The 44,714-nt window shown below is 64.7% G+C and carries 37 protein-coding genes (1 of these 37 running past the window's edge); 22 read left to right on the top strand and 15 right to left on the bottom strand.

The window, feature by feature from the left end; all coding sequences use genetic code 11:
• Positions 1–203: 203 nt before the first annotated feature.
• The gene (locus HU735_RS18580; protein WP_050704392.1) at positions 204–845 is read right to left on the bottom strand and encodes a TetR/AcrR family transcriptional regulator; all 642 of its coding nucleotides are present in this window, start codon (positions 843–845) and stop codon (positions 204–206) included.
• Between the two features lie 171 nt (positions 846–1,016).
• On the opposite strand from HU735_RS18580, the gene HU735_RS18575 reads away from it, so the two are divergent.
• A complete protein-coding gene (locus HU735_RS18575; protein WP_186714695.1) occupies positions 1,017–2,117 on the top strand; it encodes an efflux RND transporter periplasmic adaptor subunit in 1,101 nt (366 codons plus the stop codon).
• A gap of 6 nt (positions 2,118–2,123) precedes the next feature.
• Positions 2,124–5,189 carry an efflux RND transporter permease subunit gene (locus HU735_RS18570; RefSeq protein WP_186714694.1) on the top strand — a complete coding sequence of 1,022 codons (3,066 nt, stop codon included), beginning with the start codon at positions 2,124–2,126 and terminating at the stop codon, positions 5,187–5,189.
• 66 nt (positions 5,190–5,255) lie between these two features.
• Here the strand turns inward: HU735_RS18570 and HU735_RS18565 are convergent, their stop codons facing one another.
• Positions 5,256–5,945: a DUF4197 domain-containing protein gene (locus tag HU735_RS18565; protein WP_050704395.1), complete on the bottom strand. Its 690-nt coding sequence runs from the start codon at positions 5,943–5,945 to the stop codon at positions 5,256–5,258.
• 65 nt (positions 5,946–6,010) lie between these two features.
• Positions 6,011–8,500: a glycerol-3-phosphate 1-O-acyltransferase PlsB gene (gene plsB / locus HU735_RS18560; RefSeq protein ID WP_186714693.1), complete on the bottom strand. Its 2,490-nt coding sequence runs from the start codon at positions 8,498–8,500 to the stop codon at positions 6,011–6,013.
• Positions 8,501–8,727: 227 nt separating this feature from the next.
• Here plsB and HU735_RS18555 point away from each other — a divergent pair, with 227 nt between their 5' ends.
• Entirely contained in the window at positions 8,728–8,937 is a 210-nt protein-coding gene (locus HU735_RS18555) for a cold-shock protein (RefSeq protein ID WP_011535295.1), read from the top strand.
• Between the two features lie 64 nt (positions 8,938–9,001).
• Here HU735_RS18555 and HU735_RS18550 read toward each other — a convergent pair whose 3' ends face one another.
• The 4 genes from HU735_RS18550 to HU735_RS18535 form a co-directional block, all read right to left on the bottom strand.
• Complete coding sequence (locus tag HU735_RS18550) at positions 9,002–9,379, bottom strand: hypothetical protein (protein WP_186714692.1); 378 nt, start codon at positions 9,377–9,379, stop codon at positions 9,002–9,004.
• Between the two features lie 17 nt (positions 9,380–9,396).
• On the bottom strand, positions 9,397–10,209 hold the full coding sequence (locus tag HU735_RS18545) for a putative RNA methyltransferase (RefSeq protein WP_186714691.1): 813 nt from the start codon (positions 10,207–10,209) through the stop codon (positions 9,397–9,399).
• Entirely contained in the window at positions 10,209–11,360 is a 1,152-nt protein-coding gene (dapE, locus tag HU735_RS18540) for a succinyl-diaminopimelate desuccinylase (protein WP_186714690.1), read from the bottom strand. Before dapE ends, HU735_RS18545 begins: the two co-directional genes overlap by 1 nt.
• Before the next feature lie 181 nt (positions 11,361–11,541).
• Entirely contained in the window at positions 11,542–14,133 is a 2,592-nt protein-coding gene (locus HU735_RS18535; RefSeq protein ID WP_186714689.1) for a glycosyltransferase, read from the bottom strand.
• Positions 14,134–14,421: 288 nt separating this feature from the next.
• Between HU735_RS18535 and tcdA the strand changes: the two genes are divergently transcribed.
• Complete coding sequence (gene tcdA / locus HU735_RS18530; RefSeq protein WP_186714688.1) at positions 14,422–15,231, top strand: tRNA cyclic N6-threonylcarbamoyladenosine(37) synthase TcdA; 810 nt, start codon at positions 14,422–14,424, stop codon at positions 15,229–15,231.
• A 91-nt stretch (positions 15,232–15,322) separates the two neighbouring features.
• Here the strand turns inward: tcdA and HU735_RS18525 are convergent, their stop codons facing one another.
• The 4 genes from HU735_RS18525 to HU735_RS18510 all read right to left on the bottom strand — a co-directional run bounded on the left by HU735_RS18525 (position 15,323) and on the right by HU735_RS18510 (position 18,450).
• A complete protein-coding gene (locus HU735_RS18525; protein WP_186714687.1) occupies positions 15,323–15,733 on the bottom strand; it encodes a SufE family protein in 411 nt (136 codons plus the stop codon).
• Positions 15,730–16,935 (bottom strand): cysteine desulfurase, encoded by a 1,206-nt coding sequence (locus HU735_RS18520; RefSeq protein ID WP_186714686.1) that lies wholly within the window; start codon positions 16,933–16,935, stop codon positions 15,730–15,732. Before HU735_RS18520 ends, HU735_RS18525 begins: the two co-directional genes overlap by 4 nt.
• A 90-nt stretch (positions 16,936–17,025) precedes the next feature.
• Complete coding sequence (gene dapD / locus HU735_RS18515) at positions 17,026–18,060, bottom strand: 2,3,4,5-tetrahydropyridine-2,6-dicarboxylate N-succinyltransferase (protein WP_050704404.1); 1,035 nt, start codon at positions 18,058–18,060, stop codon at positions 17,026–17,028.
• A 42-nt stretch (positions 18,061–18,102) separates the two neighbouring features.
• Entirely contained in the window at positions 18,103–18,450 is a 348-nt protein-coding gene (locus tag HU735_RS18510) for an ArsC family reductase (RefSeq protein ID WP_186714685.1), read from the bottom strand.
• Positions 18,451–18,730: 280 nt separating this feature from the next.
• Between HU735_RS18510 and HU735_RS18505 the strand changes: the two genes are divergently transcribed.
• Positions 18,731–20,377 carry a Na+/H+ antiporter gene (locus HU735_RS18505; RefSeq protein WP_186714684.1) on the top strand — a complete coding sequence of 549 codons (1,647 nt, stop codon included), beginning with the start codon at positions 18,731–18,733 and terminating at the stop codon, positions 20,375–20,377.
• Here HU735_RS18505 and HU735_RS18500 read toward each other — a convergent pair whose 3' ends face one another.
• From HU735_RS18500 to map, 4 genes are all read right to left on the bottom strand, one after another.
• Entirely contained in the window at positions 20,378–21,115 is a 738-nt protein-coding gene (locus HU735_RS18500; protein ID WP_186714683.1) for a hypothetical protein, read from the bottom strand.
• 120 nt (positions 21,116–21,235) lie between these two features.
• A complete protein-coding gene (dapC, locus tag HU735_RS18495; protein WP_186714682.1) occupies positions 21,236–22,429 on the bottom strand; it encodes a succinyldiaminopimelate transaminase in 1,194 nt (397 codons plus the stop codon).
• A gap of 21 nt (positions 22,430–22,450) precedes the next feature.
• Entirely contained in the window at positions 22,451–25,153 is a 2,703-nt protein-coding gene (locus HU735_RS18490) for a [protein-PII] uridylyltransferase (RefSeq protein WP_186714681.1), read from the bottom strand.
• 25 nt (positions 25,154–25,178) lie between these two features.
• On the bottom strand, positions 25,179–25,961 hold the full coding sequence (map, locus tag HU735_RS18485; protein WP_186714680.1) for a type I methionyl aminopeptidase: 783 nt from the start codon (positions 25,959–25,961) through the stop codon (positions 25,179–25,181).
• A gap of 348 nt (positions 25,962–26,309) precedes the next feature.
• Here map and rpsB point away from each other — a divergent pair, with 348 nt between their 5' ends.
• The 17 genes from rpsB to HU735_RS18400 form a co-directional block, all read left to right on the top strand.
• Complete coding sequence (gene rpsB, locus HU735_RS18480; protein ID WP_028690678.1) at positions 26,310–27,047, top strand: 30S ribosomal protein S2; 738 nt, start codon at positions 26,310–26,312, stop codon at positions 27,045–27,047.
• Between the two features lie 185 nt (positions 27,048–27,232).
• Complete coding sequence (gene tsf / locus HU735_RS18475; protein ID WP_050704410.1) at positions 27,233–28,096, top strand: translation elongation factor Ts; 864 nt, start codon at positions 27,233–27,235, stop codon at positions 28,094–28,096.
• A 177-nt stretch (positions 28,097–28,273) separates the two neighbouring features.
• The gene (gene pyrH / locus HU735_RS18470; protein WP_028690676.1) at positions 28,274–29,017 is read left to right on the top strand and encodes a UMP kinase; all 744 of its coding nucleotides are present in this window, start codon (positions 28,274–28,276) and stop codon (positions 29,015–29,017) included.
• Positions 29,014–29,571 carry a ribosome recycling factor gene (gene frr / locus HU735_RS18465; protein WP_028690675.1) on the top strand — a complete coding sequence of 186 codons (558 nt, stop codon included), beginning with the start codon at positions 29,014–29,016 and terminating at the stop codon, positions 29,569–29,571. The genes pyrH and frr overlap by 4 nt, the downstream gene beginning before the upstream one ends.
• A gap of 19 nt (positions 29,572–29,590) precedes the next feature.
• Positions 29,591–30,346 carry a polyprenyl diphosphate synthase gene (uppS, locus tag HU735_RS18460; RefSeq protein ID WP_186714679.1) on the top strand — a complete coding sequence of 252 codons (756 nt, stop codon included), beginning with the start codon at positions 29,591–29,593 and terminating at the stop codon, positions 30,344–30,346.
• A complete protein-coding gene (locus HU735_RS18455) occupies positions 30,346–31,161 on the top strand; it encodes a phosphatidate cytidylyltransferase (RefSeq protein WP_050704411.1) in 816 nt (271 codons plus the stop codon). Before uppS ends, HU735_RS18455 begins: the two co-directional genes overlap by 1 nt.
• Entirely contained in the window at positions 31,158–32,348 is a 1,191-nt protein-coding gene (ispC, locus tag HU735_RS18450) for a 1-deoxy-D-xylulose-5-phosphate reductoisomerase (protein ID WP_186714678.1), read from the top strand. Before HU735_RS18455 ends, ispC begins: the two co-directional genes overlap by 4 nt.
• Positions 32,349–32,390: 42 nt before the next feature.
• Positions 32,391–33,743, top strand: a complete 1,353-nt coding sequence (gene rseP / locus HU735_RS18445; protein WP_186714677.1) for an RIP metalloprotease RseP — start codon at positions 32,391–32,393, stop codon at positions 33,741–33,743.
• 75 nt (positions 33,744–33,818) lie between these two features.
• Positions 33,819–36,179 (top strand): outer membrane protein assembly factor BamA, encoded by a 2,361-nt coding sequence (gene bamA, locus HU735_RS18440; protein ID WP_110738402.1) that lies wholly within the window; start codon positions 33,819–33,821, stop codon positions 36,177–36,179.
• Positions 36,180–36,223: 44 nt separating this feature from the next.
• Positions 36,224–36,727 carry an OmpH family outer membrane protein gene (locus HU735_RS18435; protein WP_023629834.1) on the top strand — a complete coding sequence of 168 codons (504 nt, stop codon included), beginning with the start codon at positions 36,224–36,226 and terminating at the stop codon, positions 36,725–36,727.
• A 1-nt stretch (position 36,728) separates the two neighbouring features.
• A complete protein-coding gene (gene lpxD, locus HU735_RS18430; RefSeq protein WP_186714676.1) occupies positions 36,729–37,784 on the top strand; it encodes a UDP-3-O-(3-hydroxymyristoyl)glucosamine N-acyltransferase in 1,056 nt (351 codons plus the stop codon).
• 112 nt (positions 37,785–37,896) lie between these two features.
• Positions 37,897–38,337 carry a 3-hydroxyacyl-ACP dehydratase FabZ gene (fabZ, locus tag HU735_RS18425; protein ID WP_051097422.1) on the top strand — a complete coding sequence of 147 codons (441 nt, stop codon included), beginning with the start codon at positions 37,897–37,899 and terminating at the stop codon, positions 38,335–38,337.
• Entirely contained in the window at positions 38,334–39,110 is a 777-nt protein-coding gene (gene lpxA, locus HU735_RS18420) for an acyl-ACP--UDP-N-acetylglucosamine O-acyltransferase (RefSeq protein WP_028690667.1), read from the top strand. Before fabZ ends, lpxA begins: the two co-directional genes overlap by 4 nt.
• 1 nt (position 39,111) lies before the next feature.
• Positions 39,112–40,239: a lipid-A-disaccharide synthase gene (gene lpxB, locus HU735_RS18415; RefSeq protein WP_186714675.1), complete on the top strand. Its 1,128-nt coding sequence runs from the start codon at positions 39,112–39,114 to the stop codon at positions 40,237–40,239.
• A 1-nt stretch (position 40,240) separates the two neighbouring features.
• Complete coding sequence (gene rnhB / locus HU735_RS18410) at positions 40,241–40,864, top strand: ribonuclease HII (protein ID WP_186714674.1); 624 nt, start codon at positions 40,241–40,243, stop codon at positions 40,862–40,864.
• Positions 40,865–41,031: 167 nt separating this feature from the next.
• The gene (gene dnaE / locus HU735_RS18405) at positions 41,032–44,556 is read left to right on the top strand and encodes a DNA polymerase III subunit alpha (RefSeq protein WP_186714673.1); all 3,525 of its coding nucleotides are present in this window, start codon (positions 41,032–41,034) and stop codon (positions 44,554–44,556) included.
• A 105-nt stretch (positions 44,557–44,661) separates the two neighbouring features.
• Positions 44,662–44,714, top strand: the 5' portion of a protein-coding gene (locus HU735_RS18400; protein ID WP_186714672.1) for an acetyl-CoA carboxylase carboxyltransferase subunit alpha. It continues 895 nt past the right edge of the window; 53 of the gene's 948 nt are visible here — the first part of the coding sequence; it begins with the start codon at positions 44,662–44,664; the stop codon falls past the right edge of the window.

Below are 44,714 nucleotides of genomic sequence, written 5' to 3'. Positions count from 1 at the left end.
CGTGAACTGATTTGTAACCCATGTGGGTGAGTCATACCGCGAGGATTTTTTGGTTCCTTTTTGATCCTTCAAAAAGGAACTCGCCGTAAGGGCGAAAAGGTGACTAAATGTCGACATCGCCTACGAATGAGCATGCAAAAATCAAAACAATCACCCCCGAACCCGAACCCGAACCCGAACCCGAACCCGAACCCGAACCCGAACTACCTCCGAAAAGCCCGAACAAAAACCCCAACAGCCTCCCGCACATGCGCCTCAGCCTCATCCCCACTCAGCGCCTGCGCACACCCCAGCAACAACCGATAATCCGGCGCCCCCTTCACCAGGCAGAAGAAATGCTCCGCCGCCCGCAACGGGTTGTCGATCCGCAGCAACCCCCGCTGGTCGACACAATGCAGCAGCGCCGCCATCCCGGCCATCACCCGCTTCGGCCCCGCCTCGTAGAAATACTGCCCAAACCCCGGATCCTGGCTACCCAGGGCAAAGATCAGGCGACTCAACTTGACCGCCTCGTCACTGCTGATCAGCGCCTGGAACCCCCGGGCAATGTTCAGCAGCACATCCTCCACCGCCACCCCTTCCGGATACTCGAACATCAAGTCAGGCAACTGGTTCTGGCAGGTGGACATGACCGCCGCGCCGAACAGCGTCTGCTTGTCGGTGAAATGACTATAGACAGTGAGCTTTGAAACACCTGCCGCCGCAGCGACCGCATCCATGCTGGTGTTGGCATAGCCAAGGCTGAGGAACAGGTGCTTGGCGGCTTCGAGGATGGCCTCGCGCTTGGCCAGGTCCTTGGGCCGGCCTGGGCCGATGGGTGCGTCGTTGGACATGAGGGACCGCATTCAGTGTGAAAGGGACACATCTTACCGGGTCGTGAAGGCGTCGGCTGCAGCATACGTCGCAAGGCTAATATGGATTTTCTCTGACACGCCCGCTTCCCCGGCCCGGTTCGCTGACTTAATATACTCGTCAGTATAAATATTCGATGCGCCCTCTGCCAAAGGTCATTCATCATGTTGCGTCGTGCGTTGTCCCTCGCCCTGCCGGCAGCCGCCGTGCTCCTGCTTTCCGCCTGCGGCCAGGAGGCCGCGCCACCTGCCGCGCCTCGTCCGGCACTGGTGGTCCAGCCGCAACCCGCGCAGGCCTCGGCCGACAGCTATCCGGGCGAGGTGCGCGCGCGCTTCGAGCCTGAACTGGCGTTCCGCATCGGCGGCAAGGTCAGCAAGCGCCTGGTGGAAGAGGGGCAGCGGGTCAAGGCCGAGCAGCCGCTGGCCGAACTCGATCCCCAGGACGTGCGCCTGCAACTGGAGGCCAATCGCGCCCAGCTGGCGGCGGCCGAGGCCAACCTGGCGCTGGTGCGCGCCGAGCGTGACCGCTACCAGAAACTGCTGGACCGGCAGATGGTCAGCCGCTCCCAGTTCGACAACGCCGAGAACCTCTACCGTGCCGGCCAGGCGCGGCTGAAGCAGGCCAAGGCCGAGTTCGAAGTGGCCGGCAACCAGGCCGAGTACGCAGTGCTGCGCGCGCCCCAGGCTGGGGTGATCGCCAAGCGCCAGGTCGAGGTGGGCCAGGTGGTGGCCGCCGGGCAGACTGTGTTCACCCTCGCCGCCGACGGTGAGCGCGAGGTGGCCATCGGCCTGCCCGAGCAGCAGTTCGCCCGCTTCGCCGTCGGCCAGACGGTGAGTGTGGAGCTGTGGTCGCATCCGAACCGACGCTTCGAGGGTCGCATTCGCGAGCTTTCCCCAGCGGCGGACCCGCGTTCGCGGACCTTTGCCGCACGCATCGCCTTCACCTCCAGCGACACCCCGGCCGAGCTTGGCCAGAGCGCTCGGGTGTTCATCGAGCATGCCGAACGCTCGCCGCTGGCGGTACCGCTCTCGGCGGTGACTGCCGAGGCCGGCCAGGCCTATGTCTGGAAGGTCGGCAAGGACAACCGCCTGGAACGCGCGCAGGTGCGCCTGGGCGCCTATGGCGCCGACAGCGTGCCGGTGCTCGAGGGGCTGCAGGCCGGCGACTGGGTGGTCGCCGCGGGCGGTCATGTGCTGCGTGAAGGGCAACAGGTGCGGCCTGTGGACCGCAGCAACCGTGAAGTGAACCTGGCGGCCAAGGAGTAAGTCCCGATGGGTTTCAACCTTTCCGCCTGGGCGCTGCGCAATCGCCAGATCGTGTTGTTCCTGATGATCCTGCTGGCGGCGATCGGCGCCATGTCCTACACCAAGCTGGGGCAGAGCGAGGATCCACCCTTCACCTTCAAGGCCATGGTCATCCGTACCCTGTGGCCCGGGGCGACCGCCGAGGAAGCGTCGCGCCAGGTCACCGAGCGTATTGAAAAGAAGCTGATGGAAACCGGCGAATACGAGCGGATCGTCTCGTTCTCGCGGCCCGGTGAGTCCCAGGTCACCTTCATGGCCCGCGACTCGATGCATTCCGCGGACATCCCCGAGCTGTGGTACCAGATCCGCAAGAAAGTCGCGGACATCAAGCACACCCTGCCGCCAGAGGCGCAGGGGCCGTTCTTCAACGACGAGTTCGGCACCACCTTCGGTAATATCTACGCCCTGACCGGAGCCGGCTTTGACTATGCGGTGCTCAAGGACTACGCCGACCGTATCCAGATCCAGCTGCAGCGGGTCAAGGACGTGGGCAAGGTCGAGCTGATCGGCCTGCAGGACGAGAAGGTCTGGATCGAGCTGTCCAACGTCAAGCTGGCCACCCTGGGCGTGTCGCTGGCCGCCGTGCAGCAGGCGCTGCGCGAGCAGAACGCGGTGAGTACCGCGGGCTTCTTCGAGACCGCAAGCGAGCGCCTGCAATTGCGGGTCAGCGGGCGCTTCGACAGCGTCGAGCAGATTCGCCAGTTCCCCATCCGCGTAGGTGACCGCACCTTCCGTATCGGCGACGTCGCCGACGTGCAGCGCGGCTTCAACGACCCACCCGCGCCGCGCATGCGCTTCATGGGCGAGGATGCCATCGGCCTGGCGGTGTCGATGAAGGACGGCGGTGACATCCTGGTGCTCGGCAAGGCCCTGGAGGCCGAGTTCGCCCGCCTGGCGCAGAGCCTGCCGGCGGGGATGGAGCTGCGCAAGGTGTCCGACCAGCCGGCGGCGGTGAAGGCCGGGGTCGGCGAGTTCGTGCAGGTGCTGATCGAGGCCCTGGCGATCGTCCTGCTGGTGAGCTTCTTCTCCTTGGGCCTGCGTACCGGCCTGGTGGTGGCGCTGGCGATTCCGCTGGTACTGGCCATGACCTTTGCCGCCATGCACTACTTCGGCATCGGCCTGCACAAGATCTCGCTGGGGGCGCTGGTACTGGCCCTGGGGCTGCTGGTGGACGACGCGATCATCGCGGTGGAGATGATGGCGATCAAGATGGAGCAGGGCTACGACCGGCTCAAGGCGGCGAGCTACGCCTGGACCAGCACGGCATTTCCGATGCTCACCGGCACCCTGATCACCGCCGCAGGTTTCCTGCCGATCGCCACGGCGGCCTCGAGCACGGGAGAATACACCCGCTCGATCTTCCAGGTGGTGACCATCGCCCTGCTGACCTCCTGGGTCGCCGCGGTGGTGTTCGTGCCCTACCTGGGCGAGCGCCTGTTGCCGGACCTGGCCAAGCTCCATGCGGCCCGCCACGGTACCGATGGGCATGCTCCCGACCCTTATGCCACACCGTTCTACCAGCGCGTCAGGCGGGTGGTGGAGTGGTGCGTGCGGCGGCGCAAGACGGTGATCGTACTGACCATCGCCGCGTTCGTCGGCAGCATCCTGCTGTTCCGTTTCGTGCCGCAGCAGTTCTTCCCGGCCTCCGGCCGGCCGGAGCTGATGGTCGACCTGAAACTGGCTGAAGGCGCTTCGCTGAACAACACCGCCGAACGGGTCAAGCAGCTGGAGGCGCTGCTCAAGCAGCAGGACGGCATCGCCAACTACGTCGCCTACGTCGGCACCGGCTCGCCGCGCTTCTACCTGCCGCTGGACCAGCAACTGCCGGCGGCGAGCTTTGCCCAGTTCGTGGTGCTGGCCAAGTCGCTGGAGGACCGTGAGCGTCTGCGCAGCTGGCTGATCGGCACCCTCGATCAGCAGTTCCCCGACCTGCGCTCGCGGGTCACGCGTCTGGAAAACGGCCCGCCCGTGGGCTATCCGGTGCAGTTCCGCGTCACCGGCGAGCACATCGAGAAGGTCCGCGCCCTGGCCCGCGAGGTGGCGGCCAAGGTGCGCGAGAACCCCCATGTGGTCAACGTGCACCTGGACTGGGAGGAGCCGAGCAAGGCGGTCTATCTGGATATTGACCAGGACCGTGCGCGCGCGCTGGGGGTGAGCACCGCGCACCTGTCGAGCTTCCTGCAGAGCTCGCTGACCGGCAGCAGCGTCAGCCAGTACCGCGAGGACAACGAACTGATCGAGATCCTTCTGCGCGGCACCCCGGAGGAGCGGCGCGAACTGGGTAACCTCGGCAGCCTGGCGGTGCCCACCGACAATGGCCAGAGTGTGGCCCTGTCGCAGGTGGCGACCCTGGAGTATGGCTTCGAGGAAGGCATCATCTGGCACCGCAACCGCCTGCCCACCGTTACCGTGCGCGCCGACATCTACGACAAGGAGCAGCCGGCGACCCTGGTCAAGCAGATCCAGCCGACCCTGGCCCAGATCAAGAGCGAGCTGCCCGATGGCTACCTGCTTGAAGTGGGCGGCACGGTGGAAGACTCCGAGCGTGGCCAGCGCTCGGTGAACGCCGGCATGCCCTTGTTCATCGTGGTGGTGCTGAGCCTGCTGATGATCCAGCTGCGCAGTTTCTCGCGGATGTTCATGGTGTTCCTCACCGCGCCTCTGGGGCTGATCGGCGTGACCCTGTTCCTGCTGGTGTTCCGCCAGCCGTTCGGTTTCGTCGCCATGCTCGGGACCATCGCCCTGGCGGGGATGATCATGCGCAACTCAGTGATCCTGGTAGACCAGATCGAACAGGATATCGCTGCGGGCATGGAGCGTTGGCAGGCGATCATCGAGGCCACGGTGCGGCGCTTCCGGCCGATCGTGCTGACCGCGCTGGCGGCGGTGCTGGCGATGATTCCGCTGTCGAGGAGCGTGTTCTACGGGCCGATGGCGGTGGCGATCATGGGCGGGTTGATCGTCGCCACGGTGTTGACCCTGCTGTTCCTGCCGGCGTTGTATGCGGCGTGGTTCAGGGTCAGGAAGGACTGACAACATCGCGGGTCAAGCCCGCTCCCACCGTGGGAGCGGGCTTGACCCGCGATCGGAACCGACGCCTCAGAGTGCGCCGAACACCTTCTTGGCCAGGCTGGTCGCGGCACCGGCCGGGTTCTGGCGAATGCTCTCTTCCTGCTTGGCGATCATCTCGAACAGCCCGTCCAGGGCTTTCTCGGTCACGTAGCTCTCGATGTTGGCGCTCTTGGCGTCGACCACGCCCAGGCCTGCGGCCTGTCCGGCGAAGTTGTTGTACTGCTGGGCCAGGCCGACCTTGTCGGTGGCCTGCTTGACGATCGGCAGGAACTTGGCGCGGATCTGCTCGCGGCTGCTCTTGTTCAGGTACTGGGTGGCCGAGTCCTGGCCGCCGCTGAGGATGCCCTTGGCATCGGTCACGGTCATCTTCTTCACCGCGTCCACCAGGATCGCCTGGGCTTGCGGCACCGCGGCCTCGGCGGCCTTGTTCATGCTGGTTTCCAGGGCTTCGACCTGTTCACCCTTGCCGAACATCTTCATGGCCTTGGCGGCCTTGCCGAGGTTGCCCGGCAGTTCGATGCGCACGTCGGGGTTGTTGCTGAAACCGCCGGGGGTGCTCAGTTGCTTGACGGCGATCTGCGCGCCTTGGGTGAGGGCGTCCTTCAGGCCGCCGGAGGCGTCGCTCTGGGACAGGTCACCCAGCGACAAGGCCAGGGCGCTGGCCGACAGCAGCAGGCCGGCGCACAGGGTGGTGAAGCGCAAGGAGGAGCGAATCATGGGGATTTCCTTATGGGCAGAATGGAGCAGGTTCAGCGTATCGGGTAGACCGGGATCGGGCCAGTTCACTCGACCGCCACAGGTTCCGGTGTTTCATCGCGGTGCAAGGCTACCTGGCGGATCGACAGGCGCAGCTCCGCCGACAGTACCCGCTTGGCCACGCCTTCGGCCAGTTCGGCGAGCTTGTCGTGGTAACCCAGCTTGCCATCGCCGTCCGGCTGCAGCACGCCTTCGCGCACCAGGGTCTGGATGAAGTGGCGGAACAGGGTCTTGTCGAAGAATTCCGGGGCGTTCAGGCCATGCAGGATCGACAGGCGCTGGGCCATCATCACGCACAGCTCCTCCAGCTCCTCGGCGCTCAGCGTGTGCTGGCCGCTGTTGAGCAGCAACGAGGTGGCCATGTAGAAGCGCTGCAGGGTCTGGGTGATGGTGCGCGCCAGCAGCGTCAGCAGGACGAACTGCCGCGAGCTGGGTGCTGGACGCATGTAGATGTCCTGCTCCCTGCGCAGCAGCCCCTGCTCGACCAGCGCTGTCAGCCACTGGTCGATCACCTCGTCCAGTTGCTCGGGCGTCCAGCGCAGGAACAGCTCGGCCTGCAGGTACGGATACAGCGCTCGTACGTACTGGCCCAGCAGATCGCGGCTCATGCGCGAGCTGCTGAGGAAGAAGCTCGCCAGCAGCCCCGGCAGGGCGAAGATGTGCAGCACGTTGTTGCGGTAGTAGGTCATCAGCACCGCGTTGGCTTCGTCCAGGTAGAGGATGCGGCCCAGCGCGTCCTTCTGCTCGGCCAGCAGGTCCATGCCCAGCACGTGGTCGATCAGCGCCTTGCCGTCACCTTCTGGCAGGGTGGTGTGCGGCGAGTAGGGCACCTGGCGCAGCAGGGCCAGGTACAGGTCGAGCACGCGGGTCAGGGCGCGCTCGTCCAGGGCCAGGCGGCTGGTCGACAGCAGGGCCAGGGCCACCAGGTTGACCGGGTTGATCGCCGCGGCTTCGTTCAGGTGACGGGCGACCGTCTCGCCCAGGCGGGTGGTGGTGTCGTTGAGCCAGTCCGGGCGGAACTGCGGGCCGAGCGGCTGATCGCGCCAGCCGGGTTGCTGTTCGTCGAGGAAGCTATTGAGGCGGATCGGTTCGCCAAAGTTGACGTAGACCTGGCCGAAGCGCTGCTTGAGCGCGCCGATGACCTTGAAGATGTCGAAGATCGATTCTTTCTTCTTGCTGGCGCCGCGTAGTTCGCCCAGGTAGGTGCGGCCTTCGAGTACCCGCTCGTAGCCGATGTACACCGGGACGAAGACGATCGGCGTGCGTGAGGAGCGCAGGAAGCTGCGCAGGGTGATCGCCAGCATGCCGGTGCGCGGCTGCAGCATGCGCCCGGTACGCGAACGGCCGCCCTCTACGAAGTACTCCACCGGAAAGCCCTTGGTGAATAGGGTGTGCAGGTACTCGTTGAACACCGCGGTGTACAGCGGGTTGCCCTTGAATGTGCGGCGCATGAAGAAGGCGCCGCCGCGGCGCAGCAGGCCGCCGATCACCGGCATGTTGAGGTTGATGCCGGCGGCGATGTGCGGCGGCGTCAGGCCATTGCGGAACAGCAGGTAGGACAGCAGCAGGTAGTCGATGTGGCTGCGGTGGCAGGGCACGTAGATCACCTCGTGGCCGGGGGCGATGCCCTGTACCTGCTCGATGTGGTTGACCTTGATGCCGTCGTAGATCTTGTTCCAGAACCAGCTGAGCACCACTTCGAGGAAGCGGATAGCGGTGTAGGTGTAGTCCGAGGCGATCTCGTTGCCGTAGTGCAGCGCCTTGGCTTCAGCCTTGGCGTAGGGGATCTTCTCGCGGTCGGCCTCGTCGCTGATGGCCTGGCGCACCAGCGGGTCGTGCACCAGGCCCTTGACCAGGTTGCGTCGGTGCGAGATGTCCGGGCCGATCACCGCGGTCTTCAGGTTGCGGAAATGCACGCGCATCATGCGCTGGGCCATGCGCACGGTGCGCTCATGGCCCTTGTTGTGCTGCACCAGTTCGCGCAGGTGGATCGGCGCGGAGAACTGCACCCGGGTCTTGCGCCCCAGGATCAGCACGCTGAGCAGGCGGCGCAGGCGGCCGGTGACGGCCCAGCTGTCGGCGAACAGCAGCTTCCACGGGCTCGACTCGCTGGCGGGGGTCTGGCCCCAGAACACGCTGACCGGAATGATCTGCGCGTCTTCCTCGGCGTGCTGGCTGATCGCCGCGACCAGGCGCTCCAGCGTCGGTGGCGCGCCGCGTTTGTCCTGGCGGCCGAGCCAGTCAGGCTCGGGGGTCAGGTAGAAGAACGCCGCGGGCTCCTGCAGCGGGCCGACGGCCACCGGCAATACCGGGCGTGGCAGCCCCGCCTTGGTGCACTCGTGGTCGATCACGGCCAGGTCGGTGAGCGACGGCGAGGAGAGGGCGTAGAACACCGGTCGGCTGCGGTCGAGCTTGAGCGTCAGCGAGGACTGGTTGATGGTTTCGGAGCGCACCCACAGGTAGAGAACGCGACGCAGGGCGCCGAAGATGAGGCGGCGCAGGGGAGAACGGGTCATGGGGTGGGGCCCTGGTGAAAGTTTTCGTGTTTTACAGCCCGTTAGTCTGCCGTATCTGCGTAAGTTCAGCAAAATTCGGCCAAAAATGACCCTGTCATGAATTTTTTTTGTTCCCTGTCATATACTCGGCCTGCCGCTTGCAGGATATTCGTGCAAGCTGCGTCGGCGCGGACGGTCAACCCGCGCCAGCAAGGCGATCTTCAAAATAAAAATCCGGAGTAGTTCAGATGTCGTCTCGTGAGACTGGGAATGTGAAGTGGTTCAACGATGCCAAGGGTTATGGCTTCATTCAGCGCGAAGGTGGTGCGGACGTGTTCGTCCACTATCGGGCTATCCGCGGTGAGGGGCATCGCACCCTGGTCGAAGGGCAGCAGGTCGAGTACGCCCTCGTGCAAGGCCAGAAAGGCCTGCAGGCCGAGGACGTGGTAGGGCTCTGAGCCTCGCGGCTGTACGCTCAAGCTGCAAGTTGACCGTGGAACTTGCAGCCTGATGCGAACGCCTTCAGCTCGTGCGCCAGGTGATTTCCTGTTCACCGTCGGCGCTGATGCGGATCCAGCGATCGGCATCTTCTTCCCCGTCTTCCTCTGTCCAGCTGCCTGGCGCGCAACGCACTTCGACGTTGAGCGCGGCGAATGCCGCGCGGGCGCAGGCGATGTCGTCGGCCCACGGGGTCTGGTCGCTTTCCAGGTACAGGCTGTTCCATTTCCCCACAGCCTTCGGTAACCAGGTGACCGGAATGTTACCGGCCGTGCACTTGAAGGTCTGGCCTTTCTGCTTCCATTCGCTGCACGGGCCCAGGGCCTGGGCGAGCCAGTCGGCGATCTGCTTGTGATCGACGTCGTCGTCCTTGAGGTAGATCTCGATATCGGGTTGACGCATGGGGGGCTCCAGTGTGCTCAGTCTTGGCGCACGAAATAGTCATAACGCATGGAAACGGTGACCTCGAAGGGTTCTGGCTGGTCGATCACCCGCGCGCGCTTCTCGGCGCTGGCGCGCCAGCCGTGCGGGGTCATGGCCAGCAGGTCGGCGCGGGCCTTGGCGTCGGCCAGGCTCAGGCGGAACTCGAGGATCTCGCCGTGGGCGTGGTCCATGCCTTCGGGAACCAGGGCCAGGTGCTTGTCGTCGGCGTAAGGGCGCACTTCATCGTAGAGCACCTCACGCAACTCCATCAGGTGGCCGCTGGTCGGGCCGACCCGCATCAGGCCGCCGCCGGGCGCCAGCAGGCGTTTGGCCTCCTGCCAGTCGAGCGGGCTGAACACGCTGGCGATGAAACCGCAGCTGGCATCGGCCATGGGCACGCGGGCCATGCTGGCGACCATCCAGGTCACCTCGGGGGCGCGGCGGCAGGCGCGCTTGACCGCCTCGCGGGAGATATCCAGGGCGTAGCCGTCGGCCGCCGGCAGGGCCTGGGCGATCTGCGCGGTGTAGTAACCTTCGCCGCAGCCGATGTCCAGCCAGGCCTGTGGCTGGCGCTCGGCGGCCAGTTGCGCCAGGCGCTGGGCCACCGGGGCGTAGTGGCCAGCGTCGAGGAAATCGCGGCGGGCTTCGACCATGGCCTGGTTGTCGCCCGGATCGCGGCTGTTCTTGTGCTGCACCGGCAGCAGGTTCAGGTAGCCCTGGCGGGCGCGGTCGAAACGGTGGCCGGCGGGGCAGGCCACGCCGTTGTCGAGTCGCGCCAGGGGCGCCTGGCAGAGAGGGCAGGCGAGCATCAGGCGAGCAACCGCACCAGGGTCTGGTAGTAGATCTCGGTCAGCAGGTCGAGGTCGCTGGCCAGGATGCGTTCGTCCACCTGGTGGATGGTGGCGTTGACCGGGCCGAGCTCGACCACCTGGGTGCCCATGGTGGCGATGAAGCGGCCGTCGGAGGTGCCGCCGCTGGTCGATGGACGGGTCTCGCGACCGGTGACCGCCTTGATGCTCGACGACACCGCATCGAGCAGCTCGCCCGGCTCGGTGAGGAACGGCAGGCCCGACAGCGCCCAGTCGATGCTCCATTCCAGCTGATGCTTGTCGAGGATCGCCGCGACGCGCTGCTGCAGGCCCTCGACCGTCGATTCGGTAGAGAAACGGAAGTTGAACAGCGCGGTCAGCTCGCCCGGGACCACGTTGGTGGCGCCGGTGCCGGAGTTGAGGTTGGAGATCTGGAAGCTGGTCGGCGGGAAGAACGCGTTGCCTTCGTCCCAGTGCTCGGCGGCCAGTTCCGCCAGGGCCGGCGCGGCCAGGTGGATCGGGTTGCGCGCCAGGTGCGGGTAGGCCACGTGGCCCTGCTTGCCGCGCACGGTCAGCTTGGCGCCAAGCGAGCCGCGACGGCCGTTCTTGACCACGTCACCGAGCAGGGTGGTGCTGGACGGTTCGCCGACGATGCACCAGTCCAGGCGTTCGTTGCGGGCCTTGAGGCGCTCGACCACGGCCTTGGTGCCATGGTGGGCCGGGCCTTCCTCGTCGCTGGTGATCAGGAAGGCGACCTTGCCGCGGTGGTTCGGGTAGTCGTGCACGAAGCGCTCGCTGGCCACCACCATGGATGCCAGGCTGCCCTTCATGTCGGCGGCGCCACGCCCGCAGAGCATGCCGTCGGCATCGATCAGTGCCTCGAACGGCTCATGCTGCCATTGCTGCACCGGGCCGGTGGGGACCACGTCGGTGTGGCCGGCGAAGCACAGCACCGGGCCATCCTGGGTGCCATGGCTGGCCCAGAAGTTGTCGACGTCCTCGATGCGCATCGGCTCGAGCTGGAAGCCGACGGCGCCCAGGCGGTTCATCATCTGGGTCTGGCAGTCGGCATCGACCGGGGTGACCGAGGGGCGACGGATCAGGTCGCAGGCCAGTTGCAGGGTAGGCGAGAGCTCGGCTGGGGCCGTCATTGAGGGACTCCGGGGCAAGGCAAGGCGGGGAAACTGAGGGGCGTTATCTTATATCAAACCATGGTGGAATGGGGCCGCGTTGCGGCCCTTTCGCGGCACAAGGCCGCTCCTACAGAGACTGCGCTGCCTGTGTAGGAGCGGCCTTGTGTCGCGAAAGGGGCGCAACGCGCCCCCGGCGATCTCAAGCCTGTTGTGGCTCTGCAACCTTCTCGGCGGGCTTGGGCAACGACGACAGCAACGCCATCACCAGCGCCGCCAGGTACGGCAGCGACTGCACCAGCAGCATCGCCACCCAGAAACGCATGTCCGAACTTGGCAGCCCCTGCACCAGGTAGATCCCCAGCGCCGCGCCCCACAGCAACAACATGATGAACAGCTCTTCGCGGGCCTCGGAAATCGCCACCAGCAGCCCATGGCTGTCGGCGTTCTTCGGCGTGCGGAAGAACGGCATGCTGCTGGTGAAGAAACCGTACAGCACCGCCTTGGCGATGGTGTGCGACAGCGCCAGCCCCGCCAGCGCGGCGGCGAAGGCGTCCTTCATGTTGACTCCCACCGCGCGGCGGTAGAGGAAGACGATCTTGCCGACCTTGAAGAAGAACAGCGCCAGCGGCGGGATGGCGAACATCATCAGCGGCGGGTCGACCCGGTGCGGCACGATGATCATCGCCGCCGACCACAGCAGCGCGCCGACGGTGAAGAAGATGTTCATGCCGTCGGCGATCCACGGCAGCCAGCCGGCCAGGAAGTGGTAGCGCTGGCCACGGGTCAGCTCGCTGCCCTTGCCACGCAGCAGGGCGCCGGCGTGGTGCTTGATGATCTGGATGGCGCCATAGGCCCAGCGGAAGCGCTGCTTCTTGAAGTCGATGAAGGTGTCGGGCATCAGGCCCTTGCCGTAGCTGTTGTGGGCGTAGGCCGCCGACAGGCCCTTCTCGAACACGCGCAGGCCCAGCTCGGCGTCCTCGCAGATGCACCACTCGGCCCAGCCCAGTTCCTCGAGCACGCTGCGCCTGGTCATGGTCATGGTGCCGTGCTGGATGATCGCGTCACGGTCGTTGCGGGTGACCATGCCGATATGGAAGAAGCCCTTGTATTCGCTGTAGCACAGCTTCTTGAAGGCGCTCTCGTGCTGGTCGCGGTAGTCCTGGGGCGACTGCACCACGGCGATCTTCGGATCGGCGAAGTGCGGCACCATGTGCTTGAGCCAGTTGCGATCGACACAGTAGTCGGAGTCGATCACCGCGATCACCTCGGCGTCTTTGGCCGTGTGCGGGATCAGGTAGTTCAGCGCGCCGCCCTTGAAGCCGGCCAAGGGGGCTACGTGGAAGAACCTGAAGCGCTCGCCGAGCTTCTCGCAGTGGGCCTTGAGCGGCTCCCACACGGCCGGATCCTTGGTGTTGTTGTCGATCACCAGCACTTCGTAGTCCGGGTAATCCAGCGCGGCGAGGGCATCGAGGGTCTGCTTCACCATCTCCGGCGGTTCGTTGTAGCACGGCACATGTACCGAGACCTTGGGCCGATAGGCGCTATCGCCCTGCACCGGCAAGAACTCCCGCCGCCGCTTGTGAATCCACACCGCCTCGGCCAGTTCGTGGGCCTCGGTCAGCAGCACGATGAACACCCCGAGGGCGCCCAGCGCCAGCAGCACGCCCACGGTGAGGCTGAACCAGGTGCTGTACTGCTGGCTGTAGTCGTAGGCGATCCACACCAGCACCGACCCGCACAGGAAGGTGATGAAGGTGAGGAAGGTACGCCCGCGCTGGCGCAGTGCCGAACCGTCGATCAGCAGGATGGCCAGGGCGATCATCGCCAGCACCACCGAGGCCACGGCCAGGGCGCGCCACTGCGGGATCGCCACGATCGGGCCTTCGAAGTTGAATTTCTGCTGGCGCTCGGCGTTGTACACGCCCCAGTAGGCGCCCACCGAGCCTTCGTCGCTGGCCTTCCACGGCTGGTCATAGGCTTCGATGACGAAATAGTTGTAGCCGCGGCGGTTGAGGGTGTTGACCAGGGTACGCAGGTAGATGGCCTGGTCGGCCTGGGTGGCGTCGGCGCCGCCGCGCATGCGGCCATTACTTGGCCAGCCGACCTCCGAGAGCAGCAGCGGCTTGCGCGGGAACTGCTTGCGCAGCTCGCGGGCGCGGTCGAGGACGAACTGCACCGAGTCCTTCATGGGCACGAATTCCCAGTAGGGCAGGATGTGCGCGGCGACCAGGTCGACGTGTTTCGCCAGCTCCGGGTGCTCCTTCCAGATGTGCCACTGCTCACTGGTGGTCACCGGCACCTTGACCGCGGCACGGACCCGGTCCAGGTAACCGATCAGTTGCTCGGCGGTGACTTCCTCGCGGAACAGCGCCTCGTTGCCGACCACCACCCGCACCACGCTGCGCGAAGTGTTGGCCAGGCCGATGGCCTTTTCGATCTCCCGCTCGTTGCGTTCCTGGTCGTTGCTGATCCAGATCCCCAGGGTGACGCGCAGGCCAAGCTCTTCGGCCAGGCGCGGGACCTCGGCCTGGGTACCCTCGACGGTATAGATACGGATGTTGTCGGTCAGCTTGTTCAGTTGCTCGAGGTCCTGGCGGATCTCGTCCTCGCTGGGGTACTGGCCCTTCTGCGGGCTCTGGCCGAGACGGAAGGGCGAGTAGGAGAAACCGGAAATCTGTTCCGGCCAGGCGGGGGCGGATACCGGGCGGTTGATCAAGGCCCAGAACCCGGTGAACAGCGCGGCGATGGCCAGGACCACCACCAGGTTGAGACCGAATTTGCGTGATGACATAGGTGTTAGAGGTTCCGAAGAGGGGAGCGAGGCGTCGCCGCTGGGGCGTGGGTCCTACGGATTCCGGGGAAGGTAATCCGTTGGATTGTCGACAGAGGATGTAGTTCTCGGTCCGCCTGGCTGTCGTCCAGATATAGTTGCTTGATAGGACATTAAAGCAGGCATGGCAGGAATTTTTCCAACCCGTGGCCGCTCTGGCACGCCCAGGTGGCGTGATCGGGCCGTGCGCTATGCCCGCGAACCCATGGCTTGGCCTATAATGCGCGCCGGTTTTTTCGGGGTATCAGCATGAGCACAGAAGATCCACGCTTCGCCGGCGTCGCCCGGCTCTACGGCGACGACGGCCTGCAGCGCCTGAGTCAGGCCCACGTGGCCATCGTCGGTATCGGCGGGGTCGGTTCGTGGGCGGCCGAGGCCCTGGCCCGCAGCGGCGTGGGCGAGATCAGCCTGTTCGACCTGGACGATGTCTGTGTGAGCAACACCAACCGTCAGGCCCATGCCCTCGAAGGCCAGGTCGGTCGGGCCAAGGTCGAGGTGATGGCCGAGCGCCTGCGGGCAATCAACCCGGCGTGCACGGTGCACGCGGTGGCCGATTTCGTCACCCGCGAGACCATGGCCGAGTACATTACCGAGCGGATGGACTGCGTGATCGACTGCATCGACAGCGTGATGGCCAAGGCGGCGCTGATCGCCTGGTGCCGCCGTCGCAAGATCGCCATCGTCACCACCGGTGGTGCCGGCGGGCAGATCGACCCGACCCAGATCCAGATCGGCGACCTCAACAAGACCTTCAACGACCCGTTGGCTTCACGGGTGCGCTCGACCCTGCGCCGCGACTACAACTTCTCGCGCAACACCAGCCGCAACTATGGCGTGCCGTGCGTGTTCTCCAGCGAACAGCTGCGCTACCCCAAGGGGGATGGCAGCGTGTGCCTGCAGAAGAGCTTTGTCGGTGAAGGCGTGCGCCTGGACTGCGCCGGTGGATTCGGCGCGGTGATGATGGTGACCGCGACCTTCGGCATGGTCGCGGCGAGCAAGGCCGTGGAGAAACTGGTGGCCGGCGCGCGGCGGCCCTCTGAGCGGATCAAGGTCGAATAGGTTATCGCGGGGCAAGCCCGCTCCCACGCGTACGGAACAGTCGGATGTACACGTGGGAGCGGGCTTGCCCCGCGATGAATCCAACAGCGATTCAGGCTTGGGTAGCGAGTTCGGCCATCTTCAGCAACACCGCATGCAGCCCATTGCTGCGCGACGGCGACAACTGCCGCTCCAGCCCCAACTGGGTAAACCAGGCGCTCAGGTCGAGCCCTCCCAATTGATCGCTGGCCAAACCCTGCACCCGCACCAGCAGCAGTGCCAGCAAGCCGCGCAGCAGCCGTGCATCACTGGTGGCTTTGAAATGCCACTGACCATTTTCCTGTTGGGCCACCAGCCACACCAGGCTCTCGCAGCCATGCACCCGGTTGGCTTCGGTCTTGTCGCTGTCGTCCAGTGGTTCCAGCCGATCACCCCATTGCATCAGCAACCGCGCCCGCTGCTCCCACCCGCGCGCCTGCTCGAAGCTCTCCAGCGCCTGGCTGGCATCGGCCGACAGGCTCATCGCAGCAGCTCCAGGCCCTGGTCGAGCGCGTCGAAGAAGCGTTGCAGGTCGTCGCTGTCGGAGTAGAGCCCCAGTGACACGCGGATCGCGCCGTCCAGGCCCAGGTGCCTGAGCAGCGGCATGGCGCAATGATGTCCCGCGCGCACGGCGATGCCCTGTTCGGTCAGCAGGTGGGCGATATCGGCGTTGTGCACGCCATCGATGACGAAACTGGCCAGCGCCGCCTGAGGCGAGCCGAGCAGGCGAACCCCCTCGCGATCAGCCAGGCCGCGCACCAGGTGTTGGTGCAGGGTGGCCTCATGGGCGGCCACCGCATTGGCGTCGAGGCTGGCCAGGTAATCCAGGGTAGCGCCCAGACCGATGACACCGGCGATCGGCGGCGTGCCGGCCTCGAAGCCCAACGGTGCCGGGCGGAAGCTGGCGTCCTGGTAGTCCGCCAACTGCACCATCTCGCCGCCGTACTGCCAGTGGCGCAACAGTGCCAGCGCCTGCTGGCGGCCGTACAGCACGCCCACGCCATCCGGGCCGTAGAGCTTGTGGCTGGAAAACACATAGAAGTCGCAGTCCAGTTGCTGCACATCGTGGCGACCGTGGACCACGCCCTGGGCGCCATCGATCACGCTCAGCGCGCCTTGGGCGCGGGCATGGGCCAGCAACGGCGCCAGCGGCTGCCAGGTCCCCAGCACATTGGACAGCTGGCTGACCGCCAGCAAGCGGGTGCGCGGGCCGATCAGTTGCAGCGCTTGCTCCAGGTCGACCTGCCCCAGGTCGTTCACCGGCAGGATCACCAGGCGCAGTTGACGCCGGTGCGCCAGTTGTTGCCAGGGCAGCAGGTTGGCGTGGTGCTCCAGGGCGCTGACGGCAATCTCGTCACCGGCCTCGAAGCGGTGTTCCAGGCCATAGGCCAGCAGGTTCAGGGCCGAGGTGGCGCCGTGGGTGAAGACGATCTGCCGCGAGTCCGCGGCATTGAGCCAGGCGGCGACCTTGTCGCGGGAGCCCTCGAAGGCCTGGGTGGCCAGGGCGCCGGGCAGGTGCTGGGCACGGTGCACATTGGCCGCGCCATGGCCATAGTAATGGCTCAGGGCATCCAGCAGGGCTTGGGGCTTCTGGGTGGTGGCGGCGCTGTCCAGGTAGGTCTGGTGCTGCCGTTGCAGGGCGGCGATGGCGGGGAAATCGGCGCGCCAGGGAGAGGGCTGGAACATGTTAGCGGGGCCTGGAATGAAAATCGGGTCTGGCCACAGGCAAAGCCTGGGAGCAGACCCGATCTTATCACTTCAAACCCGGGCAGGTTCTCAGTTGTGCGCGTGCAGCGCCTCGTTCAGCTCGATGGCCGACTTGTGGGTCTTGCACTCCACCGCGCCATTGAGCGAATTGCGGCGGAACAGCAGGTCGGTCTGGCCGGCCAGGTCGCGGGCCTTGACCACCTTGACCAGCTGGTTGTTCTCGTCCAGCAGATTCACCTTGGTGCCAGCGGTGATGTACAGGCCGGCCTCGACGGTGTTGCGGTCGCCCAGCGGAATGCCGATGCCGGCGTTGGCGCCGATCAGGCAGCCTTCGCCGACCTTGATGACGATGTTGCCGCCACCGGACAGGGTGCCCATGGTCGAGCAGCCGCCGCCCAGGTCCGAACCCTTGCCGACGAACACGCCGGCGGAGACGCGGCCTTCGATCATGCCCGGGCCTTCGGTGCCGGCGTTAAAGTTGACGAAACCTTCGTGCATGATGGTGGTGCCTTCGCCGATGTAGGCGCCCAGACGTACACGGGCGGTGTCGGCGATGCGCACGCCGGCCGGCACGACGTAGTCGGTCATCTTCGGGAACTTGTCCACCGAGAACACTTCCAGCAGTTCGCCTTTCAGGCGCGCTTCCAGTTGCAGCTCGGCCAGCTCGGCCAGGTCGACCGCGCCCTGGTTGGTCCAGGCGACGTTCGGCAGCAGCGGGAAGATGCCGGCCAGCGATACGCCGTGCGGCTTGACCAGGCGGTGCGACAGCAGGTGCAGCTTGAGGTAGGCCTCGGGGGTGGAGGTCAGCGCGCCGTCTTCGGCCAGCAGGGTGGCGACCAGCGGTTTGTGGCTCTCGGCCAGGCGGGTCAGCAGCGCGGCCTGGGCGGCATCGACGCCCTTGAGCGCGTCGGCCAGCTGGGCGGCCTGGGCGGTGGTGAAGGCGATGGCCTGGTTGCCCCCTTCATAGCCCAGCACCGGCGCGATGGCCGCGACCAGTTCGGCGGACGGCTTGAGCACGGGTTGTGCGTAGAAGACTTCCAGCCAGGCGCCCTGGCGGTTCTGGGTGCCGACACCGAAGGCCAGGCTGAACAGCGATTGAGACATGCGATTACCTCGTACGAAAAGGGGATGGAGCGTAATGCGGGATCAGGCCAGCGCCGCGGCGTACAGGTCGGGCTTGAAGCCGACCAGCGTGCGCTCGCCGAGGTCGAGCACCGGACGCTTGATCATCGACGGTTGGGCGAGCATCAGTTCGACGGCCTTGGCCTGGTTGAGGTCGGCCTTGCTGGCGTCGTCGAGCTTGCGGAAGGTGGTCCCGGCGCGGTTCAGCACGACTTCCCAGCCGTGCTCGTCGCACCAGCGGTTCAGGCTGTCGCGGTCGATGCCCTGGGTCTTGTAGTCGTGGAAGTCGAAGCCGATGGCCTTGTCTTCAAGCCAGGTGCGGGCCTTTTTCATGGTGTCGCAGGCTTTGATGCCGTAGAGAGTGTAAGCCATTGAATGCCTGGGGCAGCCTGGTCGGGCCGGGCGTCCCCGATGCTCCTTGAAGATTGGGTGGGCCGATTATGCGGCATCGATGGGGCTGGCGCCACGGCTGCGGGCTGGAAGGCCGCGCCGATGTGTTTCACCGCTTCTCGCGTAGCATTGTGTTACATATTCCCGGCCAGGCTGCGACTATCGTGCAGCGGTCCACGATAGCGCATCCCCGCTAACATATTGTTTCAATGGCGATGTTTCGCCTCGCTGTGGTTTCTCCGATCAAACAGGACGCTTGCCGATGCAGTCAGCCTATACCGTTCTAATCCTGCTGATGCTGGTGAGCGTGTCAAAACTGGTCGGGCGGCTGCTGCCGCTGCCCCTGCCGCTGGTGCAGATCGGCGCCGGCGCCTTGCTGGCCTGGCCGACCCTGGGCCTGCACGTGGCGCTGGACCCGGAGCTGTTCCTGTTCCTGTTCCTGCCGCCGCTGCTGTTCGCCGACGGCTGGCGCATGCCCAAGCGCGAACTGTGGCGCATCCGCGGGCCGGTGGTGGCGCTGGCGGTGGGGCTGGTGCTGTTCACCGTGGTCGGCGCCGGCTACTTCATCCACTGGCTGTTGCCGAGCATCCCGCTGCCGGTGGCCTTCGCCCTGGCGGCGGTGCTGTCGCCCACCGACGCCGTGGCCGTTTCGGCCATCACCCAGGACCGCCTGCCGACGCCGCTGATGCACATGCTCCAGGGCGAGGCGCTGATGAACGACGCCTCGGGCCTGGTGACCTTCAAGTTTGCCCTGGTGGCGGCGATCACCGGGGTGTTCTCGTTGACCGAGGCCAGCCTGACCTTTGTCCTGGTCGCCCTTGGTGGCCTGGCGGTAGGGGTGGCGCTTAGCTGGCTGGTCGGACGCCTGCGCATGTGGATGATCACCCGCGGCTGGGACGACCCGGCCACTCACGTGGTGTTCATGCTGCTGCTGCCCTTTGCCGCCTATGTGCTGGCCGAACGGCTCGGCGTGTCCGGCATTCTCTCGGCGGTGGCCGCCGGGATGATGCAGAGCTGGCTGGACCTGCTGCCCCGGCAGACCAGCACCCGCCTGCTCAACCGCAGTGTCTGGTCGCTGCTGGAGTTCGCCTTCAATGGCTTGATCTTCCTGCTGCTGGGCCTGCAGTTGCCGGACATCATCAAGGCGGTGGTGAGCGACGAGGCCGCCGCGTGGCCAACGCTTGCCTGGCGCTGCCTGGACGTGGTGGCGATCTTCGCCGCGCTGGTGCTGTTGCGGTTCATCTGGGTGCAGAGCATCTGGCGGGCTATCGGCGTGGTTAGACGCTGGCGCGGCAAGCCCGCGCTGGTGCTGATGCCGACCGCGCGCTCCTGCTGGTTGCTGACCCTGGGCGGCGTACGCGGCGCGGTGACCCTGGCGGGCGTGATGTCGGTGCCGCTGCTGATCGGCGCGGGCAAGGCTTTTCCCGAGCGCGACCTGCTCATCTTCATCGCCGCCGGGGTGATCCTGCTGTCGCTGGTCAGCGCCTGCATCGCTTTGCCGATCCTGCTGCGCGGCGTGACCAAGAGCCCGGACGAGCGCTTGCATCAGGAAGTGCAGGAGGCCTGGCGGCGCACCGCCGAGGCCGCGATCCATGCGCTCGAGGCCGAGGAGGTGATCGATGCCAACGCGCCGCAGGATGCCGCCCAGGCGACCCTGGCCACCGAGCTCAAGGCGCGGCTGATGGCCGAGTACCGCGATGAGCTGGACAGCTACAACGACAGTGCCGAGGCCCGGGCGCTGGCCGAGCAGATGGATCAGTTGGAGCGTCGTTTGCGCCTGCGTGCCCTGCGTGCGCAGCGGCTGGAGTTGTACGAGCTGCATCGCCAGCACCTGGTGGGGGACGAAGTGGTGCGCCAGGTGCTGGGCGAGTTGGACCTGAGCGAGGCCAACCTTGGGCAGGTCCGCTAGTTACTTGCACGAAGCCGGATAGACCAGGCGCATGAAGCGCTTGTCCTTCTTGCTGATCTTCAGGTTGTGGCTGCGCTTGAACGCGTGGCGCGTGAGTTTCTGCCTGATGCGGTAATGCATGATCGACTGCCTGTCATAGGGCAGGATGAGCAGGTCGCCGTTATCGGGCAGTGCCAGGAATTGAATGGCGAGATCCTCTTCGATCAGGTCGGCGAGCTCATCCGGGCTGTTGGCCTCGTCGGCCAGGACCGCTGCCAGCAACTGGCGCACCGCGTCGAGGTCCCAGGGAATGTTGGCCCGTGGGTGTTGGTGTTCATGCTCCATGCCCAATGCGTGTCCGAACTCATGCAATACGAACGACTCGAACAGTGGGTCGGACAGTTTGCTTCCCAAGGCCATGGTTGGGCCATCCACATCCTGGGCCTGGGTTCCCAGGAAACTGAAATTCACGCCTTCCTGCACATCGGTCTGGATGCGGATCTCGGCTTCTTCGACATCGTTGTCGAGGAGTTCGAATTTCAGGTTGGCGTATTTCAGCCATTGGCACGCGGTTTCGAAAATCGATTTCTTGAGCCACGGGCATGGCGTGCCGACGAACGAGATCCTGAGTGTCTGGCCTGGGCGCCAGAACACGGAATGATCGGCCACCGAGCGTTTCTTGCGCGGCTTCATCGCCTGGGGCAGTTGCAGCTTCTGGCGTAGACGGTAGATCGCGTTTGCCACGAGAACATCGGACATCGTTGTGCACCTTCAGGGGTTGAGAGGTGCCAACTATCGGTCGCCAGCGTTCTGCACTGACGGTACTTAATGCTTGCCTCGATTGAGATTGCGCCCCCCTGTGAGGAGGGGCGCCTGCCATCAACGTCCCAGGAACGCGCGAATCCGCTCGGCCGCCTCGATGCACTCGGCCAGCGGCGCGACCAGGGCCATGCGCACGCGCCCGGCCCCCGGGTTGACCCCGTCCACTTCGCGAGACAGGTACGAACCCGGCACCACGGTCACATGCTCGGCCTCGAACAGGTCGCGGGTGAAGTCAGCGTCGCTGCCCGGCACCTTGGCCCACAGGTAGAAGCTGCCGTCCGGACGTTGCACGTCGAGCACCGGTTGCAGGATGTCGAGCACGGCGTCGTACTTGGCGCGGTACTGGTCGCGGTTTTCACGCACATGGGCCTCGTCCTGCCAGGCGGCGATGCTGGCCAGCTGGGTCTGCACCGGCATGGCGCAACCATGGTAGGTGCGGTACAGCAGGAACGGCTTGATGATTTCGGCGTCGCCGGCGACGAAGCCCGAGCGCAGCCCCGGCAGGTTGGAGCGCTTGGACAGGCTGTGGAATACCACGCAGCGCTTGAAGTCATTTCGGCCCAGTTCCGCGCAGGCGCTGAGCAGGCCCGGTGGTGGCGCGTCCTCGTCGAAGTACAGCTCGCTGTAGCACTCGTCGGCGGCGATCACGAAGTCGTGCTCGTCGGCCAGGGCGATCAGCTTCTTCAGGGTGTCCATTGGCACCAGGGCGCCGGTGGGGTTGCCCGGGGAGCACAGGAACAGGATCTGGCAACGCTTCCAGACGTCGGCCGGCACGGCGTTGAAGTCCGGGTTGAAACCGTTGTTTTCCAGGCAGGGCAGGTAGTGCGGGGTGGCGCCGGCCAGCAGGGCCGCGCCTTCGTAGATCTGGTAGAACGGGTTGGGGCTGACCACCAGGCCATCTGCCGAGCGATCGACCACGGCCTGGGTGAAGGCGAACAGCGCCTCGCGGGTGCCGTTGACCGGCAGGATATGGCGGTCGGCGTCCAGCCAGCCGGCCGGTACGCCGAAGCGCCGCTCGCACCACTGGCCGATGGCCTGGCGCAGTGCCGGCAGGCCCAGGGTGCTGGGGTAGACCGCCAGCTTGTCGAGGTTGTCGGCCATGGCCTTGGCGACGAAGGCCGGCGATTCGTGCTTCGGCTCGCCGATCGACAGGGCGATCGGGCGTTTGTCCGTCGCCGGCTTCACGCTCCCCAGCAGGGCACGCAGTTTCTCGAACGGGTAGGGCTGGAGCTGGGTCAGTGCTGGGTTCATTGGCGCAAGGTCTCGTTATCGTCAAAAGGTCATGCGGGTGGGGCTGGCATCGCTGGCCTGGCCGGCCTGCAACTGCTGGACGATGGCCTCCTGCAGGCGGCTGCACAGCTGCGGGTCGGACAGCGGCTGGTTGTCGGCGTCGGTGATGAAGAACACGTCCTCCACGCGCTCGCCGAGGGTGGCGATCTTGGCGTTCTGCAGCGAGATGTCGAACTCCAGGAAGATCCGCCCGATCCGCGCCAGCAGGCCGGGGCGATCCGGTGCGGTGATCTCGAGGATGGTCACTGGGCGCTGGGCGTCGTTGAGGATGGTCACCTGCGGCGGGAAGTCGAAGTGCTTGAGCTGGCGTGGCACCCGGCGCTGGATGATCGCCGGATAGTCCTCGGGGGTGCGCAGCGCTTCGGTCAGGCCGTCGCGGATCTGCTTGACCCGCTGCGGGTTGTCGCCGATCGAGCCGCCGTCGTTGTCGAGCACGATGTAGGTATCGAGGGTGAACTGGCTGCTCGAGGTGATGATGCGGGCGTCGTGGATGTTCAGGTTGAGCTGGGCCATGGCGGCCACGGTCACGGCGAAGAAATCGTGCTGGTCGGGGGCGTAGATGAAGATCTGCGTGCCACCTTCGAACTCGCGCTGGGTGGTTTCCTTGATCAGCACCAGCGGCCCGCCGTCGGCCGGCTGCTGGAGGATCGCGTCGCTGTGCCAGGCCACGTCGGCGGCGGTGTGCTTGAGGAAGTAGTCGTCGCCCAGTTGCGACCAAAGCTGCTCGACGTCGTCCGGGTCGGTGCCCTCGCGCACCAGGATGTCCAGCGCCGCGCTCTGGGTCTGGCGGATCTGCTCCTCGCGGTCCAGCGGGTTCTCCAGGCCCCGGCGCAGGGCGCGCTTGGTCTCGGTGTAGAGCTGGCGCAGCAGGCTCGCCCGCCAGGAGTTCCACAGGCTGGGGTTGGTGGCGTTGATGTCGGCCACGGTCAGCACGTAGAGGTAGTCCAGGCGTGTCTCGTCGCCCACGTGCAGGGCGAAGTCGTTGATCACCTGCGGGTCGGAGAGGTCCTTGCGCTGGGCGGTGGTGGACATCACCAGGTGGTTCTGCACCAGCCAGACGATCAGCCGACTGTCCCACGCAGGCAGCTGGTGGCGCGCGCAGAAGGCCTGTGCATCCACTGCGCCCAGCTCGGAGTGGTCACCCTGGCGACCCTTGCCGATGTCGTGGTAGAGGCCGGCGAGGTAGATCAGCTCCGGCTTGGGCAGGCGTCCCATGAGCTTGCTGGCCAGCGGGAATTTCTCGGAAACCGGGGTGTACTGCAGCTTGCGCAGGTGCTTGATCAGGTTGAGGGTGTGCGCATCGACCGTGTAGATGTGGAACAGGTCGTGCTGCATCTGCCCGACGATCAGGCCGAACTCCGGCAGGTAGCGGCCGAGGATGCCATAGCGGTTCATCCGCCGCAGGTTGCGGTGGATGCCGATCTCGCACTTGAACAGCTCGATGAACAGGCTGGTGTTGCGAATATCGTTGCGGAACTTGTCGTCGATCAGGTGGCGATGCTCGCGCAGCAGGCGCACGGTGTCGGCGCGCACGCCCTTGATCTCGGGGTGCTGGGCCATCAGCACGAAGATCTCCAGCATGGCGAACGGGGTGCGCCGGAAGACGTTCGGGTTGACCGCTTCTATATAGCCGTCGTGCAGGCGGAAGCGCGCGTTCAGCGGCTGGGTGGCGCCGCTGTCGTCATCGGCGAGGATCACCTCCTCGAAGTGCTGGATGATCAGGTCGCACAGCTGGCTGATGCTCATCACCACCCGGTAGTACTGCTGCATGAACTGTTCGATGGCGCGCTTGGGGTTGTCGTCGGTGTAGCCCAGCAGCGCGGCGATGCTGCGCTGGTGGTCGAACAGCAGGCGGTCCTCGGCGCGCCCGGCGAGCATGTGCAGGGCATAGCGCACGCGCCAGAGGAAGGCCTGGGACGAGGCCAGCAGTTCGTTCTCGCTTTCCAGCAGGAAGTCCTCGCCGGCCAGGGCGTGCAGGTTCAGGGTGCCGTACTGGCGCCGGGCCACCCAAAGCACCGTCTGGATGTCGCGCAGGCCACCCGGCCCGCCCTTGACGTTGGGCTCGAGGTTGTACTCGGTGTCGTTGTACTTGTGGTGGCGGGCCTTGAGTTCGGCGCGCTTGGCCAGGAAGAACTCCTTGCTCGGCCACATGTGCGCGGTGCTGGTGGCGTCGAGCATGCGGCGGCGCAGCGACTCGGGGCCGGCGATGGTGCGGCTTTCCATCAGGTTGGTGATGACCGTGAGGTCGGCCCGGGCCTGCTCGGCGCATTCGTCGACGGTGCGCACGCTCTGGCCGACTTCCAGGCCGATGTCCCACAGCAGCGTGAGGAAGCGCTCGATGGCGTCGCGGTACTGCTCGTGCTCGGCGGCGTCGAGCAGGATCAGCAGGTCGATGTCCGAGAACGGGTGCAACTCGCCGCGGCCATAGCCGCCCACCGCCACCAGGGCGATGCCGTCCGGCGCGCCCCAGCTGAACTGGTGCCAGGCCTGTTGCAGGATGTTGTCGACGAACCAGGCGCGGTCCTCGATCAGCCGGCGGATCTCGCGGCCTTCACGGAAACGCTTGTCGAGCACCTCGCCGGCCATGCGGATGGCCTTCTTGAAAGCGGCGATGGGGCTTGCCTTGAGGGCCAGTTCCGCCTGGAACTGGCCGCGGTCGAACAGCTCGGGATCCACCTGGGGCATCGAGTCGCGTTCCTGTTAGTCAGTATCAGGCCGAGGTGCGCGGGAGGGTGTCGTCCTTGCGCAGGGTGAAGATCTCGTAGCCGCTGGCGGTCACCACCAGGGTGTGTTCCCACTGGGCCGAGAGCTTGCGGTCCTTGGTGATGGCGGTCCAGCCGTCGCCCAGTACCTTGGTGTCGGCCTTGCCCTGGTTGATCATCGGCTCGATGGTGAAGGTCATGCCTTCCTTGAGTTCCATGCCGGTGCCGGCGCGGCCGTAGTGGAGGATCTGCGGCTCTTCGTGGAACACCTTGCCGATGCCGTGGCCGCAGAACTCGCGGACCACCGAGAAACCGTTCTTCTCGGCGTGTTTCTGGATCACTTCGCCGATGTCGCCCAGACGGCAGCCGGGCTTGACCAGCTCGATGGCCTTGTACAGGCACTCCTGGGTGACCTTGGACAGGCGCTCGGCCCATGGCGCGACGGTGCCGACATGGAACATGCGGCTGGTGTCTCCGTGGTAGCCGTCCTTGATCACGGTCACGTCGATGTTGATGGTGTCGCCGTCCTTGAGCGCCTTGTCATTGGGAATGCCGTGGCAGACCACATGGTTGATCGAGGTGCAGATCGACTTGGGGAAACCCTTGTAGTTGAGAGGGGCGGGGATCGCCTGCTGGACGTTGACGATGTAGTCGTGGCACAGGCGGTCGAGCTCTTCGGTGGTGACACCGGGCTTGACGTGCTCCTCGATCATTTCCAGCACTTCGGCGGCCAGGCGGCCAGCGATGCGCATCTTCTCGATGTCTTCTGCGGTCTTGATGGTGACGGTCATGAACAGGCTCTCTACGGCGCCCTGTGTGGCGCGAACAAACGGGAAAGACCGGATTCTACCAGAGCGCGGCGGCGATCTGTCGGGAGAGTCCCGTGGATCCGGTGGTCTATTGAAGGCATTCTGGCCGCAAAGCACGGGTGCTGCAAAAGCCACTGACGGACGAAGCATCATCCGGGTTCCGTTCGCGCTCGGCCTGTGGTATAAAATGCGCCGCTTTCGGGGGATGTCCTCCGTCAGCTCAAACCCACACACGTGTCGACACGATGGCCTGGGTGCCCGGTTTCCCTGGAAGCACGGGTTGGTCATTGGGATACGTGGAGGCCCAACCCGACTTATCAAGGAACTATCATGTCCCAAGTCAACATGCGCGATATGCTGAAGGCCGGTGTGCACTTCGGCCACCAGACCCGTTACTGGAACCCGAAAATGGGCAAGTACATTTTCGGCGCGCGTAACAAGATCCACATCATCAACCTGGAAAAAACCCTGCCAATGTTCAACGAAGCTCTGTCCTTCGTAGAGCGCCTGGCCCAGGGCAAGAACAAGATCATGTTCGTCGGCACCAAGCGTTCCGCCGGCAAGATCGTCGCCGAGCAAGCTGCTCGTTGCGGTTCGCCATACGTTGATCACCGTTGGTTGGGCGGCATGCTGACCAACTACAAGACCATCCGCGCTTCGATCAAGCGTCTGCGTGACCTGGAAACCCAGGCCGAAGACGGCACCTTCGCCAAGCTGACCAAGAAAGAAGCCCTGATGCGTTCGCGCGATCTGGAAAAACTGGACCGCAGCCTGGGTGGTATCAAGGACATGGGCGGCCTGCCTGATGCCCTGTTCGTGATCGACGTCGACCACGAGCGCATTGCCATCACCGAAGCCAACAAGCTGGGCATCCCGGTCATCGGCGTTGTCGATACCAACAGCAGCCCGGAAGGTGTTGACTACATCATCCCAGGTAACGATGACGCCATCCGCGCCATCGAGCTGTACATGACTTCGATGGCTGACGCCGTCATCCGCGGCCGCAACAACGTTGCCGGCGGTACTGAAGTCTACGCTGAAGAAGCGGCTGCACCTGCTGCTGAGTAATTGACGCCTGGCGTCTACTTGGCACGCAAAAAGGGGGCTTGGCCCCCTTTTTGCCACCTTGAAATCCTGCTGTCAGCAACGACCCCGCATCATGGGCGAGCTGATATAAAAGCAGCGATTTGCAGAATTTAACGCCCGTGACGAGCGGGTGGAATGGTTGAAAAACTTTCCAAGAGGATTTTGAAATGGCAGCAATTACTGCGGCGCTGGTCAAAGAACTGCGCGAGCGTACCGGCGAAGGCATGATGGATTGCAAAAAGGCCCTGGAAAAGGCCGGCGGCGACATCGAGAAAGCCATTGACGACATGCGTGCCTCGGGCGCCATCAAGGCCGCCAAGAAGGCTGGCAACGTCGCTGCTGAAGGCGCTATCGCCGTCAAGACCGACGGTAAATCCGCCGTTCTGCTGGAAGTGAACTCGCAGACCGACTTCCTGGCCCTGCAAGACGACTTCAAGAACTTCGTTGCCGAAAGCATCGAAGAAGCCTTCGCCCAGAAGCTGACCGACGCCGCTCCGCTGATCGCCTCGCGTGAAGCTGCCCGTGAAGCCCTGGTTGCCAAGTGCGGCGAGAACGTCAACATCCGCCGCCTGGTGCGCGTTGAAGGCGACGTTGTCGGTGCCTACCTGCACGGCAACAAGATCGGTGCCGTTGTTGTCCTGAAAGGCGGCGACGTCGATCTGGCCAAGAACATCGCCATGCACGTTGCAGCCTCGAACCCAGAGTTCCTGGACGCGTCGGAAATCTCCGCCGAGGCCATCGAGCGCGAGAAGAACGTCTTCCTGCAGCTGAACGCCGACAAGATCGCTGGCAAGCCGGAAAACATCGTTGAGAACATGATCAACGGTCGTATCTCCAAGTTCAAAGCCGAAGCCTCGCTGAAAGAGCAAGCCTTCGTCATGGATCCGGAAGTCAAAGTCGGTGCGCTGGCCAAGAAAGCCGGTGCTGAAATCGTTTCCTTCACCTACTTCAAGGTCGGCGAAGGCATCGAGAAGCCGGTCGACGACTTCGCTGCCGAAGTTGCCGCCCAGGTAGCTGCCGCCAAGCAGTAAGACGGATTCGTCTGTCGCCCCGAAGAGGCTGCCCGCTTACGCGCGCAGCCTCTTTGTCAAAGCGGGAGCGGTTCACGAGACCGTTGCTCGCTGACGCATCAAGTGCGTCACGCTAGAGTTACGCGCAGGCTGAAACAGCCCGCCAGATTTTTACAAACGCCGCAGGAGAGATTCGCAATGGCTCAGCAGGGCAGTGGTCATCAGGCTCGCTATAAACGCATTCTACTCAAACTTAGCGGCGAGGCCCTGATGGGCTCGGAAGAGTTCGGGATCGACCCCAAGGTCCTGGATCGCATGGCGCTGGAAGTCGGCCAACTGGTCGGCATCGGCGTTCAGGTCGGCCTGGTGATCGGTGGCGGCAACCTGTTCCGTGGCGCGGCGCTCAGCGCAGCCGGCATGGACCGCGTTACCGGCGACCACATGGGCATGCTGGCCACCGTGATGAACGGCCTGGCCATGCGCGACGCGCTGGAGCGGGCGAACATCACCGCCATCGTCATGTCGGCGATCTCCATGGTGGGCGTGACCGATCACTACGATCGCCGCAAGGCCATGCGTCACCTGAATTCCAAGGAAGTCGTGATCTTCGCTGCCGGTACCGGCAACCCGTTCTTCACCACCGACTCCGCCGCTTGCCTGCGCGCCATCGAAATCGATGCCGACGTGGTATTGAAGGCAACCAAGGTCGATGGTGTATACACTGCAGATCCATTCAAGGACCCGCATGCCGAGAAGTTCGATCATCTGTCCTACGATGAAGTGCTGGATCGCAAGCTGGGCGTAATGGACCTCACGGCAATCTGCCTTTGCCGCGATCACAAGATGCCGCTGCGCGTCTTCAACATGAACAAGCCCGGCGCCCTGCTCAACATTGTGCATGGTGGTGCGGAAGGAACTCTGATCGAGGAAGTTCAAAAATGATCAACGACATCAAGAAAGACGCTCAGGAGCGCATGGGCAAGTCCCTCGAGGCCCTGGCCCGCAACCTGGCGGCGATCCGTACCGGTCGCGCCCACCCAAGCATCCTGGACAGCGTCAAGGTGCCGGCCTGGGGCAGCGACATGCCGCTGAACCAGGTGGCCGCGATCACCGTCGAGGACGCCCGTACCCTGAAGATCGTCGCCCACGACAAGAACCTCAGCGCCGCCATCGAGAAGGCCATCCTGACCTCTGACCTGGGCCTGAACCCGTCCAGCGCCGGCACCACCATCCGTGTGCCGATGCCGGCCCTGACCGAGGAAACCCGCAAGGGCTACACCAAGCAGGCCAGCGGCGTTGCCGAGGACGCCAAGGTCGCTGTGCGCAACGTGCGTCGCGATGCCCTGGCCGACCTGAAGAAGCTGACCAAGGACAAGGAAATCAGCGAAGACGAAGAGCGTCGCGCGGCTGACGAGATCCAGAAGCTGACCGACAAGTTCGTCGCTGAAGTCGATGCCGCCTTCAAGGCCAAGGAAAAGGACCTGATGGCCGTTTGAGGCCAGGGTTGCTCTCTTAATGGAAAAGACCAAGTCGGCGGCACCGGGCTCGGTGCCGCGTCATGTCGCGATCATCATGGATGGCAACAACCGCTGGGCGAAGAAACGTCTTCTGCCCGGCGTCGCCGGCCACAAGGCCGGCGTGGATGCCGTTCGCGCGGTGATCGAAGTCTGCGCCGAGGCCAAGGTCGAGGTGCTCACGCTCTTCGCCTTCTCCAGCGAGAACTGGCAGCGTCCGGCCGAGGAGGTCGGTGCGCTGATGGAGCTGTTCTTCTCGGCATTGCGTCGCGAGGCCAAGCGCCTGAACGACAACAACATCAGCCTGCGCATCATCGGTGATCGCTCGCGCTTCCATCCTGAGCTTCAGGCGGCGATGCGCGAAGCCGAAGCGGCGACGGTGGGCAGCAACCGTTTCATCCTGCAGATCGCCGCCAATTACGGCGGCCAGTGGGACATCGCCCAGGCCGCACAGCGCCTGGCGCGGGAAGTCCAGGCCGGCCACCTGCGCCCCGAGGACATCACCCCGGACCTGCTGCAGACCTGCCTGGCCACCGGCGACCTGCCATTGCCCGACCTGTGCATCCGCACCGGCGGCGAGCACCGCATCAGCAACTTCCTGCTGTGGCAGCTGGCCTACGCCGAGCTGTACTTCTCCGACCTCTACTGGCCGGACTTCAAACACGAGGCCATGCGCACCGCGCTGGCCGATTTCGCTTCGCGCCAGCGCCGCTTCGGTAAGACCAGCGAGCAGGTCGAAGCCGGAGCCCGTGCTTAATGCTTAAACAACGCATCATTACCGCGCTGATCCTGCTGCCGATCGCGTTGGGTGGTTTCTTCCTGCTCAACGGCGGGGATTTCGCCCTGTTCATCGGCTTCGTGGTAACGCTCGGCGCCTGGGAGTGGGCACGCCTGGCCGGCCTGGTGGCGCAGCCGCTGCGCATTGCCTACGCCGCCGTGGTGGCGGGCGGCCTGATGCTGCTCTACCTGATGCCCGACCTTGCGCCCTGGGTGCTGGGCGCCTCGGTGATCTGGTGGGCCCTGGCCACCTGGCTGGTGCTGACCTACCCGCGTAGCGGCGAGCTGTGGAGCAGCGCCGCCTGTCGCCTGCTGATCGGCCTGCTGGTGCTGCTGCCTGCCTGGCAGGGCCTGGTGCTGCTCAAGCACTGGCCGCTGGGCAACTGGCTGATCCTGTCGGTCATGGTCCTGGTCTGGGCTGCCGATATCGGCGCGTACTTCTCCGGTCGGGCCTTCGGCAAGCGCAAGCTGGCGCCGCAGGTCAGCCCGGGCAAGAGCTGGGAGGGCGTCTATGGCGGTCTCGCGGTCAGCCTGCTGATCACCCTGGCCGTGGGTTTCGCCCGCGACTGGAGTATTGGCCAGGTACTGTTGGGCCTGCTGGGGGCCGTCGTTGTAGTGATGTCCTCGGTGGTCGGTGACCTGACCGAAAGCATGTTCAAGCGCCGTGAAGGCATCAAGGACAGCAGCAACCTGTTGCCGGGTCATGGCGGCGTGCTCGATCGCATCGACAGCCTGACCGCGGCGATTCCGATGTTTGCCGTGCTGCTGTGGGCGGCTGAGTGGGGTGTGATGTGAGTGCCGTGCAACGCATAACCGTGCTGGGGGCCACCGGCTCCATCGGCCTGAGCACGCTGGATGTCATTGCCCGGCACCCTGACCGTTACCAGGTGTTCGCCCTCAGTGGCTACTCGCGCATCGACGAACTGCTGGCCCTGTGCGAGCGTCATCGTCCGGCCTTCGCCGTGGTGCCGAGCGCCGAGGCGGCCACGCGCCTGCGTCAGGGGCTGGCTGCGGCGGGCTGCGCCACCGAGGTGCTCGAGGGCGAGGCCGGGTTGTGCCAGGTAGCCGCTGCGTCCGAGGTGGACACCGTGATGGCGGCCATCGTCGGCGCCGCCGGCCTGCGTCCGACCCTGGCTGCGGTCGAGGCGGGCAAGAAGGTGCTGCTGGCCAACAAGGAGGCCCTGGTGATGTCCGGGGCCTTGTTCATGGATGCGGTGCATCGCAGTGGTTCGGTGTTGCTGCCGATCGACAGCGAGCACAACGCGATCTTCCAGTGCATGCCCGGTGATTACGCCCGTGGCCTGGGCGCTGTTGGCGTGCGCCGGATCCTGCTGACCGCCTCCGGTGGGCCGTTCCGCGAAACCCCTGCTGAAGTATTGCTGGATGTAACGCCGGAGCAGGCCTGCGCGCATCCGAACTGGTCCATGGGGCGCAAGATCTCGGTCGATTCGGCCAGCATGCTGAACAAAGGCCTGGAGCTGATCGAGGCCTGCTGGCTGTTCGATGCCAAGCCGTCGCAGATTGAAGTGGTGGTGCACCCGCAGAGTGTCATTCACTCGCTGGTGGACTACGTCGATGGCTCGGTGCTTGCTCAGCTGGGCAACCCGGACATGCGCACGCCGATCTCCAACGCCCTGGCCTGGCCGGAGCGGATCGATTCGGGCGTCGCCCCGCTGGACCTGTTCGCCATCGCCCGTCTGGATTTCCAGGCGCCCGACGAACAGCGCTTCCCATGCCTGCGCCTGGCGCGTCAGGCTGCCGAGGCGGGCAACAGCGCGCCGGCGGTGCTCAATGCCGCCAACGAAGTGGCCGTCGAGGCGTTTCTCCAGCGGCGTATCCGCTTCCCGGAGATCGCGGGTATGATCGAACAGGTGCTCGACCAGGAGCCCGTGGTGGCCTTGCCCACCCTCGAGGCGGTGTTCGCCGCCGACCAGCGTGCCCGGGAGCTGTCCCGGGAGTGGCTGCGACGCCACGGCCGCTGAAGCCTGCGGCCGACTCCGCCGAATGTCACCCGGAGATTGGACATGACTGCGCTCTACATGATTGTCGGCACCCTGATTGCACTGGGTGTGCTGGTTACCTTCCACGAGTTCGGCCACTTCTGGGTGGCGCGGCGTTGCGGGGTCAAGGTCCTGCGTTTCTCGGTGGGCTTCGGCACGCCGCTGGTGCGCTGGCATGACCGCCACGGCACCGAGTTCGTCGTCGCCGCGATCCCCCTGGGCGGCTACGTCAAGATGCTCGACGAGCGCGAGGGCGAGGTTCCGTCGGCGCTGGTCGAGCAGTCGTTCAACCGCAAGTCGGTCCGTCAGCGCATTGCCATCGTGGCCGCTGGTCCCATCGCCAACTTCCTGCTCGCCATCCTGTTCTTCTGGGTGGTGGCCATGCTGGGTTCGCAGCAGGTGCGTCCGGTCATTGGTGGCGTCGAAGCCGGCAGCCTGGCGGCCAGCGCCGGGCTGAGCGTCGGCCAGGAAATCGTTTCCATTGATGGCGAGCCGACCAATGGTTGGTCGGCGGTCAATCTGCAGTTGGTGCGCCGCCTCGGCGAGAGCGGCACGCTGCGGGTTGGAGTGCTCGACGAGGGCGCGACGGTCGAACGCCAGCTCGATGTTTCCCTGAATCAGTGGCTCAAGGGCGTCGACGAGCCTGAGCCGATCCAGTCCCTTGGCCTGCGCCCCTGGCGCCCGGCGATGGTGCCGGTGCTGGCGGAAATCGATCCGAAGGGGCCGGCCGCCGCAGCCGGCCTCAAGACCGGTGACAAGCTGTTGGCGCTCGACGGTGTTGAGCTGGCCGACTGGCAACAAGTGGTCGACGCAGTCCGTGCCCGTCCCGAGAAAAAGGTCAGCCTGCGCGTCGAGCGCGACGGCGTACCGCTCGAGGTTGCAGTCACCCTGGCGCGTAAGGGTGAGGGCCAGGCTTCCGGCGGCTACCTCGGTGCTGGGGTCAAGGCCGCCGAATGGCCGGCGAAGATGCTCCGCGAGGTCAGCTACGGGCCGCTCGAGGCGGTCGGTGAGGGGCTTTCCCGCACCTGGAGCATGAGCGTCCTGACCCTCGAATCGCTGAAGAAAATGCTGTTCGGAGAGCTCTCGGTAAAAAACTTGAGCGGACCGATAACCATTGCTAAAGTGGCGGGCGCTTCAGCCCAGTCGGGCGTTGGGGATTTCCTGAATTTCCTGGCCTACCTGAGCATAAGCCTGGGGGTTTTGAACCTGCTGCCCATCCCGGTACTGGATGGGGGGCATTTGCTGTTCTACCTGATCGAGTGGGCGCGCGGTCGTCCGCTCTCGGATCGGGTGCAAGGTTGGGGGGTCCAGATCGGTATCAGTTTGGTCGTCGGGGTGATGTTGCTCGCCCTGATCAACGATCTGGGTCGACTATAAAAGCTTCGCTCAATCGCGAAACCTGCCGCCTTGTCGCGGCAGGTTGTTTATTGCCAGTTGGAATAAAAGGACTTCATGAAACGTCTGCTGCTAACTGCGGTGCTCTCCGCACTGATGATCGCTGAAGTTCACGCCGAGTCCTTCACCATCTCCGATATTCGTGTCAACGGCCTGCAGCGGGTGTCCGCCGGCAGCGTGTTCGGCGCGTTGCCGCTGAACGTCGGTGACCAGGTCGACGACCGCCGTCTGGTCGACTCGACTCGCTCGCTGTTCAAGACCGGCTTCTTCCAGGACATCCAGCTGAACCGCGACGGCAATGTCCTGATCATCAACGTGGTCGAGCGCCCCTCGGTGTCGAGCATCGAGATCGAAGGCAACAAGGCGATCAGCACCGAAGACCTGATGAAGGGCCTGAAACAGTCGGGCCTGGCCGAAGGCGAGATCTTCCAGCGCGCGACGCTGGAAGGCGTGCGTAACGAACTGCAGCGCCAGTACGTGGCCCAGGGCCGCTACTCCGCCGAGGTCGACGCCGAGGTCGTGCCGCAGCCGCGCAACCGCGTCGGCTTGAAGATCAAGATCAACGAAGGCACCGTGGCCGCGATCCAGCACATCAACGTGGTGGGCAACACGGTCTTCGACGACGAGACCCTCGGCCAGCTGTTCGAGCTCAAGACCACCAACTGGCTGTCGTTCTTCAAGAACGACGACAAGTACGCCCGGGAAAAACTCTCCGGTGACCTGGAGCGCCTGCGTTCCTACTACCTGGACCGCGGCTATATCAACATGGACATCGCGTCCACCCAGGTGTCGATCACTCCGGACAAGAAGCACGTCTACATCACCGTCAACATCAACGAGGGCGAGAAGTACACCGTCCGCGACGTGAAGCTGTCCGGTGACCTGAAAGTGCCGGAAGACCAGGTCAAGTCGCTGCTGCTGGTGCAGCCGGGCCAGGTATTCTCGCGCAAGGTGATGACCACCACTTCCGACCTGATCACCCGTCGTCTGGGTAACGAAGGCTACACCTTCGCCAACGTCAACGGCGTGCCACAGCCGAACGACCAGGATCACACCGTCGACATCATGTTCGTCGTCGATCCGGGCAAGCGTGCCTACGTCAACCGCATCAACTACCGCGGCAACACCAAGACCGAAGACGAAGTGCTGCGTCGCGAAATGCGTCAGATGGAAGGTGGCTGGGCTTCGACCTATTTGATCGACCAGTCCAAGACCCGCCTCGAGCGCCTGGGCTTCTTCAAGGAAGTCAACGTCGAGACGCCGCCGGTGCCTGGCACCGACGACCAGGTCGACGTCAACTACAGCGTCGAAGAGCAGGCCTCCGGCTCGATTACCGCCAGCGTCGGTTTCGCCCAGAGCGCCGGCCTGATCCTGGGCGGCTCGATCAGCCAGAACAACTTCCTCGGTACCGGTAACAAGGTCTCCATCGGCCTGACCCGTTCCGAATACCAGACCCGCTACAACTTCGGCTACGTCGATCCCTACTTCACCGCCGATGGCGTGAGCCTGGGCTACAACGCCTTCTACCGCAGCACCGACTACGACGACCTCGACGTCGACGTGGCCAGCTATGCGGTGGACAGCCTCGGTGCCGGTGTCAGCCTCGGCTACCCGATCAGCGAGACTTCGCGCCTGACCTACGGCCTGACCGTGCAGCAGGACAAGATCAAGACCGGCCGCTACACCGTCGACGAGATCTTCAAGTTCCTCCAGGACGAGGGCGACAATTTCCTGAACTTCAAGGCCTCGATCGGCTGGTCCGAGTCGACCCTGAACAAAGGCGTGCTGGCTACCCGCGGTCACTCCCAGAGCCTGACCCTGGAAACCACCGTGCCGGGCAGCGACCTGTCGTTCTACAAGCTCGACTACCGTGGCCAGCTGTTCAAGCCAATCAACAACGACTACACCCTGCGCCTGCACACCGAACTGGGCTATGGTGATGGTTTCGGCTCGACCTCTGGCCTGCCGTTCTATGAAAACTACTACGCGGGCGGCTTCAACTCCGTGCGCGGCTTCAAGGACAGCACCCTGGGCCCACGCAGCACCCCGAGCCGTGGCGCCGCGGTGACCGGCAACCAGGGCACCATCGCCGACCCGGACCAGGATCCGCTGCCGTTCGGTGGTAACGTCCTCGTCCAGGGTGGCGTGGAGCTGCTGTTCCCGCTGCCGTTCGTCAAGGATCAGCGTTCGCTGCGCACGTCCGTGTTCTGGGACGTGGGTAACGTGTTCGACACCAACTGCGGCTCCAAGCCCGATTGCACCAAGGTCGGTTTCTCGGACATGGCCAGCTCGGTCGGTCTGGGCGTGACCTGGATCACCGCGCTGGGCCCGTTGAGCTTCAGCCTGGCGATGCCGATCAAGAAGCCGGACGACGCCGACACGCAAGTGTTCCAATTCTCTCTGGGCCAGACCTTCTGAGGTCGGCCCTTGCATAACGACAACGGATTATCCAGGAGTGCATCGTGCGTAAGTTGACTCAACTGGCCCTCGTGGCCGCGGCGCTGGTCGCCACCCCGGCTTTCGCCGAAATGAAAGTTGCCGTGCTGAACTATCAGATGGCCCTGCTGGAATCCGACGCGGCCAAGAAATACGCCGTTGACGCCGAGAAGAAGTTCGGCCCGCAACTGACCAAGCTCAAGGGCCTGGAAAGCAGCGCCAAGGGCATCCAGGACCGCCTGATCAAGGGCGGCGACAAGATGCCTCAGCCTGAGCGTGAACGCCTGGAGCTCGAGTTCAAGCAAAAAGCCCGCGACTTCCAGTTCCAGTCCAAGGAACTCAACGAAGCCAAGGCCGTGGCCGACCGCGACATGCTCAAGCAGCTCAAGCCGAAACTCGACGGCGCTGTCGAGGAAGTGATCAAGAAGGGCGGTTTCGACCTGGTTCTGGAGCGTGGCGCGGTCATCGATGTCAAGCCGCAGTACGACATCACCCGCCAGGTCATCGAGCGCATGAACCAAGCCCGTTGATATGACCGTGACCATGACGCTCGGCCAGCTGGCCGAGGCCCTCGGGGCCGAACTCAAAGGCCCCGAGGCGCTGCAGATCACCGGGCTGGCCACCTTGCAGGAGGCCGGTTCCGGGCAGTTGAGCTTCCTGGCCAACAAGCAGTACCGCAAGTTCCTGGACGAGTCCTCGGCCAGCGCGGTATTGCTCAAGGCCGAGGACGCCGAAGGTTTTACCGGCAACGCCCTGATCGTTCCCGATCCTTACCTGGCCTATGCACGCATTTCGCACCTGTTCGATCCAAAGCCCAAGGCTGTGGCGGGAATCCATCCCAGCGCCGTGGTCGCCGAGGATGCCCAGGTGGATGCCAGCGCCAGCATCGGCCCGTTCGCGGTGATCGAGAGCGGCGCGCGCATTGGCGCCAATGTGACGGTCGGCGCGCACTGCTTCGTCGGTGCCCGCTGCGTCATCGGCGAGGGTGGCTGGCTGGCCCCACGGGTCACGCTGTATCACGATGTGACCATCGGCAAGCGCGTGGTCATCCAGTCCGGCGCGGTGATCGGTGGCGAGGGCTTCGGCTTCGCCAACGAGAAGGGTATCTGGCGCAAGATCGCGCAGATCGGCGGCGTCACCCTGGGTGATGACGTGGAGATCGGCGTGAACACCGCGGTAGACCGCGGCGCGCTGTCGGACACCCGCATCGGCGATGGCGTCAAGCTCGACAACCAGATCCAGATCGCCCACAACGTGCAGGTCGGCGACCACACTGCGATGGCGGCCTGCGTCGGGATTTCCGGCAGCACCCGCATCGGCAAGCATTGCATGATTGCCGGCGGCGTCGGGATGGTCGGCCACATCGACGTCTGCGACAATGTCTTCGTTTCCGGCATGACCATGGTGACCCGTTCGATTACCGAGCCGGGTGGCTATTCTTCCGGTACGGCCATGCAACCCTTGGCCGAGTGGCGCAAGAGCGCCGCTCGCATTCGCCAGCTGGACGAGATGTCCAAGCGTCTCCAGCAGCTGGAAAAGCGTGTCGACACCGTGACCTCAGGTGGCCAGCCGACATCAGAAGGCTGATACCATTTACTGAGCAAGCGTTACAGTCGCTAGCTGGCTCCTCTTTGGATCTGCAAAAGGAGCGTGTGGTCAGCACCTGCGCTCCCTATTCTTATACAGGCTTCCCCCCGAAATGATGGACATCAACGAGATTCGCGAATACCTGCCTCACCGTTACCCGTTCCTGCTGGTGGACCGTGTGACGGACCTGGACTTCGAGGCCCAAAGCATTCGTGCCTACAAGAATGTCAGCATCAACGAGCCGTTCTTCAATGGCCACTTCCCGGCGCATCCGATCATGCCGGGCGTGCTGATCATCGAGGCGATGGCCCAGGCGGCCGGGATTCTCGGATTCAAGATGCTCGACGCCAAGCCGGCGGACGGCACCCTCTACTACTTCGTCGGCTCCGACAAGCTGCGCTTCCGCCAGCCGGTGCTGCCGGGCGACCAGCTGGTGCTGGAAGCCAGGTTCCTCAGCCGCAAGAGCATGATCTGGAAGTTCGAGTGCCGCGCCCTGGTGGACGGTAAGCCGGTCTGCTCGGCCGAGATCACCTGCGCGGAACGCTCCCTATGAGTTCGATTGACCCAAGGGCGATCATCGACCCCTCGGCCAAGTTGGCCGAGGGCGTCGAGGTCGGCCCCTGGTCGATCGTAGGTCCCGATGTGGAAATCGGGGAGGGTACCGTCATCGGTCCGCACGTGGTGCTCAAGGGGCCGACCCGCATCGGCAAGCACAACCGCATCTACCAGTTTTCCTCGATCGGTGAAGACACCCCTGACCTGAAGTACAAGGGTGAGCCGACGCGCCTGGTGATCGGTGACCACAACGTGATCCGCGAGGGTGTCACCATCCACCGCGGCACGGTGCAGGACCGTTCCGAAACCACCCTGGGCGATCACAACCTGATCATGGCCTATGCCCACATCGGCCACGACAGCGTCATCGGCAACCACTGCATCCTGGTCAACAACACCGCGCTGGCGGGCCATGTGCATGTCGGCGACTGGGCGATCCTGTCCGGCTACACCCTGGTGCACCAGTACTGCCATATCGGCGCCCACGCGTTTTCCGGCATGGGCACCGCGATCGGCAAGGACGTACCGGCCTACGTCACCGTGTTCGGCAGCCCGGCCGAGGCGCGCAGCATGAACTTCGAAGGCCTGCGCCGTCGCGGTTTCAGCGACGAAGTGCTGCACGCCCTGCGTCGCGCCTACAAGATCGTGTACCGCCAGGGCCTGACTGTCGAAGAAGCGCTCAAGGAACTGGATGAGCTGGTCACGCAGTTTCCCGAAGTCGACCTGTTCCGCCAATCGATCGCCAATTCCGCCCGCGGCATCACCCGCTGACATGGTCCAGCTCTGCGTGGCGCTGGTCGCGGGCGAGGCCAGCGGCGACATTCTCGGTTCCGGCCTGATGCGCGCCATCAAGGCACGTCATCCCGATGTACGGTTCATCGGTGTTGGCGGTCCCTTGATGGAAGCCGAGGGCATGACCTCCTACTTTCCGATGGAACGCCTGGCCGTCATGGGCCTGGTCGAGGTGCTCGGGCGCCTGCGCGAGCTGCTCAAGCGGCGCAAGGAACTGATCCAGACACTGATCGGCGAAAAGCCCGACGTGTTCATCGGTATCGACGCCCCCGATTTCACCCTCAATATCGAACTCAAGCTGCGTCAGGCCGGGATCAAGACGGTGCATTACGTCAGCCCGTCGGTCTGGGCCTGGCGGCAGAAGCGCGTGCTCAAGATTCGCGAGGGCTGCGACCTGATGCTCACCCTGCTGCCGTTCGAGGCGCGCTTCTATGAAGAGCAGGGCGTGCCGGTGCGTTTCGTCGGCCATCCGCTGGCGGACACCATTCCCCTGGAGGCCGACCGTGGCGCGGCGCGTGCCGAACTGGGCCTGGGCGAAGGGCCGGTGATCGCGTTGATGCCTGGCAGTCGGGGCGGTGAGGTGGGACGCCTGGGGGCCTTGTTCCTCGATGCCGCCCAGCGCCTGCGCGAGCTGGTGCCCGGCGCGCGCTTCGTGCTGCCGTGCGCCAATGCCGCCCGGCGTGCCCAGGTCGAGCAGATGCTCGAAGGGCGCGAGCTTCCGCTGACCCTGCTGGATGGCCGCTCGCACCAGGCGCTGGCCGCCTGTGACGCGGTGCTGATCGCCTCAGGTACCGCCACCCTGGAAGCGATGCTGTACAAGCGACCGATGGTGGTGGCCTACCGCCTGGCACCGCTGACGTACTGGATCCTCAAGCGCATGGTCAAGAGCCCGTACGTGTCGCTGCCCAACCTGCTGGCCCAGCGCCTGCTGGTACCGGAGCTGCTGCAGGACGCCGCCACCAGCGAAGCCCTGGCGCAGACCCTGGCACCGCTGGTCAAGGACGGCTCGCAGCAGACCGACAGCTTCGACCAGATCCACCGCACCCTGCGCCGCGACGCCTCAAACCAGGCGGCCGACGCGGTACTCGCTCTGTTGAAGGACCGCTGACATGCAGATGGGACTGGATTTCAACCTGGTTGAAGAACTGGTGGCCGGCGTCGACGAAGTGGGCCGTGGCCCGCTGTGCGGCGCGGTGGTCACCGCGGCGGTGATTCTCGACCCGCGCCGACCGATCCTCGGCCTGAACGACTCGAAGAAGCTCACCGAGGCCAAGCGCGACGCGCTGTTCGACGAGATCCGCGAAAAGGCCCTGAGCTTCTGCATCGCCCGGGCCGAGGTCGAGGAGATCGATCGCCTGAACATCCTCCAGGCCACCATGCTGGCCATGCAGCGCGCGGTCGAAGGGCTGCACATCACGCCGAAACTGGCGTTGATCGATGGCAACCGTTGCCCGAAGCTGGCCGTGCCGGCGGCGCCGGTGGTCAAGGGCGACTCCCAGGTGCCGGCGATCGCGGCGGCCTCGATCCTGGCCAAGGTCACCCGTGACCGCGAGATGAGCGAGTTCGAGCTGATCTACCCGGGTTACGGGATCGGCGGGCACAAGGGTTATCCGACCCCGGTGCACCTCGAGGCCCTGGCCCGTCTTGGGCCGACGCCCATTCATCGGCGTTCGTTCGCGCCGGTGCGGGCCGCATGGGAAGCCCGTGAAGGCATTTCCACCTCGCTGATCTGATCGGCGCCATTCATCGCGGGGCAAGCCCGCTCCTACGCCGAACTGTGTGGGAGCAGGCTTGCCCCGCGATGCATTCTGCAACCAACCGCTGACCTCCAGGCGAGGCAAGCGAAGAGCAATACGCTACAATCCCGCCCTTGTCGTTCAGCACTGCTACAGGATCCTCCATGTCGGTCTCCTTCGTTCACCTTCGCGTGCACTCCGAATTCTCCCTGGTCGACGGCCTGGTGCGGATCAAGCCGCTGGCCAAGGCCCTGGCCGGGATGAACATGCCGGCGGTGGCGATCACCGACCAGAGCAACATGTGCTCGCTGGTGAAGTTCTACAAGACCGCCATGGGTGCCGGCATCAAGCCGATCTGCGGCGCCGACCTGTGGCTGGCCGGGGCCGATCCCGAGGCGCCGCTGTCGCGCATCTGCTTCCTGGCGATGAACCCCAAGGGCTATCGCAACCTCACCGAGCTGATCTCCCGTGGCTGGACCGACGGCCAGCGCAACGGCCTGGTCATCATCCAGCGCGACTGGATCGCCCCGGCCAGCGAGGGGCTGATCGCCCTGTCCGCAGGCAAGGAAGGCGATATCGGCGCGGCCCTGATGGCCGGACGCCAGGACGAGGCCGAGGCCCTGCTCGGCGACTGGATGGGCATGTTCCCGGATCGTTTCTACGTCGAGCTGCAGCGCACCAATCGCGCCGGTGACGAAGAGTACGTGCACGCCGCCGTGGCCCTGGCCGACAAGCTCGGCGCGCCGCTGGTGGCGACCAACGACGTGCGCTTCATCAAGCAGTCGGACTTCGACGCCCACGAGACCCGCGTCTGTATCGGCGAGGGCTGGACCCTCGACGACCCGCGGCGCCCGCGCGGCTACAGCGATCAGCAGTATCTCAAGTCGCCCGAAGAGATGGCCGAGCTGTTCAGCGACCTGCCGGACGCCATCGCCAACACCGTGGAGATCGCCAAGCGCTGCAACATCACCGTGCAGCTGGGCAAGTACTTCCTCCCCGATTTCCCCACGCCCAACGGCATGGGCATCGACGACTACCTGCGCCATGTCTCCCACGAAGGCCTGGAGGAGCGCCTGGCGGTGCTCTGGCCGAAGGAGACCACGCCCAACTACGGAGAGAAGCGCCAGGTCTACCTGGACCGCCTGAAGTTCGAGCTGGACATCATCATCCAGATGGGCTTCCCCGGTTACTTCCTCATCGTTATGGACTTCATCAAGTGGGCGAAGAACAACGACGTGCCGGTTGGTCCAGGCCGGGGATCGGGTGCCGGCTCCCTGGTGGCCTATGTGCTGAAGATCACCGACCTCGACCCGCTGGCCTATGACCTGCTGTTCGAGCGCTTCCTCAACCCTGAACGTATTTCCATGCCCGACTTCGACGTCGACTTCTGCATGGATGGCCGCGACCGGGTGATCGACTACGTGGCCGAGGCCTATGGTCGCAACGCGGTAAGCCAGATCATCACCTTCGGCACCATGGCCGCCAAGGCGGTGGTGCGCGACGTGGCGCGGGTGCAGGGCAAGTCCTACGGCCTGGCCGACCGCCTGTCGAAGATGATCCCGTTCGAAGTGGGCATGACCTTGGAGAAGGCCTACGAGCAGGAAGAGATCCTGCGCGACTTCCTCAAGGGCGACGAGGATGCCCGCGAGATCTGGGACATGGCCCTCAAGCTCGAGGGTGTCACCCGCGGTACCGGCAAGCACGCCGGTGGCGTGGTGATCGCGCCAACCAAGCTCACCGATTTTTCGCCAATCGCCTGTGACGAAGAGGGCGGCGGCCTGGTGACCCAGTTCGACAAGGATGACGTCGAGGCCGCGGGCCTGGTGAAGTTCGACTTCCTCGGCCTGCGGACCCTGACCATCATCAAGTGGGCGATGGAGATCATCAACCGCGAGCAGGCCAAGAAGAACCTGCCCGACGTCAACATCGACTTCATCCCGCTGGACGACCGCAAGACCTACGAGCTGCTGCAGAAAGCCGAGACCACGGCAGTGTTCCAGCTCGAATCCCGTGGCATGAAGGAGCTGATCAAGAAGCTTAAGCCCGACTGCCTGGAAGACCTCATCGCACTGGTGGCGCTGTTCCGTCCGGGCCCGCTGCAATCGGGCATGGTCGACGACTTCATCAACCGCAAGCACGGCCGGGCAGAGCTGGCCTACCCGCACTCCGACTACCAGTACGAAGGCCTCAAGCCGGTACTCGCGCCCACCTACGGCATCATCCTGTACCAGGAACAGGTGATGCAGATCGCCCAGGTGATGGCCGGCTACACCCTCGGTGGCGCCGACATGCTGCGTCGGGCCATGGGTAAGAAAAAACCCGAGGAGATGGCCAAGCAGCGCGGCGGTTTCATCGAAGGCTGCGTGGCCAACAACATCGATGCGGACCTGGCCGGTAACATCTTCGACCTGGTAGAGAAATTCGCCGGCTACGGCTTCAACAAATCCCACTCCGCCGCCTATGGCCTGGTGTCGTACCAGACCGCCTGGCTGAAGACCCACCACCCGGCGCCGTTCATGGCCGCGGTGCTGTCGGCGGATATGCACAACACCGACAAGGTGGTGGTGCTGGTCGAGGAAGTGCGCAGCATGAAGCTGCGCCTCGATGCGCCGGACGTGAACTTCTCGGACTTCAAGTTCACCGTCAACAATGACGGGCGCATCGTTTATGGCCTGGGCGCGATCAAGGGCGTCGGCGAGGGGCCGGTCGAGGCGATCGTCGAGGCCCGTGCCCAAGGTGGCCCGTTCAAGGACTTGTTCGACTTCTGTGAACGGATCGACCTCAAGCGGGTCAACAAGCGTACCCTCGATGCGTTGATCCGCAGTGGTGCGCTGGACCGCCTGGGGCCGCACTTCCATGACGAGATCAAGGCCTATCAGGCCAACATCGACATCAACCGTGCGACCTTGCTGTCGGCGCTGGGCGAGGCGGTCAAGGCTGCCGAGCAGGCCGCCCACACCGCGGACAGTGGCCACGTTGACCTGTTCGGCGGCATGTTCGACGAGGCGGATGTCGATGTCTACGCCAACCATCGCAAGGTGCGCGAGCTGACCCTCAAGGAGCGCCTCAAGGGTGAGAAAGACACCCTCGGCCTGTACCTGACCGGTCATCCTATCGACGAATACGAGACCGAGATCCGCCGCTTCGCCCGCCAGCGCATCGTCGACCTCAAGCCGGCGCGGGGCACCCAGACCATCGCCGGCATGATCATTGCCCTGCGGGTGATGAAGAACAAGAAGGGTGACAAGATGGGCTTCGTCACCCTGGATGACCGTTCCGGGCGCATCGAGGCCTCGCTGTTCGCCGATGCCTTCATGGGCGCCCAGGCCCTGCTGCAGACCGACGCCATGGTGGTGGTGGAAGGGGAGGTGAGCAACGACGACTTCTCCGGCGGCCTGCGCCTGCGGGTCAACACCGTGATGACCATGGAGGACGCCCGGACCAAGCTGGCCGAGAGCCTGCGCCTGAAGGTCTGCCACGACGCCCTCAAGGGCGATCGGCTGAAGTGGCTGGGCGAGCTGATCACCCGTCACCGCGGAGGTTGTCCGATCACACTGGAGTACACCGGCAGCGACGCCAAGGCCATGCTGCAGTTTGGCGACCAATGGTCGATCGACCCGGCCGATGGGTTGATTCAGGCACTGCGTGACCAGTTCGGGCGTGAGAACGTCTTCCTGCAATACCGTTGAAACGACGAATTTTAATCTCGACCTTTATGCGCCTGATCCCTTAAGGTAGGGCGCCAAACGGATCAACCGGCCGGCCGCCTGGCCGTAGACCCAAGACGGAAGCCTATGAACCCGAATTTCCTCGATTTCGAACAGCCGATTGCCGACCTGCAAGCCAA

Origin of the sequence: Pseudomonas sp. BW16M2 (assembly GCF_014268865.1) — a bacterium.
GTDB classification, from domain to species: Bacteria; Pseudomonadota; Gammaproteobacteria; order Pseudomonadales; family Pseudomonadaceae; genus Aquipseudomonas; species Aquipseudomonas peradeniyensis.
Note: the sequence above shows the minus strand (reverse complement) of the source record. Positions and strands in the feature narration are given on the sequence as shown.

What these genes read in the sequence shown, in the direction of transcription:
- HU735_RS18580 (WP_050704392.1), bottom strand. Translation starts at nt 845, where the DNA reads ATGCGGTCCCTCATGTCCAACGACGCACCCATCGGCCCAGGCCGGCCC.
- HU735_RS18575 (WP_186714695.1), top strand. Translation starts at nt 1,017, where the DNA reads ATGTTGCGTCGTGCGTTGTCCCTCGCCCTGCCGGCAGCCGCCGTGCTC.
- HU735_RS18570 (WP_186714694.1), top strand. Translation starts at nt 2,124, where the DNA reads ATGGGTTTCAACCTTTCCGCCTGGGCGCTGCGCAATCGCCAGATCGTG.
- HU735_RS18565 (WP_050704395.1), bottom strand. Translation starts at nt 5,945, where the DNA reads ATGATTCGCTCCTCCTTGCGCTTCACCACCCTGTGCGCCGGCCTGCTG.
- plsB (WP_186714693.1), bottom strand. Translation starts at nt 8,500, where the DNA reads ATGACCCGTTCTCCCCTGCGCCGCCTCATCTTCGGCGCCCTGCGTCGC.
- HU735_RS18555 (WP_011535295.1), top strand. Translation starts at nt 8,728, where the DNA reads ATGTCGTCTCGTGAGACTGGGAATGTGAAGTGGTTCAACGATGCCAAG.
- HU735_RS18550 (WP_186714692.1), bottom strand. Translation starts at nt 9,379, where the DNA reads ATGCGTCAACCCGATATCGAGATCTACCTCAAGGACGACGACGTCGAT.
- HU735_RS18545 (WP_186714691.1), bottom strand. Translation starts at nt 10,209, where the DNA reads ATGCTCGCCTGCCCTCTCTGCCAGGCGCCCCTGGCGCGACTCGACAAC.
- dapE (WP_186714690.1), bottom strand. Translation starts at nt 11,360, where the DNA reads ATGACGGCCCCAGCCGAGCTCTCGCCTACCCTGCAACTGGCCTGCGAC.
- HU735_RS18535 (WP_186714689.1), bottom strand. Translation starts at nt 14,133, where the DNA reads ATGTCATCACGCAAATTCGGTCTCAACCTGGTGGTGGTCCTGGCCATC.
- tcdA (WP_186714688.1), top strand. Translation starts at nt 14,422, where the DNA reads ATGAGCACAGAAGATCCACGCTTCGCCGGCGTCGCCCGGCTCTACGGC.
- HU735_RS18525 (WP_186714687.1), bottom strand. Translation starts at nt 15,733, where the DNA reads ATGAGCCTGTCGGCCGATGCCAGCCAGGCGCTGGAGAGCTTCGAGCAG.
- HU735_RS18520 (WP_186714686.1), bottom strand. Translation starts at nt 16,935, where the DNA reads ATGTTCCAGCCCTCTCCCTGGCGCGCCGATTTCCCCGCCATCGCCGCC.
- dapD (WP_050704404.1), bottom strand. Translation starts at nt 18,060, where the DNA reads ATGTCTCAATCGCTGTTCAGCCTGGCCTTCGGTGTCGGCACCCAGAAC.
- HU735_RS18510 (WP_186714685.1), bottom strand. Translation starts at nt 18,450, where the DNA reads ATGGCTTACACTCTCTACGGCATCAAAGCCTGCGACACCATGAAAAAG.
- HU735_RS18505 (WP_186714684.1), top strand. Translation starts at nt 18,731, where the DNA reads ATGCAGTCAGCCTATACCGTTCTAATCCTGCTGATGCTGGTGAGCGTG.
- HU735_RS18500 (WP_186714683.1), bottom strand. Translation starts at nt 21,115, where the DNA reads ATGTCCGATGTTCTCGTGGCAAACGCGATCTACCGTCTACGCCAGAAG.
- dapC (WP_186714682.1), bottom strand. Translation starts at nt 22,429, where the DNA reads ATGAACCCAGCACTGACCCAGCTCCAGCCCTACCCGTTCGAGAAACTG.
- HU735_RS18490 (WP_186714681.1), bottom strand. Translation starts at nt 25,153, where the DNA reads ATGCCCCAGGTGGATCCCGAGCTGTTCGACCGCGGCCAGTTCCAGGCG.
- map (WP_186714680.1), bottom strand. Translation starts at nt 25,961, where the DNA reads ATGACCGTCACCATCAAGACCGCAGAAGACATCGAGAAGATGCGCATC.
- rpsB (WP_028690678.1), top strand. Translation starts at nt 26,310, where the DNA reads ATGTCCCAAGTCAACATGCGCGATATGCTGAAGGCCGGTGTGCACTTC.
- tsf (WP_050704410.1), top strand. Translation starts at nt 27,233, where the DNA reads ATGGCAGCAATTACTGCGGCGCTGGTCAAAGAACTGCGCGAGCGTACC.
- pyrH (WP_028690676.1), top strand. Translation starts at nt 28,274, where the DNA reads ATGGCTCAGCAGGGCAGTGGTCATCAGGCTCGCTATAAACGCATTCTA.
- frr (WP_028690675.1), top strand. Translation starts at nt 29,014, where the DNA reads ATGATCAACGACATCAAGAAAGACGCTCAGGAGCGCATGGGCAAGTCC.
- uppS (WP_186714679.1), top strand. Translation starts at nt 29,591, where the DNA reads ATGGAAAAGACCAAGTCGGCGGCACCGGGCTCGGTGCCGCGTCATGTC.
- HU735_RS18455 (WP_050704411.1), top strand. Translation starts at nt 30,346, where the DNA reads ATGCTTAAACAACGCATCATTACCGCGCTGATCCTGCTGCCGATCGCG.
- rseP (WP_186714677.1), top strand. Translation starts at nt 32,391, where the DNA reads ATGACTGCGCTCTACATGATTGTCGGCACCCTGATTGCACTGGGTGTG.
- bamA (WP_110738402.1), top strand. Translation starts at nt 33,819, where the DNA reads ATGAAACGTCTGCTGCTAACTGCGGTGCTCTCCGCACTGATGATCGCT.
- lpxD (WP_186714676.1), top strand. Translation starts at nt 36,729, where the DNA reads ATGACCGTGACCATGACGCTCGGCCAGCTGGCCGAGGCCCTCGGGGCC.
- fabZ (WP_051097422.1), top strand. Translation starts at nt 37,897, where the DNA reads ATGATGGACATCAACGAGATTCGCGAATACCTGCCTCACCGTTACCCG.
- lpxA (WP_028690667.1), top strand. Translation starts at nt 38,334, where the DNA reads ATGAGTTCGATTGACCCAAGGGCGATCATCGACCCCTCGGCCAAGTTG.
- lpxB (WP_186714675.1), top strand. Translation starts at nt 39,112, where the DNA reads ATGGTCCAGCTCTGCGTGGCGCTGGTCGCGGGCGAGGCCAGCGGCGAC.
- rnhB (WP_186714674.1), top strand. Translation starts at nt 40,241, where the DNA reads ATGCAGATGGGACTGGATTTCAACCTGGTTGAAGAACTGGTGGCCGGC.
- dnaE (WP_186714673.1), top strand. Translation starts at nt 41,032, where the DNA reads ATGTCGGTCTCCTTCGTTCACCTTCGCGTGCACTCCGAATTCTCCCTG.